At 34.9% G+C, this 48860-nt stretch carries 45 protein-coding genes; 20 read left to right on the top strand and 25 right to left on the bottom strand.

Going from position 1 to position 48860, the window contains the following annotated elements:
• The 5 genes from QZV68_RS04335 to cfbD all read right to left on the bottom strand — a co-directional run.
• A partial coding sequence (locus tag QZV68_RS04335; protein WP_296878951.1) for an Ig-like domain repeat protein occupies positions 1 to 3244 on the bottom strand: 3244 nt, incomplete at its 3' end.
• Between the two features lie 1528 nt (positions 3245 to 4772).
• A complete protein-coding gene (locus QZV68_RS04330) occupies positions 4773 to 5213 on the bottom strand; it encodes a hypothetical protein (protein ID WP_296878949.1) in 441 nt (146 codons plus the stop codon).
• A gap of 51 nt (positions 5214 to 5264) precedes the next feature.
• The gene (locus QZV68_RS04325; RefSeq protein ID WP_296878947.1) at positions 5265 to 6629 is read right to left on the bottom strand and encodes an AIR synthase-related protein; all 1365 of its coding nucleotides are present in this window, start codon (positions 6627 to 6629) and stop codon (positions 5265 to 5267) included.
• Between the two features lie 2 nt (positions 6630 to 6631).
• Positions 6632 to 7228, bottom strand: coding sequence for an imidazole glycerol phosphate synthase subunit HisH (gene hisH / locus QZV68_RS04320; RefSeq protein ID WP_296878945.1), 597 nt, complete (start codon positions 7226 to 7228; stop codon positions 6632 to 6634).
• Positions 7225 to 8226 (bottom strand): Ni-sirohydrochlorin a,c-diamide reductive cyclase catalytic subunit, encoded by a 1002-nt coding sequence (cfbD, locus tag QZV68_RS04315; protein WP_296878953.1) that lies wholly within the window; start codon positions 8224 to 8226, stop codon positions 7225 to 7227. The genes hisH and cfbD overlap by 4 nt, the downstream gene beginning before the upstream one ends.
• 76 nt (positions 8227 to 8302) lie before the next feature.
• Between cfbD and QZV68_RS04310 the strand changes: the two genes are divergently transcribed.
• Positions 8303 to 8701, top strand: coding sequence for a C-GCAxxG-C-C family protein (locus QZV68_RS04310; protein ID WP_296878943.1), 399 nt, complete (start codon positions 8303 to 8305; stop codon positions 8699 to 8701).
• A gap of 13 nt (positions 8702 to 8714) precedes the next feature.
• On the opposite strand, the gene QZV68_RS04305 is transcribed toward QZV68_RS04310, so the two are convergent.
• A complete protein-coding gene (locus QZV68_RS04305) occupies positions 8715 to 10076 on the bottom strand; it encodes an MATE family efflux transporter (protein ID WP_296878941.1) in 1362 nt (453 codons plus the stop codon).
• 122 nt (positions 10077 to 10198) lie between these two features.
• On the opposite strand from QZV68_RS04305, the gene QZV68_RS04300 reads away from it, so the two are divergent.
• Entirely contained in the window at positions 10199 to 11212 is a 1014-nt protein-coding gene (locus tag QZV68_RS04300) for a hypothetical protein (protein ID WP_296878939.1), read from the top strand.
• Between the two features lie 27 nt (positions 11213 to 11239).
• On the opposite strand, the gene QZV68_RS04295 is transcribed toward QZV68_RS04300, so the two are convergent.
• Genes QZV68_RS04295 through QZV68_RS04280 form a run of 4 tightly spaced genes read right to left on the bottom strand, consistent with a single transcriptional unit; the run spans position 11240 to position 14366 of the window.
• Positions 11240 to 12253: an SLC13 family permease gene (locus QZV68_RS04295; protein ID WP_296878938.1), complete on the bottom strand. Its 1014-nt coding sequence runs from the start codon at positions 12251 to 12253 to the stop codon at positions 11240 to 11242.
• 20 nt (positions 12254 to 12273) lie between these two features.
• On the bottom strand, positions 12274 to 12588 hold the full coding sequence (locus QZV68_RS04290) for a TIGR04076 family protein (RefSeq protein WP_296878936.1): 315 nt from the start codon (positions 12586 to 12588) through the stop codon (positions 12274 to 12276).
• Positions 12585 to 13145 (bottom strand): DUF6434 domain-containing protein, encoded by a 561-nt coding sequence (locus QZV68_RS04285; protein ID WP_296878934.1) that lies wholly within the window; start codon positions 13143 to 13145, stop codon positions 12585 to 12587. Before QZV68_RS04285 ends, QZV68_RS04290 begins: the two co-directional genes overlap by 4 nt.
• A 30-nt stretch (positions 13146 to 13175) precedes the next feature.
• The gene (locus tag QZV68_RS04280) at positions 13176 to 14366 is read right to left on the bottom strand and encodes a redox-regulated ATPase YchF (RefSeq protein WP_296878932.1); all 1191 of its coding nucleotides are present in this window, start codon (positions 14364 to 14366) and stop codon (positions 13176 to 13178) included.
• 79 nt (positions 14367 to 14445) lie between these two features.
• Here QZV68_RS04280 and QZV68_RS04275 point away from each other — a divergent pair, with 79 nt between their 5' ends.
• Both QZV68_RS04275 and QZV68_RS04270 read left to right on the top strand, forming a co-directional pair.
• The gene (locus QZV68_RS04275) at positions 14446 to 15315 is read left to right on the top strand and encodes a metallophosphoesterase (protein ID WP_296878930.1); all 870 of its coding nucleotides are present in this window, start codon (positions 14446 to 14448) and stop codon (positions 15313 to 15315) included.
• On the top strand, positions 15312 to 17438 hold the full coding sequence (locus QZV68_RS04270; protein ID WP_296878928.1) for a phage holin family protein: 2127 nt from the start codon (positions 15312 to 15314) through the stop codon (positions 17436 to 17438). The genes QZV68_RS04275 and QZV68_RS04270 overlap by 4 nt, the downstream gene beginning before the upstream one ends.
• Here the strand turns inward: QZV68_RS04270 and QZV68_RS04265 are convergent.
• Both QZV68_RS04265 and QZV68_RS04260 read right to left on the bottom strand, forming a co-directional pair.
• Complete coding sequence (locus QZV68_RS04265; protein ID WP_296878926.1) at positions 17435 to 18289, bottom strand: hypothetical protein; 855 nt, start codon at positions 18287 to 18289, stop codon at positions 17435 to 17437. The genes QZV68_RS04270 and QZV68_RS04265 overlap by 4 nt on opposite strands.
• A complete protein-coding gene (locus tag QZV68_RS04260) occupies positions 18286 to 19074 on the bottom strand; it encodes a protein-ADP-ribose hydrolase (RefSeq protein WP_363136944.1) in 789 nt (262 codons plus the stop codon). Before QZV68_RS04260 ends, QZV68_RS04265 begins: the two co-directional genes overlap by 4 nt.
• A gap of 121 nt (positions 19075 to 19195) precedes the next feature.
• Here QZV68_RS04260 and QZV68_RS04255 point away from each other — a divergent pair, with 121 nt between their 5' ends.
• The 4 genes from QZV68_RS04255 (at position 19196) to QZV68_RS04240 (ending at position 23382) form a co-directional block, all read left to right on the top strand.
• Positions 19196 to 19573 carry a helix-turn-helix domain-containing protein gene (locus QZV68_RS04255; protein WP_296878922.1) on the top strand — a complete coding sequence of 126 codons (378 nt, stop codon included), beginning with the start codon at positions 19196 to 19198 and terminating at the stop codon, positions 19571 to 19573.
• A 1-nt stretch (position 19574) separates the two neighbouring features.
• Positions 19575 to 20213, top strand: coding sequence for a cobalt-precorrin-7 (C(5))-methyltransferase (locus QZV68_RS04250; RefSeq protein ID WP_296878920.1), 639 nt, complete (start codon positions 19575 to 19577; stop codon positions 20211 to 20213).
• 126 nt (positions 20214 to 20339) lie between these two features.
• Complete coding sequence (locus QZV68_RS04245) at positions 20340 to 23201, top strand: Ig-like domain-containing protein (protein ID WP_296878918.1); 2862 nt, start codon at positions 20340 to 20342, stop codon at positions 23199 to 23201.
• A gap of 1 nt (position 23202) precedes the next feature.
• Complete coding sequence (locus tag QZV68_RS04240; protein ID WP_296878917.1) at positions 23203 to 23382, top strand: hypothetical protein; 180 nt, start codon at positions 23203 to 23205, stop codon at positions 23380 to 23382.
• A 43-nt stretch (positions 23383 to 23425) separates the two neighbouring features.
• Here the strand turns inward: QZV68_RS04240 and QZV68_RS04235 are convergent, their stop codons facing one another.
• From QZV68_RS04235 to QZV68_RS04220, 4 genes are all read right to left on the bottom strand, one after another.
• Positions 23426 to 24439, bottom strand: coding sequence for an ArsA family ATPase (locus tag QZV68_RS04235; protein ID WP_296878915.1), 1014 nt, complete (start codon positions 24437 to 24439; stop codon positions 23426 to 23428).
• A 264-nt stretch (positions 24440 to 24703) separates the two neighbouring features.
• Positions 24704 to 25027, bottom strand: coding sequence for a hypothetical protein (locus QZV68_RS04230; RefSeq protein WP_296878913.1), 324 nt, complete (start codon positions 25025 to 25027; stop codon positions 24704 to 24706).
• Positions 25028 to 25051: 24 nt separating this feature from the next.
• The gene (locus QZV68_RS04225; protein ID WP_296878911.1) at positions 25052 to 25318 is read right to left on the bottom strand and encodes a hypothetical protein; all 267 of its coding nucleotides are present in this window, start codon (positions 25316 to 25318) and stop codon (positions 25052 to 25054) included.
• 11 nt (positions 25319 to 25329) lie between these two features.
• Complete coding sequence (locus QZV68_RS04220) at positions 25330 to 25749, bottom strand: winged helix-turn-helix domain-containing protein (protein ID WP_296878909.1); 420 nt, start codon at positions 25747 to 25749, stop codon at positions 25330 to 25332.
• Between the two features lie 604 nt (positions 25750 to 26353).
• Here QZV68_RS04220 and QZV68_RS04215 point away from each other — a divergent pair.
• Positions 26354 to 27814 (top strand): sodium-dependent transporter, encoded by a 1461-nt coding sequence (locus QZV68_RS04215; RefSeq protein WP_296878907.1) that lies wholly within the window; start codon positions 26354 to 26356, stop codon positions 27812 to 27814.
• Positions 27815 to 27853: 39 nt separating this feature from the next.
• Here the strand turns inward: QZV68_RS04215 and QZV68_RS04210 are convergent, their stop codons facing one another.
• From QZV68_RS04210 to pyk, 3 genes are all read right to left on the bottom strand, one after another.
• Entirely contained in the window at positions 27854 to 28135 is a 282-nt protein-coding gene (locus tag QZV68_RS04210; protein ID WP_296878905.1) for a hypothetical protein, read from the bottom strand.
• A complete protein-coding gene (locus QZV68_RS04205) occupies positions 28128 to 28424 on the bottom strand; it encodes a hypothetical protein (RefSeq protein WP_296878903.1) in 297 nt (98 codons plus the stop codon). The genes QZV68_RS04210 and QZV68_RS04205 overlap by 8 nt, the downstream gene beginning before the upstream one ends.
• A 139-nt stretch (positions 28425 to 28563) precedes the next feature.
• Complete coding sequence (gene pyk, locus QZV68_RS04200; RefSeq protein WP_296878901.1) at positions 28564 to 29967, bottom strand: pyruvate kinase; 1404 nt, start codon at positions 29965 to 29967, stop codon at positions 28564 to 28566.
• Positions 29968 to 30242: 275 nt separating this feature from the next.
• Between pyk and QZV68_RS04195 the strand changes: the two genes are divergently transcribed.
• The 4 genes from QZV68_RS04195 to QZV68_RS04180 all read left to right on the top strand — a co-directional run bounded on the left by QZV68_RS04195 (position 30243) and on the right by QZV68_RS04180 (position 34570).
• Entirely contained in the window at positions 30243 to 31559 is a 1317-nt protein-coding gene (locus QZV68_RS04195; protein WP_296878899.1) for an MATE family efflux transporter, read from the top strand.
• A 50-nt stretch (positions 31560 to 31609) separates the two neighbouring features.
• Complete coding sequence (locus QZV68_RS04190) at positions 31610 to 32383, top strand: ion channel (protein ID WP_296878897.1); 774 nt, start codon at positions 31610 to 31612, stop codon at positions 32381 to 32383.
• A gap of 75 nt (positions 32384 to 32458) precedes the next feature.
• Positions 32459 to 32962, top strand: a complete 504-nt coding sequence (locus QZV68_RS04185) for a DUF308 domain-containing protein (protein WP_296878895.1) — start codon at positions 32459 to 32461, stop codon at positions 32960 to 32962.
• A 12-nt stretch (positions 32963 to 32974) separates the two neighbouring features.
• Positions 32975 to 34570 (top strand): AarF/ABC1/UbiB kinase family protein, encoded by a 1596-nt coding sequence (locus QZV68_RS04180; RefSeq protein ID WP_296878894.1) that lies wholly within the window; start codon positions 32975 to 32977, stop codon positions 34568 to 34570.
• Positions 34571 to 34724: 154 nt separating this feature from the next.
• Here the strand turns inward: QZV68_RS04180 and QZV68_RS04175 are convergent, their stop codons facing one another.
• A complete protein-coding gene (locus QZV68_RS04175; RefSeq protein ID WP_296878893.1) occupies positions 34725 to 35501 on the bottom strand; it encodes a DUF389 domain-containing protein in 777 nt (258 codons plus the stop codon).
• Positions 35502 to 35760: 259 nt separating this feature from the next.
• On the opposite strand from QZV68_RS04175, the gene QZV68_RS04170 reads away from it, so the two are divergent.
• Positions 35761 to 36585 (top strand): potassium channel family protein, encoded by an 825-nt coding sequence (locus QZV68_RS04170; protein WP_296878892.1) that lies wholly within the window; start codon positions 35761 to 35763, stop codon positions 36583 to 36585.
• Here QZV68_RS04170 and QZV68_RS04165 read toward each other — a convergent pair.
• Positions 36582 to 36977 carry a nuclear transport factor 2 family protein gene (locus QZV68_RS04165; protein WP_296878890.1) on the bottom strand — a complete coding sequence of 132 codons (396 nt, stop codon included), beginning with the start codon at positions 36975 to 36977 and terminating at the stop codon, positions 36582 to 36584. The two genes, QZV68_RS04170 and QZV68_RS04165, sit on opposite strands and share 4 nt — an antisense overlap.
• A 65-nt stretch (positions 36978 to 37042) precedes the next feature.
• On the opposite strand from QZV68_RS04165, the gene QZV68_RS04160 reads away from it, so the two are divergent.
• From QZV68_RS04160 to QZV68_RS04150, 3 genes are all read left to right on the top strand, one after another.
• Positions 37043 to 37831: an NAD+ synthase gene (locus tag QZV68_RS04160; protein ID WP_296878888.1), complete on the top strand. Its 789-nt coding sequence runs from the start codon at positions 37043 to 37045 to the stop codon at positions 37829 to 37831.
• A gap of 10 nt (positions 37832 to 37841) precedes the next feature.
• Positions 37842 to 40697, top strand: coding sequence for a leucine--tRNA ligase (gene leuS, locus QZV68_RS04155; RefSeq protein WP_296878886.1), 2856 nt, complete (start codon positions 37842 to 37844; stop codon positions 40695 to 40697).
• A 73-nt stretch (positions 40698 to 40770) separates the two neighbouring features.
• Positions 40771 to 41631: an alpha/beta hydrolase fold domain-containing protein gene (locus QZV68_RS04150; protein ID WP_296878884.1), complete on the top strand. Its 861-nt coding sequence runs from the start codon at positions 40771 to 40773 to the stop codon at positions 41629 to 41631.
• Between the two features lie 11 nt (positions 41632 to 41642).
• Here the strand turns inward: QZV68_RS04150 and QZV68_RS04145 are convergent, their stop codons facing one another.
• Entirely contained in the window at positions 41643 to 42374 is a 732-nt protein-coding gene (locus QZV68_RS04145; RefSeq protein ID WP_296878882.1) for a tRNA (adenine-N1)-methyltransferase, read from the bottom strand.
• Between the two features lie 8 nt (positions 42375 to 42382).
• Entirely contained in the window at positions 42383 to 43342 is a 960-nt protein-coding gene (locus QZV68_RS04140) for a zinc metalloprotease HtpX (RefSeq protein WP_296878880.1), read from the bottom strand.
• A 146-nt stretch (positions 43343 to 43488) separates the two neighbouring features.
• Here QZV68_RS04140 and QZV68_RS04135 point away from each other — a divergent pair, with 146 nt between their 5' ends.
• Together QZV68_RS04135 and QZV68_RS04130 are read left to right on the top strand one after the other, a co-directional pair.
• Positions 43489 to 44436 carry a replication factor C small subunit gene (locus tag QZV68_RS04135; protein WP_296878878.1) on the top strand — a complete coding sequence of 316 codons (948 nt, stop codon included), beginning with the start codon at positions 43489 to 43491 and terminating at the stop codon, positions 44434 to 44436.
• 9 nt (positions 44437 to 44445) lie between these two features.
• On the top strand, positions 44446 to 45966 hold the full coding sequence (locus QZV68_RS04130; protein WP_363136942.1) for a replication factor C large subunit: 1521 nt from the start codon (positions 44446 to 44448) through the stop codon (positions 45964 to 45966).
• Here QZV68_RS04130 and QZV68_RS04125 read toward each other — a convergent pair.
• Together QZV68_RS04125 and QZV68_RS04120 are read right to left on the bottom strand one after the other, a co-directional pair.
• Entirely contained in the window at positions 45952 to 46644 is a 693-nt protein-coding gene (locus QZV68_RS04125) for an ATPase (RefSeq protein WP_296878874.1), read from the bottom strand. The two genes, QZV68_RS04130 and QZV68_RS04125, sit on opposite strands and share 15 nt — an antisense overlap.
• A 1-nt stretch (position 46645) precedes the next feature.
• Positions 46646 to 47494, bottom strand: a complete 849-nt coding sequence (locus QZV68_RS04120) for a shikimate dehydrogenase (RefSeq protein ID WP_296878872.1) — start codon at positions 47492 to 47494, stop codon at positions 46646 to 46648.
• Positions 47495 to 47579: 85 nt separating this feature from the next.
• On the opposite strand from QZV68_RS04120, the gene hisS reads away from it, so the two are divergent.
• Positions 47580 to 48860 (top strand): histidine--tRNA ligase (hisS, locus tag QZV68_RS04115; protein WP_296878870.1); only part of this gene is annotated, 1281 nt, incomplete at its 3' end.

The following is a 48860-nucleotide window of genomic DNA, read 5'->3' as shown; positions in this document are numbered from 1 at the left end:
CAGCATCCTTACCAGAAACAACATCAGTCAAATTACTAATCTCAGCATCCTTACCAGAAACAACATCAGTCAAATTACTAATCTCAGCATCCTTACCAGCTACAACATCAGTAAGATTACTAATCTCAGCATCCTTACCAGCTACAGTCTGATTAAGCTCATCAAGATCTTCTTTCAATTGAGTAGCATTAGCCTGAGCATCGACCAATTGACCAGAAACATTATCAAGATTATCCTTCAATTGAGTAGCATTAGCCTGTGCTTCTTCTAATTGTTCTTTTAACTCAGTAATGATTTTAGGTTCAGATACTTTTACATCAGCAGTAGTTGTTGCTTCATTGTATATGTCATCACCAAAGAATTTGACATTTGCTGTATAGTTTCCTTCAGGTAATCCTTCAAGAGTTATGATTGCTTTACCATTGTTAATGTCACCGTAGAATTTTTTACCTTCAACGTCAACTAAAACTATTCCTGAGTTAATATTTGGGATTGTTACTTCGATTGTTGAGGCATTTCCTTCTTCGAATGTTGTTTGGTTTGCAGTTATTGAAATTTCGGCTTTGGAGATTGTGAACTCTTTGGTTGCACTGTCACTTTCATAGTTTTTATCACCAGAATAGATAACATCAACTACATAATCTCCAGGTGCATTATTTAAATTAATAGTAATAGTTTCATTTGCAGAATCATCTTTAACTTTTTTACCATTAACTTTAATAACAACTTCACCAGTAGCATCAGATGGTAATTTAACTGTTAATGTTGGATTGTCTTTAGTTGTAATGTTTTGTGTAGGTTCAACAGTTACATTCATTAATGGAGTTGTTTTAATAATTGTAATTGTTGCAGATTTTGTAATGTTATTGTGGTTTTCATCTACGTTTGTAGTTACATTTAAAGTGTATTTACCAACATCTAACAGCGGTAATGTTATATTATCTCCAGATACATCAGTTACTGGAATTTCATTGTTGTTTTCATCTGTTAAAGTTGCAATAAGGTTTCCAGTTGAGTTTACGGTTACTGCATTGATGACTGCTTCGGTTGCATAAGCGAATTCTTTATCAAAAATTTCTAATGTTGAATCTGCTTTGTTAATGGTTAAATTACATGTTTCAGTTACCCATTCATAATTATCAGCGTCAACAACGGTTGTTACTTCTAAAGTATATTCACCTGCAGGTAAAGTATCTAAAGTTATAATGCTTGAGGCGCTTGAAGTGGTAGCAACTTCATCATCATCCTTGTTTAAAACACTAACAGTTACCCCATTTGCATTGGTTATGTTAAATGGAATTGCAATGACCTCACCATAGGTAAATGCTGCATTTTCAATTTCAATGATTGAATCAGCTTTGCCAACAGTTATACTGTCAATTACTTCATTTGAGGTATATTTATCACTACCTCCATATGTAACATTTATTGGATAAGTGATTGCTTTTAAGTTAGTGAAGTTGAATGTCATTGTTGTGTTAGCATCTGAGTTTCTTGTTTCATTTCCGAATTTAACAATGACTGTACCATTAACATCATCTGGTAATGTGATGTTGATAGTTGCAGTATCTCCGACTTTAACATTACTGGAAGGAATAACTTCAAACTTATAGTCAGAAACTTTAGATACAGTTAAAGTAGTTGTGCCAATTCCATATAAGTTATTTTCATTTAATGTGATGTTAATGTTATATGTTCCTGCTTTTAGCCTATCTGGAATAGTGAAATTAAATGAATCAGTGCCATTAATCTTCACACTATAAGAATATAATTTATCTGTAGCATTACTGACTACAATAGTAACATTACTATTAATTGCCTGAGATAGATTAACTGTTATGTTTTGATCATCACCATAATTAATGTTAGCTTCTTTAGCAGTGATATTTACAGTGTAAAATTCTAAAGGAATATCTTGATTATGTAAACTAGCTGTTATCTTATGATGGTTTGAAGCAGAATTTTTATAAATAGTTTCAAAAGTACCATTTACTAAAGTAACTGTTGAATTTACAAATTCCCCGCCATTTTCTGACTCTAAATGAACAGTCATTGGCTGGAAGTTTTCCATTCCATCTTGATTATCAGTGCCATTCCAAGTTAACTTACCAATAATCTCATATTGGTTATCGCCCAAATACTTTACAACAAAATTAGTTTTATTAAATACTGCATATCGTGAAACTGGGAAACTATACTCATTATACAAACTTCCATCTTCATGAAAAACACGTTGTGTTTTTACTAAAAAAATAGTAATCCCCTCATTATGACCAAACCAAATATTATTTAATGTTATTATATTAAATGGCATTGTATATGTATTAGACAAAGTTGTGTCTAATGTATTGAATATACAATTTTCAAAAAATACACTAATATTATTCGAAATTTCAAAATATAGGAAACCCTCAGATTTTTCGAAATAACAACTTATAAATTTAGAATTATATAGATTAGAATACCTAAACAAGGCTTTTGAACCCATGTTTTCAAATGAACAATTATTATATATTCCAAAATTATTTTCACCTCCATAAAATGGGAAAAAATAAGCTGTTTTTGGAAGTTTATTTGCATTATAATAAAAATTATAAGTAATTTCACTATAATCAAAAATTAAGTTTGAAAATGTAAAATTTGCATTAGATGAGGTTAATGAAAATGCTTCAGCATTACCTCCTTTTTCAGTATTAAAATAATTTTTTATGATGACAGGACCATTTAAACCAACAATATTTAAATTATTTGTATTGAATGTTAATGGAGTATAAATACCAGATTCCATACCATCACCTAGACGATATTCACCTCCAAAAACATAAATTGTTACATTATCTTCACCATTAACATCATCACAAGCTGCTTTAAAGGTAGTGAATGGATTATCCTTAGAACCGTCACCCCCCGCAGTAGTGTTAGTATGGCCCACATAAATGGTTTTAACCGTGCCTATAGTAAGAATTTCCCCATTTTGGGCACTAAGTTGATTATTTTCATTAATTGAATTAATATCGTCTAATTGGGACTGTCCGCTAATTCCATTATTGTTTTCTTGAGCGTTCAATGCAGAATTTTCATTATCCACACCAACCGCATTTTCACCATTACTTACTGAAATAGAATCATCCATACCAGTTGTTAAATTATCTACAGCATTATCAGACGCTGCGCTAACAGCACTAACACCACACAACAACACCATAAATAATGCGAATATTATTAAAAAGTTTTTAAATTTCATGATTAAGACCACCCCTTAACAGTGCGGGCCCATGAAAATAAAGTACCCTTGCATTCGACATGCAGTTTAAAGCAACTATTTTTGTTTAATCGAACAATACATCCCTATTTTAAAAATATAAATGATTGAACGAAGAATTTATTAAAATTCAATATCTTTAAACCAATTTTAGATAAATTAGAGCCAAATTAAATTCCTCTAAAATGTATCATTCGATTAAACACAAAATTCATTGAATTTTAATAGAGTATATTTAAATTAATTACATTTTAAAAAATACCAATGTAATTTAAATATAACATTTATTAGTTTAAATCAACTCATATTTAAAGATATTCATCCAAATTTGAAAAATAGACCTTATTACTGCATATTATCTAAAACTGAAATTGGGGGGGGCAAATTTAAATTGAAGTAAAATTAACCAGTTATAGATGATTTAAAAGAAAATAACAGAAATAAAAAATTGAAAATTTCAAGATGAAATTTTCCACAAAACAGGCAAAACAATCTCCGATTTTAATTTTACAAATAAAATTAAAATAAAATATTTAATAAAGAATCAAATTACAAGCAAATTGTTATTTAACTAATTGTATACTCATTTATTCAAATTCCAACTTATTTTTTGGTGTAACATTTTATTTACATATTTAAAACATATTTTTAGAGGATTTTTTAATCTTTCGAATGGATATCAACATCAACGGACATGTTTTTAATGTTTAAAATATTTCACATTATGTTATGATAAAAAAACATGATGTAAAACAACATGTTAAGTTCGTTTTACAGTAATAATATCCATTTTTATGATATGCTTACCCATCCAAATGCTTTTAGAAATCCATAACATATGGCATTATTCATTTTAGTGATTTAGCATAAAGCACGAATGAAAACTCTCAGAGAAAATATGAATTTGACTCTTCAGACAGCAAATCTTCATATTGGACATCCATTGCAAAAATCTGCTTGATAGGGCAAAGGAATATTACTTCATCCATTTTACAGGTTATGCTCACTGCGGATGCACGAAAGCTACATTAACAGGTTAATGGCCAACAATATGTAGTAAAAAATAAGAGATAGCAAGCACCATATTTTCAGCAGCAAGAATGTCTATTCCTCCAATTGATTGGAGTGTTTTTAATTGAATTCTCTTTCCAGTTCATAAAAACACCAGCAGAGATAATTATTACAATAGTGTTTTAGAATTGAATATCCTGTTTTAAAACTATTTATAAGTTCTTATTTTTAAAAATAAAGATTGTTTTTAGAATAAAAACAAAGAGAAAAAAATAATAAAAAAATTTTTTTAATATTTTTAATGAATAATTAAAATTGTTTTTAAATTTATAGTAACGTATCGCCATATTCCCCTTAGTAACTTCAAAATCAACATAAACTACTTCAGAGACTGCCCCATCAATAGCACTATATTAAACCGCTGCTTCAACAAATATAACCTACCGAACACCAATACCAAGAATTTTAGGAATTCGCAACTTCCACAAGTTAAGGTAGGTCAATTCCATACCGATAATGTATAAGAATACTCACCATATGTCCTAATAGCTACAGATACATCATCTGCATTTGAATAATCTCCTGAACTGGCCAATACCTTATCATCCAAAACGTTTGTTTCACTGAATCTATAATTTTCAATATTTAAAGCCGAAAATTTCTTTTTAGATAACTCGGAAACTTCCTCAACCGATTCCTTTGAATTCTTATTGCTTTTCAAAATCCCGGAAATATCTCCCAAAAAAGTCCTGTCGGTAAAATTAATTTTTCCTCCGAGAATCTCCATTATGTCCTGAGCGCTTTTAGAATCTTTGATTTCACTTGAATAATCAGGATCTGGTGTAAAAATTGCATGATTAAAAATTACAAACACAAACAGAAGCAAACTAACAGCCAATATGGCATCGATAATAAAAAAATTTCCCTTTTCATCCAACATGAATAAGAATTGTAGATTGGACTAAATAAAAAATAGTAAAGTGTGAAAAAATTAATTTTCACGAATGTGTTTTATCACTTTATCTTTTTTGGCAATTGCTGCATCTGAAGCCTCCTGAACTTTTCTTTTCATTTCTTCAAAGTCTTCAGGAGTTGTTTCACCAACAAGCTTTTTGATTTTTGTATATGCCGCTTCTCTGAATAAAGGAACTAATTTTTCTTCAGTTGAATCCTCTTTAATTAAAATTGGTTCACCTGAATTGTTCACTTCACCTATTTCGGAAATTGCAACATCATATTTTGCAACTGCTTTTTTAATATCTCCGACAATTTCCGGAGGTGCAATAAGCATCAGTGAATCTGTTGAAACGCCTAACGGGTCAATGTTTAATGTTTCAAGCATGTTCAATACATTTGGAGCCACCATCTGCCTGATTTCCTTTTCATAAAATTCCAATCCGACACCAGTGGTATTGGATATTTCATGGGCATCCCCTCTAAGACCTCCGTTTGTCACGTCAGTCATTGCATGAATGTCCTTTACAAGGTCTGCTTCAAACAGGGCATGTGATGCCTGAACGAAGTTGACATTCATTGTATCCCATACAACATCGAAAAATCCGTTATATAATGCAGTGGTGGTTATTGTTCCGCCGCCAGAACCTTCAGTCAAAAGAATGATATCCCCTTCAGTCGCTCCTTTTCTTGCAGTAGGAGGATAATTGGAAACACCAACGCTTCCAACAGCGGAAACAAACCTGTCTCCTAAAACCATGTCTCCGCCAACGCGCAAGGTACTTCCGGCCACAATCGGAACGTCCACGAGTTCGGAAACTGCTGCAACACCTGCGGTAAAGTCGAATATCTTTGCAACATCCCCGTCATCTGCAAGGTGAACATCGCTTAATATTGCAACAGGGTCAGCTCCCATTACACAGACGTCCCTAAGTGTTGCCCTTGTTACATGAAAACCGCCTAAAAACGGATATTCACTTAATCTTGAGTGTATTCCATCAACGGCAGTAGTAATATAAACTTCATCGTTGTTGGCAGGTGCCTTGACAACCCCTCCGTCATCCTGTTCAGACGGATTGACCAGTGATGCAGTATTGGTGGATGAAACTATCTCTGCAATTTTTCTGTGGACAAAAAAGTCTCCTGCTCCGCGGGAACCTACTCCCATTTCACCCATCAAAACGTCAGCCTTGTTTACGTTGGCTATTTCCTTTAAAAACTCATCGTCACTTTCCTGCAATTTCAGGGTTGTGGAAACCTCATCGATTACTGCCTTTGCCATTTCAATAGAGTTTTCCTCTGAAATCTTTTTATATTCTCTTATTCTTACGGCCAAAATGTCAGCCAAATCATCATAAGTATAATCATCAATTCTAGCTCTTACAAATCCTTCAATATCCATAGTTATATCTCCAATTTAGTGAAATTCTTTAAAATCTTAAGTCCTGAAATACCGCTTTTCTCTGGATGGAACTGTGTTGAAAATAAGTTATTCTGGCTTAAGGACGCAACAACATCCCCACCATAATCACAAGTACCCGCAATGATATTTTCATCATCGGGAACAACATGATAAGAATGAACAAAATAAAAGTATTCCTTGTCAATACCTTCTAAAATAGGCGAATCATTACATACATTCAGCTGATTCCAGCCCATATGTGGGATTTTTACATCACCGCTTAACAATTCTGCATGGCCTTTAAAGAGGTTCAATCCTTCAACGCCAGGTGCCTCGTCACTTGAGCTCATCAGTACCTGCTGGCCAAGACAGATTCCTAAAAATGGCTTATCATCATTTACATGCTCATAAATAACATCTTCAAAAGGCTTTAAATTTTCCATTGCACTTCCGAATGCTCCAACACCCGGCAAAACCAGATAATCGCTATTCGCTATAATCTCCTTATCGTCAGAAATCTGATATTCTGCGCCTATTTTTTTAAAGCCGTTTGAAATGCTTTTCAGGTTTCCGCTTTTATAATCAATAATAGTTATCATTCGTCCAACCACCCAATAGCTGCTCTAATCATTCCTCCAAAGTCTGAAAATACAATTTCATCGGTTCCAAGTGTTTTTGAGTGTGCATCAAGTTCTGCAACAACATGTGTATATCCCAAATTCCTAAGGGGTTCGACAAGACGTGGCCCATCGGTTACTGCAACGGACTCCACATCAAACTCTTCAATTGGAAATGCATGAGGAACACCAAATACGACAATCAAATCCAAATCATCATCCTTCAGGTATTCTGCAGCAGCATCTGCAGTAATCGGATACTCATCAAGACCTCCTGTGATGAAATCCGGTTCAATATCAAGCTGATTTTTAATATTCATTGCATGCTGCCTGATTCTTGGAAGACCGATATTTTCATCCAAATTCGCCACAAAGACAGGTTTATTTTCTGGATTGATTTTCTTATAGTCAAAATTAATAATGTCTGCAAACAGATATGAGGTCTCTTTTTTAACGTTGAGAACAAAGGCGACCTTTTTGCCATCTTTCAGGAATTTGACAACGGTTTTTGCAACGGCCTCTTTTGAATCACCAAAGTTAGGCTTGATATATTTTCCCTGTGCCATTCCACGGGTTTTTTCAACTTCAGTAGCTTTTTCAAGCATTTCAATCTGTCTGTCAGATTCCTCACGGTCAATTACTCCTGCCTCAACAGCAACAGTGCATGGCAAATCTGCAGTTGCAATTGCTTCCTTTAAATCTTCACCGATTATCATACTGGCGCATGTTCCGGCAATTCCCATCAATTTTGGTTCAAATTCATCATAAGCTTCAGTCAATGTTTCAACCAATTTTTCACCGGCGCCGAGTATGAAATCATTTTCGGACATTCCTGTAGTCACTACACGAACCCCATCACCTTCCAAAAGTCTGGCTGTTCTAAAACAGCATCCGGTAGGCCCGTGCATGATAATTACATCAACATTCATATCCCTTAACGTGTAAAGAGTAGCAGCAATCGGACTTGGTCTTGGATGTATAATTTTTATCACCTATCAATTTTTCAAATAAATATTTAAAATTCTTAATTAATATAATTAATTAGGAGATTGTTGTATGAAACTTGACAAAGAAATTTTAGAGGAAAAAATCAGAGAATACAGAACTTTCAAAAGCTGTTCCGAATCAACTTTAATGGGACTTTGTGAAACCGCTGAATATCCTATGAGTCAGGCTGAAATGTGCAAAATAGCTTGCGGATTTGCAGGCGGAATGGGGGGAACATTTGATGAAGGTACCTGCGGAGCCGTTACCGGCGCGCTGATAGCCAATGGCCTGATTAATGACGACACAGGAAAAATCAAAGCCAATGCTAAAGAAATCTTCAATACATTTAAAGAAGAGTACGGCACTGTTCGCTGTGACATAATCAGCAAAAACGGTGAAGACAAGTCCCCATGCGTGGACTGCTGCGTTTTCATTGCAAACAAGGTGGCCGACCTGTTGGATGAATAGAATCTTCATCCCCTTATATTAAAACTTTTTTTAATTTTTTAATTGTGTATCTTGCATAGGCAAAGTTCAATATGGATGCAATAATCCTACCTACGGCAAGACCAGTCCAGATACCTGTCAAACCCCAGCCGAACACAATTCCAAACAGATAAGTGAAGCTTACTGTAAAAATCAGTTCCCTTATAATTGTCCAGGCCAGACTTGTTGTTCCACGACCGATACCCTGATAAAAGAAGCTTGAAGGCATTCCAATTCCAACCAAAAGCAAACCGAATGATGCTATTCTTAGAAAGTTAGTAATTTCAGGAACTAAAGACGCAGTTTCAGGAGTATATGCGAAAAGCAATGACAGTTGAGGCGCAAAAATTACCAGAATCAATGTAATCATGACTGAAAAGGCCACTGCGAATTTGGTACCGTAAAGATGAGTTCTTGAAAGATAATCCCAGTTTCGAGCACCGTAAGCGCTTCCGCTGACCGCCGCAACCGCACTTGCAATAGCTGTCAGAGGCATTATTCCAAAAAGATACAGCCTTTGGCCTGAAGTAAATGCAGCAATACCGTATTCTCCGCCAACAGATGAAATGAACATCAAATAGAAGCTCATTGCAATTGACATCATAAACATGTCCAATGATGCAGGAATACCTACTTTTAAAATGTCTTTAGCTATTTTTGATTCAAACTTGAACTTTCTGAGATTAACATCAACATAAGTGTCCTTTTTTATTAAAATCCAATACATGATAACAACTGCAGAACCCAGAGAGCTGACTATGGTTGCAAGGGAAGCTCCTGCCGAACCCAAATTTAAAACATAAATGAAAATAGGATCAAGAACAATATTTAAAATAACTGAAACGATTATTGCATACATCGCCCTTTTCATGTCACCTTCACCACGCAGGATTCCGCTTCCTCCATTGGCAAACATGAATGCAAACAAACCTAAAAACAGTGGAGTTGCATATTTGATTGCTTCAGCCAGTGACTGGCCGCTTGCACCATAAGCCTTAAGCAAAGGTTCCTGAATAATAAGCAAAACCAAAGTCAATATTATTGAAGCTATTAAAAATATCAAAAGAGAATGCTGGGCAGATTTGCTGGCACGGTCACGGTCTCTGGCACCGACTGCGCGGGAAATACTGCTTGTTGCACCATTTCCAAGTCCAACACTGAACCCGTTCAAAATCATGAAAATAGGAGTTACAAAACCAATCCCCGCAATAGCCGCCTGACCCAATCCAGCAACCCATATACCGTCGACAATATTATATGATGCGGTCAAAAGCATGGATATCATTATAGGAATTGCCAACTTTCTAACAGCAATTTCCGGCTCTCCCCTCATCAGTTCAACATTTTCATTAGCCATAACATCAATCTCAAAAACTTAAACTATGTTAAAAATTATTGATTTCATCAGATATAATTATAATTATAAATTTAAATAAAAGAGCGAATAACATATTAACATAAACGTTTTATGTGAAAAATATGAATCGAAAAGATATTTTTTTCAAAGATATGGAAAGCTGCGAAGTTCCATTCAGCCACATTGAAGAGGGCATTACCGACCCAGCATTGAAAAAAATCGATGAAATTTATGGGGCTGCCGACATGCTGAGCATAGAAAATGCCATAAAGCATCAGCGCAACCTCTGGCTGCTTGCATTTTTTGGAACATCAATTACTTTTTTCTTTTTGATTTATGACGAAGCCGAAATACACTGGCTTATTTTCGCATGTGTAGTAATTATCTTTCTTTTATTTTATCTTAACAAAATGGCTCATAAAACCGATACTCATAGAAAATACGTTGAATATCGTGTTCTTGCCGAGACACTTAGAGTCCATTATTTTCTAACAATTGCTGGAATCAAAGACTACACAAGCATTATACTGCCATGGTTTACTAAAAAGGGTGCACCGTGGATTAATGAAATCCTATTGTCATTACCGCAAACCGATACAACTGAAAAAAGGGAAATTCTGGACTGCTGGATTATAGACCAGAAAGAATATCATAAAAGTGCGCTCATAAAGTCAACAAAAAATAATGAAAAGAACGACAAGTTTACCCAAAGAGCACTAATCATAACGCTTGCCACATATTTTATTGCACTGTTTTTTGAAATCTATATGATGACCAATGCATCCGGAGAAATAAATATTGATATTTTTGGTGCAGTTTTAAATGTGTTTCAGAGTGTAGGGGCAATGGTCGGCTATGACCAGGTCGACATGATCCGTTCCATCCTGAAAATTGTAATCGGAAGTATGTCCGCATTTACATTATTTGTCGGGAGTTACTACGGAAAGATGTCACTGGCAAATGAAATTGAAGACCACAGAAGGATGAGCATGCTGTATGAAAAAGCCGAAAATGAAGTTATGGAAAGGGGAGAAACCAATGACCTAATCATATCCCTTGCGCATGAATTCCTAATTGAAAACGGTATATGGTACGCTTATCAAAGCAAAAACATGCCTGATTTAACATTGGAATAGATTGGCACCATTCAGGACAAAACGGCATCATCCTAAAAAATAGACTCCTAAGAGAATAATCAGCAAAATTACGTTCAAAGCTGAAAACAAACAGAGATATTTGATTTTGAATTCCTTGTGCTCCCGAGCAAGTATTTTGTATGAAATCAGATTAGCCATCGACGCAATAAGAGTTCCCAAACCGCCAATGTTGATTCCAACAATGATGGCAGCATAATTATTGCTGAAACCGCTAAGCAACATTGCGGCAGGCACATTGGAAATGATTTGAGACAAACCGACACCGCAGAGAACCTCATTGCCAACAATCCACTTTCCAAAAAGTGAACTGAAAAAGGCGATATTTTCCAAATTTCCAATCAGAACAAAAAGGCAGATGAAAGTCAAAAGCAAATAATAATCAACACCAATAAAAACCCTTTTAAAGAAGTTTTCACGACTGACTTCAATCTTGCTTAATTGGGGCAAATCAATACTATCCTTTGGAACGAAAACTGACAATACCGCCAAAAACACAAGCGAAACAAGGATATATGGAAAGAGAATCATGAAAAACAATTCGAAAGGAATGTCGGCGGCTGTATACAATACGATATTGTGAGGGGCTCCAATAGGAAGAACCATACATCCCACATTAGCGGCAATAGTTTGCAGAGATACTGCAAATATTATCAGATCATCCCTTCCAACTTTTTTTAGTGCCAAAATGCAAAACGGCACAAAAATAATAAGAGAAACATCATTTGTGATGAAAATTGAACTAAAAAAACAAGTAAAAACCAAAAACAAAACAAGATGACGGGTATCCGCTATCTTAACCAATAATTTGCGAACCAGTATCTCAAAAACAGCAAGATTTTTTAAAATTTCCACAACAATCATTATCGCCAAAAGCAATATGATAGTATCCCAGTTGATGTAATTGAAATAATCCATATTCACAGGGACAAAAAAACAGGAGATGACTGCCAATATTAATGAAATGAAAAATATCGCTTCATTTCTCAAAAGATTGAAAATATCATGTGTTAATCTGTCCATGAAAACAATCATCCCTAAGATTATTCCGCTTCCTCATCCATTGTCTCCAAAAGAAAGCTGACGGGTCTGAAACCATCATTGCATGATATCATGGCAGATTGCTTGTTTTTCATCCATCCGTCATAAAAATCACTGGCTCCATTGGCCAATGCCATTACAAATGGTGAAAGACTCTCCCATGCACTGTCACAGAAGTTTTCCGGTTTTGCCCAACCATTTGCTATGAAAACCTGTCCTTCTTCAACATCGCATTCATGTTCCAGAGGATTTTCATATTTGTCAATTAAATCATCATGCCTGACTTTTCTCATGACTGTAATCTTTACTTTTTTCATAATAATGCCTCCAAATCGCTTTTTTCATATTTGTTATGGCCTTTTATAGACTTTTTGTATTTCCAACATCTGATTGCATCATCCAGAGATTTATCATCATTATCTTCAAAAAAATCCCTTATGTATTGATTGTATTGAAATTGCTTATCAATTTTTGTTTTTTCACCGGAGTTTTGAATTTCATGATATGCATCTATTGCTTCGCGATATGTTTTTTCGGGATTGGATTTCAACCATTTTTGAAATTTAACTTTGAATTTAAATCCCTTGCCTATTTCATTTTCAAAAAATACTCTTTTATCCTCACTGCACTTAAAATTTTCACCCAATCTGGAGTCTAAAGTAATTTCAGATGAGGAATAGTTTGAAGTCTGTTTTGAAGTGGGTTCACTTAATGCTTCACCCGTTGACAGATAGTGAATAATTCTATTTTCCAATTCCTGTTTAGATCCGCTTACTTTTAAACCTTCAGACCTGCAGAAATCCTTCAGTTCTTCCTTTAAAAAATAGTATTCCCCAAATTCTTCGGGATTTAAATCTTTAGTTAATTTAACCATAAAAATCTAAAATAAAAAAAAGTAGAGGAGTTAACCTCTTGTTACAATGCTGATAATGTCTCCATCCTTCAGCTCATAATCACTGGCCACGCGCATATTTTTGCGGGCATCCACAGCATGCATGAATTTATCTCCAATGTCAGTGTGTACAATGTAAGCCAATTCACGCGGAGTCGCACCGTTAGGAACCAGAAATCCATCAGGCAATACGTTGCCCTTCTGGTCAGTGTATTTGTGCTCATCTGAAACAGGATATACGACAATTCTGTCAAGCAGTTCAAAAACGGCATAATTCAGCGCATCCTGAACACCAGTGCTACCATAAACATCCAAAATATTGGTTTGAATATACTCCAAACCTTTACGTTGAGGCTCAGACAATTCTTCGGGTTTCAAGATTTCAAAATGGTCTTCACCAGACATATAACTAATCAGTCCGCCTTCAGCCGCCTTTACAAGTGCAAGTTCAGACCCTGCTGAAGTTGGAATCACATTAGGATATTTTTCCTTAATCCTTTTGATATTTTCAGCAGAAGTAGGCAAATCAGCCTTGTTTGCAATAATCATCATTGGTTTTGCAATGTGTAAAATGTTACGGGTAAGTTCAATCAAATCCTCTTCTTCCCATTTATTGTAATCAGGTTCTATTGTTCTTTTAGCTTCAATAATGTCTTCAACAGCTATCCCTGTTCCTGACAACTGGTCATATAATACCTTTGAAATGTCCAAGTGTTCGGCTCCAACTTTCCTTATGAGCCTGACCCAGTTTTTGGATAAGATTCCATACATCCACATTACAATTTCATTTTCCAAAAATTCCAAGTCATCCAACGGGTCATGACTTCCCGGGTCAACAGGGTTTCCTTCCAAATCAGTTGAACCTGAAGCATCAATAACATTTATAAATACTTTAGCTTGCATCAATTCATCTAAAAACTTATTACCTAATCCCTTTCCTTCATGTGCTCCAGGAACAAGTCCTGCAACGTCAATCATTTCAATTGGAAGCAATCTTTTTCCATCAACACATATAGAATTGTGAGGATTGCATGTAACGCCAAGTTCTTTACATGGACAATCTTTAATTACATGAGCAACAGCTTTATTCGCATCAATTGTTGTAAATGGATAGTTTGCCATTTCTACGCCAGATGCTGTTGCTGAATTGAAAAAAGATGATTTTCCAACATTCGGTTTTCCACAAACTGCAATTTGAAGCATAATAATCACTTAATCATTAATAACATCTAAATATATGTTTTTAAAATTATAAATAGTTTCAGAAATCATAATAATATCTATGAAAGACGATGAGATAGACAAGCCCCAAGCCATGAAAATTCGTCAAGGCATTCAGGATGCAATTACATATACATTACCTGACAAGAAGTTCGATCCAAAAAATATCGAAGTTGTTGAAGTTGATATTGAATTGGACAACATAGGTTGGGATTTTAACAATTATAAGATTTTAAACCTTTGCGATATTCATTTAGGTCAATGGGTCAATCCAGAATATCTAGACAGTTTAGTGGATTATGTCAATACTCTGAACTATGACCTGATAACACTGACTGGAGACTATGTTTCATACATTATTGAAGGCTATGACGATGCTTTAAAAGATTCCTTTAAAAAGCTGAAGGCGCCTGACGGCAAATTTGGAGTTTTGGGAAATCATGACCATTGGATGGGCTCTTCAATCATAAGAGACATATTCAAAGAATCTGATATTGTCGATTTGAGCAATGACGTTGTCATACTAGAAAGAGGTGATGAAAAAGTAAATCTTGCAGGCGTCGACAGCTGTACAGTCTGTGCAGATAACCTGGACAAGGTTTTATCCAAACTTGAAAATGACATTTCAACAATTCTTCTGGCACATGAACCGGATTTTGCAAAGGAATCATCACAAACAGGCAGGATTGATTTGCAAATTTCAGGCCATTCACACGGCGGCCAATTCATCATTCCCGGAGTTGAAACCACTCCATTCAGAGGTCCGAACTCAACAAAATACCCAGTCGGACTTTATAAAGTTGGAGAAATGACACAATACACAAGCAAAGGTCTTGGAACAAATTCATTCAGAATAAGAATTAACTGCAAACCGGAAATTACAATCATTACTTTAAAAACCAAAAATAAACAGAAAATTGAGATAGAATGATTAAAAACAAAATCATTTCATATTCAAAAACATTAATAACAGCATCTATCCTGTTGCTGACCAATGTGATGGCAATATATTTGGTGGATTTTATTAGTGATGACTTTAATGTCGGCTTTTGGTATAATGCAATAATCCTCGTGGTAGCAGTAGCAGTTGTAAATTCACTGCTATGGCCAATTTTTCAAAGGTTTTTAATGAAATTCATCATTTTTACATTGGGCATTGCAACAATTTTCATAAACTGTCTTACATTTTATATCGCAGCCCATTTCATTCCGGGAGTTCATGTCGGTTTTTATGGTGCATTTCAGGTCCCAATCGTAATGGGAATAGCTACAACATTCATTACAAACATTACAAACACCAATTACTTTAACAGCTACATGAAAAATATCCTGAAATATGCCCTAAAAGGGAAAACTTCCTATAAAAAAATATATCCTGGAGTCATAATGCTTGAAATTGACGGACTGTCAATCAATACACTAAAAAAAGCCATGGCCAAAGGAATGATGCCCACATTGAAACAATGGCTTGATGAGAAAACTCATACCCTTGCAGAATGGGAAACGGATTTATCATCCCAAACAGGAGCCAGCCAGGCAGGAATTCTTCATGGAAACAATGAAAATATTGTTGCATACAGATGGGTTGAAAAAGAGAACAACAATCGTATAATCGTTTCAGGAAGACTGAGCGATGCTCCAAAAATTGAAGAAACAATAAGCGACGGTAACGGATTGCTTAAGGATGGAATCAGCATTGCCAACATGTTTTCAGGAGACAGCTCCAATTCAACATTAACATCATCAAAATTAGAAGGGCTAAAAAGAATATACAATAAAAGTTTACATAATGTCTTTTTGGATGCCTACAACTTCCCCAGAATATTTTTTCTGTTTTTATGGGACATCATTTTAGAGTTAAAATCGCAAATAATCCATAAAATAAAAAACATACGTCCCCGCCTCAGAAGAACCATTGTTTATGCTGCAGTTAGGGCCGGAGCTAATGTTGTGCTAAGGGAAGCCACAACCGAAGTATTGACAGGTGAAATCTTAACAGGAAACATTGACACCGCATATGCCACATTCATGGGTTACGATGAAATAGCACATCATTCAGGAGTTGAGGACAATGACGTCTGGGGAGCATTGAAGCAAATTGACCTGCAGATTCAAAGAATCAAATCCGCAATTGAAATGAGCGAAAGGAATTACAAATTAGTTATCTTATCAGACCACGGACAGAGCAATGGGGCAACATTCAAGCAAAGATATGGAATCACATTAGGGGATTATGTTAGAAGACTGCTTCCAGAAGATTTAAAAACATTTGAAAATGAATACACCATCGACCACTTCAGGGATGCGGTTATTCCTGAAAACAGACAGATCAGAACCATCAAGGAAAAGGTAGTAAATATACGCGATGACTTGTTTGACGAGGCAGGATTCCTGCAGAACATGAGAAATGAAATTGAAAGCAAAAAGCCCCCAATAATCTTTGAAAATGAACAATACCTCAAACTGCAAAAAAGGTATTCAAACAGTTTGGATTACATCAAAGGATATGAAAGTGTTGAACATACAACAAAAAAGGTTAAAGATTCGGAATTGATTGTTTTAGGCTCTGGAAATCTCGGACTGATCTATTTGACCCAATGGAAAGATCGTCTGAATTATGAAGAGATAGTCCTTTTGTTTCCAGATTTGATTCCGGGACTTGTCAAACATCCAGGAATTGGATTTTTACTTGTAAATTCAATGACAAATGGTGGAATGGTTATCGGCCAGGACGGAATTTATTATCTGGACACGGATAATGTTGTTGGACAGAATCCTCTTGAAAACTTTGGTAAAAATGCAGCAGCCCACTTAAAAAGGCAAAACGGATTTGAAAACATGCCGGACATTATGGTAAACAGCTTTTATGATTCTGAAAATGACGAAGTCTGTGCATTTGAAGAGTTGATTGGAAGCCATGGAGGGCTTGGAGGCAATCAGACAAAACCATTTATAGCCTACCCTTCCGAATGGAAAAATCCTGGTGAATTAATCGGTGCAGAATCAATTTATAAATTCTTAAAAAATGAGATAGAAAATCTGAAAGACATCTAACTCCTTGAAAGCCAATAATCAAATATTTCAGAAATCTCCTCATCAAAACCTATTGTCTTATCCTTGTTTTCAGGTATTGACTGAGGGTAATCCCTATTCAATCTTATTAATGTGACATTCTTATTATTATAAGTCATCTGTTCAAACGGATATCTGATGATTGTTGGAGTATTGAATCCAACCCCCAATTCCAAAAATACCAAGTTTTTTTCCTCATCAATATCGTTAAGGAATTCATAATATCTTTTATTCATCTCATGCCATTTTTCATCTTCGACAAAGAAATTATCCTTCCTTACATTTATTTCCATATTTCCCCCACATACAGGACATACTGGAACAAGCTCAGTTGGAATTTTGCAATCCTCTGTTTTTTCAATAGCTTCAAATATGAACTCCTCATTTGAGTATAACTTATCATGACATGCCTTTTCACACTGCATCAATCCGTAATCACCCTGCGTTGCAAAAATTCGCTCATCATCAAATCCATTAATCCAGAACTGATGCTCGACATTTGTCGTCAATACGAAATACTCCTTATCTTTGACCAATTCCAGCAATTGCCCATATAGCTTGGTTTTACCGACCGCATATCTATTTACATAAACATGACGTGCCCAATGAGCCCATTTTTCTTCCTGAGTTTCATATGGATAGAATGTAGCCGAATACATGTCGCTTACGCCATACTTTTCAATGAAATCCTTGAAATTATCATCAAAGCGTTTTCCGAAATATTCCAATCCTGCAGCAGCTGAAAATCCTGCACCCGCCCCAATAAGTACATAATCAGCATTATTAATAGCTTCAGCAGCCTTATTCAACCTAATATAAAAACGGTCCATCATTCACTACCCCACAGCAAGTCCCTATAAATCAAATAATCATCATCACCAAACACATTAAAAATTACAAGATCCAAACTGCAGTCCTCATTTGAATTTAAATAATCCTCAACTGTTTCAATGGCTATTTCTGCAGCAAGACGTTGTGGAAAATTAAACAAACCTGTTGAAATACAGCAAAATGCCAAAGATTCCAACTTATTTGCATCTGCAAGTTCCAAACAAGACCTATAACAACTGGCCAAATCTTCACAATCTTTTTTAGAAGGCTTAAATCCCTGAGGAATTGCAGGACCTACAGTGTGAATCACATATTCTGAAGGCAGATTATATGCATCTGTGATTTTGGCCCTTCCAACCTTTTCATCCTCTGATTGACTTTCCATTATCCTGTTGCATTCAAGCCTCAGCTGAATTCCTGCTGCAGAATGAATTACATTGTCAATGCACTTATGCATAGGTATGAAACAGCCAAGCAGCTTCGAATTTGCAGCATTAACAATTCCATCTACCTTCAATGTAACTATATCACCCTGCCAAAGCGCAATTTTACCCTTAACCTCCGTGATATCTTCCGGAGAAGTTAATCTTTTATTTGAATTTTCATGAGTCAGATAATCATCCTGAACTTTTAAAAAATCCCGAGATATTTGAGACGGCAATCTAATGTTCATCAATGAGCGGAACAAGTCCTTTTTAGATTGAATATCCTTTGGAATATCAATCAGCTCATTCCTTTCATCAATCAAATAATTAATTAAAAAATCTAATTGCTCTTCCGTATTAATTTTAATTCCTCCAAAATATAATCTAATTTTGCTATTTAAATGATTTTTGTAACCGAAATGCAACCGGGTTACCCGAAAGTAACCTGCAAAAATTAAATAACATTTAAACAAATTAAATAATATGAACGGGAAAAATATTGTCTGCCCAGTTGATAAAACCTTAAATTTAATCAACAAAAAATGGAGCATACAAATCATAAGAGATATGTTTTTTGGAAAAAAGCATTTCAAAGAATTTAAAGAGGATAATCCGAAATTAAGCAACAAAGTTTTATCAAACTGTTTAAAGGAATTAGAGGAAAACGGTTTGATTAAAAAAGAAGTTTTAAATACCACCCCCGTTACAACAGAATATTATCTGACAGAATATGGCAGGTCGATGAACAGAATTGTCTATGAGCTGGCCATGTTTACGCTGCACGATGAAGACAGCTATTCTGATGAAACAAGAGAAGAATTAAAGAAAACGTTCAAAGAAACTTTAGAAATTGATGATTAAAATGACCGGAAAAATATTTATTGTTGGAATAGGTCCAGGTTCAAGCGAATATTTAACAAAAAAGGCGATTGATACAGTTAAGACTAGCGATTACACCGTCGGAAGTACAAGAGCTATCGAACTATTTGATGATGTCAACAACAAGATAGCTTTCAATGTTAAGGAACTGCTGGACAAACTTGAAGAGGGAGTTCAGCTTGCCTGCAATGGAAATACAGTATCCATTCTGTCAACAGGAGATCCCGGTTTTTCAGGAGTTCTTAATACAGTCTTGAGAATATCTGATGAAAAGGGATTCAGCAAAGAAAATATTGAAGTGATTCCTGGAATCAGTTCGCTTCAGCTTGCCGCTGCCAGAAACCACATTCAGTGGGACAATGCCAATGTCATGACATTTCATGGAAGGGAGAATATTGAAGAAATCCTACCGGTCATAAACAACGGAAAGACAACAATTGCTCTTCCATCACGAAAAGTGAAGGATATGGCCCAATTTCTGCTTGACAACGGCGTTGACGAAAACAGGAAAGTTGTAGTTTGTGAAAGGTTAAGCTATCCCGACGAAAGAATTGTTGAGTCAACCCTGAAAGATATTGCCCAAAGCGAATTTACATATATGTGCATTATGATAATTAAATAGAACAATTTAGGCTTAAAAACCATTTTAAAAGTCATTTACTATTTATTTTAAATATTAAAGCATTTATATTTCAGATATCATACTTTGATTGTTGATTTTGAAAAAATTAACATCAAGGTAGATACTATGAAAAGAAAGATAAACACGATTTTTCTCATTTTCCTATTTATTTTTTTAATTTCTGCAGTCAGCGCAGCCAATAGTGAAAATGAAACAGCAATGAAAATTCAACAAAGCGATTCAAATCAGGATTTGTATGGAATCGATGTTGAAACTGACATGGAAAAACTGAATGTCGAAAATACGCTTAGCGGAGACGTGAAAACTTCAAGTGCCGCTAAGAAAAAGACCTCCCTGACAGCACCTGACGTAAAAATGTATTATAAGGACGGAAGCAGATTTACGACAACTTTGAAATATGGCAAAAAAGCGATTCAGAATGGAAAGATTCAAATCAAAATTAATGGGCAGACATTTACAAAAACAACGGATGCAAACGGGAAAGCATGGATAAACCTCAACTACAACAGCGGAAATTATATTGTCCTAAGCACATATGCCGGAAACAGTGAATTTGAGCCAAACAGTGCAAAAAGTACCGTTACCATTAAAAGCACCATAAAATGCAGTGATTTAACAAAATACTACAAAAATACCGCAGCATATCATTCCACATTCTATGACAAGAAAGGAAAGCTATTGAAGAATACTGCCGTAAAGTTTAAGTTGAACAACCGAGAGTATTCAGTAAAGACAAATTCCAAAGGCATTGCCAAGCTAAACATTAATTTAAATCCTGGAAAATACAGCATAATTTCAATGAATTTAAAGACTTCCGAATCGGTTTCAAAAAGCATCACCATAAGATCATTAATTGAAACCAGAGATTTGACAATGCAGAAGGGCGACGGAAGCAAATTCAGCGTTAAAATTTTAAACAGCAACGGAAAGGCATCACCAAACAAGAAAGTAATACTGAAAGTCACTGGAAAAAGCTATACAAAAACTACAGATAAAAATGGAATAGCTACACTCCCAATTGGACTGGAAGTTGGAAAATACAGCATAATAACCGAATACGATGGACTTAAAACAACAAACCAAATAACAGTCAACAAGGCAATAAAACACAGTGGATTTACACACTCAATAAAAATTCCCAACTACGTTAACGTGACAGTCCCATACGTGTTTCACAATTCGATATATTCCATCAGAACCGGAACAGACGGTCTAATCAAAATGCCAAAAAACCAGTACTTCGTAATTCAAATCAATGCCAAAGCATATAAATTTACTACAGGCCAGCTGAATTTGAATGATGCCATCAATATCGGATACAAATATCATCTGGTTCCCTTTGACAACAGTGCAGTTAAAAGCGACATAAACAAAAACAACTTAAAGGGAAATGGAATAATGATATACGACAGCGGAAGCCACACCCAAATCGACTACAGGGACACAACAAGTGACAATGTAGAGCTTTTTGGAATCTATGCCGATAAGGGAATTGACGGATTTGAAACACTAACCTATACAAAAAACAATAAAATAACCGCAAAGATAAACTTTCAAGCACTTTCCTTTGATGAAATGGGCCTGAAATACAGTCTGGCAAAATTCTACGGAAAAACAATTTACAACATAAATTACAACGACATAGTGAAAGATAGCGTAAAATTTGCAAACACAAAAAAGCCAGTGACATTCAGTATGTTTGGAAGTTATATGGTAGGATATATCTCAAAGGAAGATATAATAACATCATTTACAATCAACAGCAAAGAGGAACTTGAAAAAACAGAAACAATCAGCTATGGACTTGGTGAAAACTACCAAAAAAACTATGGCTTTGAAGTTCTGCAAGCATACACAATAATCAATGAACGTATAACACAAAAAATCCTTGAAAATTGGGTCAATGCAAATTCAAAATATATAAACAAATTGGGAATTATGAACCTATATGGAATGCATTTAGCATCACTGGAAACAGGCTGGCTTGCAGATGAATTGGCCAACAAATATGCAAAAGAATTCAGCGTGAGCTGGAATCGTGACCACACAGTAACAATATTAGGCGGAATAAATCTTGATGATACTTATCTGCATATTTTGAATGCCGATATGGGAATGGACATCAAAGGAACCGAAAAAAATGTTGTTCTGTTCAGACTACTGAATTCGCTATACTTGCCTAATGTGGAGGACTATTGCCTTAAAAATGTCGCAGGACGATATAAATCCACCACCACAAATTCACTAGACAACGTGCTTAATGCAATTTCAAAAAACAGATTCAGCATAATGCAGCTGGGCGAAATGCTTTATATTTTCAGTGAAGACAATGCAAAATCTGCAATTGCCCTCAATACAACCAGCGGAATATCCAATGTTATCGTAAACCATGCCAATGCAACATATAAAGGATCAGCCATAACAACCTGCAAGGACTGCTGCAGCGTTGGAACAATTCCACGAGACATACTTTCAGGAATTAAAGATACGATAAACAAGGTCAATAAAATAGTGGAATTTTTAACAAATAATTCCAAACCTTTAAGCCATATCGTCTATATCGGAACCAAACTGATTTTGGATAAGACATTGAGCGGTGCGCCGGCGGCATGCTTGGGACTGTTTTCAACAATGACAATTATTCAAAACATTGGAACAACCTTTAGAAACGAAGTTTTGAACAAAAATGAATGGCATAAAGCAATGGACACATGTACGTTTACAAGACCTGGATATCTTCAGGGAAAGAAAGTCTACAACATACCCAACAAAAATGGAGGTTATGACTATATTGAAGTAAAAATAAACAAGAACCTGACCTTAAACAGGAATAATGCAATATATATTAGCAACGGAAAAACCAAAAAATTAACCAAGGAAGAAACATACAAGTACTTCAATGACGAATACTGCACACCAATAAGCATGCCTACAAAATACTGGGATAAAAGTTGGAAAGGAGGTTAAAATGGGATTAATCGATTCATTCAAAAAAGAAAGTACAATACTGAAAATTTTAGATGTAGCATTAATCATTTCATTGATTTATGAAATAGTAACCTTCAAAGGCATCATCATTTGCACAACAATATTTGGATTAATGGCAATAGTAAGATTCTGCGAATGGTTTTTTAAAAAAGAAGAATGATAAAAAGTTAAAATATTAATTTATTTTAACTTATTTAATTTTTTTACAAGACGATAGCTTCCTGAGCGACTTCGTCGTTGTCTTCCCCATCATAGAGGATATGGGCAAGGTTCAGTAATTTTTCCTGGCCTTTCACTTCATCCTTGAATAACGGAATTTCAGCAATGTGCTGATTTGGGAATTTTTGATCAATTAAAGCTAAACGTTTTTGCTGCAATTTATGTCTGGAGTGGCAGAAATCACAGTCACAGATATCAGGCATTACCTGATTTACAATAACACTGTCTACAGTAATGTCATGTTTGCCCAAAGCTTCAAGAGCTCTTTCTGATTCATAAATAGACATTTCTTCAGGAATAATAACCATTTTAAATGTGGTTCTATCAGGATCTGACAATACTTCTTTAGCCCTGTCAATTTGCTCTTTGGTTCTTTTCAAGTCTTCTGAAGTTTGAGGGTCATCGACAGCATCCATAAACGGCATGATTTTTTTAAGTGCATTTGTTGCAGAACCCAATTTCGCTTTAAGCATCATCATTTTACCCACCCATGAATCCATTACTTCAGGGAAGGACAATAACCTTAAAGTGTGTCCGGTTGGTGCTGTATCAAATACCACAACATCATATTCATCGGAATTCATTACAGCCATGAACATTTCAAAAGCTGCTGCCTCATCGGCCCCCGGTGAAGAAGATGCCATATCCAATTGGTCAGATAAAAAGTCCATGCCTAAAAGTCCTCCTGAATCGTCAGGGTTGGCTGCTTTTTGAGCTTCAAGCTGTGCCTGTTTTTGAGCCATTGCAACATCAGGGTCAATTTCGACTGCAAATAAATTTGTTTTGATTTCTCTTGGATAACTGCCAATTGGCACTTCGAGAGAATCAGATAATGAATGTGCAGGATCAGTTGATACAATTAAAGTTTTTTTACCTTGTTCTGCTAACCATAATGCAGTAGCAGAAGATACAGAAGTTTTTCCAACTCCACCTTTTCCACCAATGAAAATAAATGTTGTTTTATCCTTGTTAAATTTGAAATAATCTTTAAAAGCCATGTAAATTTACCTCCATAAATAAGTTACTTTTACAGCAAGTCCAAATTCCATGTGCTCACCGTTCATGTGACTTTTGGGAAGTGAAATCATGAAATTCGAAAGCATATGATTTTAATTAAACTTACTTTTAGTGCAAGTATTGATTTCAATATTCTTACTTTTTGTTACTAAATGATATTTAATATTTTATAGTATATAAAGTTAGTTATTATAAATTGAATAATCCTCATTAAAATATGAATGAATCCAATATTATAAATAAAATTAAACTTGTAGCATTAAAATCCTCAGACCTGAATATTTATCCTGTCTTTTCTGTTCAACAATCTCATCAGTTATTCTTCGACCCTGTTTTGAAACTCCAAAGTTTCCAGGCCTATACATGACAATTATTCCACTATTACACAAATTAGAAAATGCCTTTTTATAATTTTTCAAATCTTCATTGCTTAATTTCTTTTTTAGGGAATGTTCATTAACGTTTTTGTTAACTGAAATTCTCATTTTGCCTAAAATAAATAAAATATTTTTCTCAGTTTCGGACAATTCCTTGACTATCTCTTTTGGATCATCATCAATGTTTATCATAATGCCTCCAAAACAATCAAAAAATTATTCATCCCCATATTTTTCCAATTCTTTATCAAGCAAATCCCTTAATTGTTTTGCAACAACAGGAGACATTGTAAGCTCTGTTTTTGCAGTTCTAATCATGCCTACATTAGGGCCATTTAAAATGTCATTGTTTTTTTCAATTTCATCTTTAAATAAAATTAGTCTTATGTCAAAGGGTGATGAAGCGATTGCCCCACCTGTAATGTAATATTCTGTCAAATCTTCCGGAATAAATATGTTTAATTCTTTTTTATCTTCACTCATAGTAACACTCCCTAAACTGTTATGGAAAACTCTAAAGTTGGAGCTTCATCAAACATTGCTTCAATTTCATCATAATTTGAATATTTAACACCATCAGGATTAACTTCACTGCTTTCAAAAGATAACTCCTGTTTATTTGATCTTCTTAAGAATTCATTTGCTTCAATTAATCCTAATGCTAATACTCTTTCATCATTAGAGTTTAATTTAAACCTTTTAGCACCTTTTTTTTCAACTTCTAAAATACCAATTTCTTCCAATTGATTCATATGAATATAAACTGTCTTCGGTGAAACATCAGCCATTCTAGATATTTCATCAGCAGTTAAAAATGAATCAACATAGGTCAATAGCTCTTCCAATATTTTTATCCTTGCATTTTCACCAAACAATTCATTTAATAGCATATCTCTCATCTCTACATCTCTCATCTAAAAGGTAATTTATAATTTAGTATTGATTATATAAATATTTTTACTTTTACTTCTAAAAAAATTGTAATTTACTTCCAAAAATTACTTGAACATGAAATATTAGAAAAATCATTTTTAAAAACAGATTACAACTTTATGTTAATTGACTAAAAAAAGAAAAGGTTTAAATGTAGAGAATCATTTCTACTACAATCCATAATTTTTATTTAGTTTTTTTAGGTAACCCTATGAATTTCTATTTGTTCATTAATACTCAAACAAAAGTAATATTTAATAGTGATAAGGATAATACAGTATTCTATAAATTGTCCACGGAAAAGTGGTAACCTTATGAAAATCAGCACAGTAACTTTTAGTTACTAAATGTAATTTTAATTCCTTATAGTATATAAATTTAGCCATTATTGCAAGATTCCACACCATCAAATTGTCTCAAAAAATCATATCAAAAATTGTTATTATATATAAAAAAAAACAAGCAATTAATAACAATTACAAACATAATTACAAATGTAGAAAAAAAATTATCAAAAATCTAAAATACCGTTCAATATTGAATATTTTTGATTACTAATAGCAACTAACATTAACGAGGATAATAATGAACAAAAATTCCCAATGGAACTCAGTATTTACATTCATAATGGCCATGATAGGCCTAACAATAGGAATAGGAAATATCTGGCGATTCAGTTATGTACTGTATTCCAATGGTGGAGGGTCGTTTTTTATACCTTACATAATTGCAATCCTAATAATGGGAATTCCCTTTCTAATTTTAGAGTATGGGTTGGGATTTAGTTATAAGAAAAGTTTTTCTAATTTAATGCACAGCATTCGTCCTGAATTCGAAATTATAGCTTGGATTCTAGTTTTATTTGTATTCATTGTTGTGATTTACTATATGGTCATTTTAGGCTGGGACTTTGTATACCTTTTAAACAGTTTCAATTTCGGATGGGGAAATGACCCAACAGCCTTTTTTACAAATCACGTTGGAGGAAGTTCGAATTTAGCATCAGCCACCACACTGATATTTCCCACATTAATTTGTACATTACTGTTATGGGCATTCTTTTGGATTGTGTCCATTAAAGATGTGGATAAAGGAATTGGTAAAATATCCCGCATTTTAATGCCATTATTATTCATAATCATGATTGCTATTTTTGTTTATGCTTTTACATTACCGGGATTTCATCTTGGAATAACCACATTGCTTACTCCCGATTGGTCGGCACTTTTTAATATTAATGTTTGGCTTGCAGCGTTCGGGCAAACCCTATTTTCATTAAGCATTGGTCAGGCAATGGTATATACATATGCAAGTTATCTGCCAAAAAATACAAAATTAGTAGATGAAGTATTGATTGTGGTTATTACAAATTCATTATATGAGATTTTCGTAGCATTTGGAGTATTTTCAATACTCGGATATATGTCTTTAACATCTTCAGTGCCTATGAATGAATTAATTAGTGAAGGCACAGGATTAGTATTTATCGTCTTCCCTCAGATATTCAATACAATGGGTGTAATTGGACATGTCATTGCTCCTCTATTATTCATATCAATATTGTTTGCGGGATTTACATCTTCTTTAGCACTATTTGAACCTTTGCTTTCATCTTTGTGTGAAAAATTTGGATGGAACAGGAAAAAAGGAGTTACCATCCTTACAATTGTTGCATGTGTAGGCACAGTTATTTTTTCAACAGGAATCAGCAGTTATTTAGTGGAAATCGTGGACGGGTTTGTGAATAATTTCGGAATAATGATTATGATTGGCATTCAGGCAATAATCTTTGGATGGTTTTATGGGGTTGAAAAAGTTATGCCTGTGCTGAATGAATTATCAACTTTTAAAGTTGGAAAAACATGGATTTTTACAATAAAATATTTATTACCTATACTTTTGATTGTAGTTTGGGCATTTGGAGTTTTAGAATTAATTAACGATAAAAACCCCTTTAATATAACAGTTTCCATAATCATTATGATTATTGTAGTTGGACTTTCAGCAGCGCTTACCAAATTAGACCCAGTAAAAAATAGAGATTAAACTCCTTTAAAAAAAATAGTAAAAATTAAAAAAAAAAGTTTAAGGGAAAAGAGTTATTCCCATAGCTTCAATCATTGATTGGAAACCTAAAATAATAATAGCTACTCCACCGAATATTTCAATATAGTCAGCATATTTGATAGCCATTTTTGTTCCGAATGCACCAAGCAATAACCATATGATTACTGCAACTAAACTTAATCCGCCTAAAATGAATGGATCTACATGTGCAACTGCACCTTGTGATGCAAGGATTAAGTTTTCTATGTTTCCAAAAATAAGCAATCCGGTAAATGGAGCATAGTCTTTTAAATTAACCATGGTGCTCCTCCCTTTTTTTGGCTTTAATATTTTTGACAGCTTCGCGTATTGCTTGAATACCTAATATGACTATTGCAAGACCACCTATAAATGTGATATAACTTGAATATTGAATTGCAACCTCTGTAGCAACAGTTCCAATAACCAACCATATTATAACCACAAGTACACTTAATGCACCCAATACTTTAACATCTACACCTTGAACAACACCCTGTGATGCTAGAATTAGGTTTTCAATATTTCCAAATATAATTAGCCCAATAAAAGGCAAATATGCTTCTAACAAAATTATCACCATATAATTTTATAACATTATTGATATTTAAATGCTAACATTTTAATATACCAACCAAAATTAACTTTTAATTGTAAAATATAATCTAATTTTTTAAAGGATTTAAAGAACAAATCCTATTATCGTACAGTTATATTTCCATAATCCTTAAATAGTTTGTTTTTCTTGATTCTCCTATTGGAAATCCTCCAGTTATTATTATTAAATCCCCTTTTTTCAAATTAAATTCTTTTTTGGCCATTTCTCTTGCATTTTCGACCATCTTATCAGTAGCTTTATAAATGTCAGTGATTACCGGCTTAACACCAAAGTTCAAAACGACTTTCTCCGCAATATGCTTGGACGGGCAGCAAGCAAGTATTGTTGCATTAGGCCTTAGATTACTGATTTTACGTGCCGTGAACCCCGTCATTGTTGTCGTGACAATTACTTTGATATCAGTATATTCAGCAGCTTCGGTGACCAGTTTGGCTATTGTATCGCTTATGCCAATTGTTCCCTTGTATGAGACATGCTTTGAATAATCAATTGTTGACTCAACATATTCACAGATTTTGCCCATTATTTCAACAGCAGATACAGGATACTTACCAATGGTTGTTTCTCCAGACAACATTACACAGTCAGTTCCATCCAATATAGCATTAGCCACATCAGATACTTCCGCCCTTGTCGGTCTTGGACTTTCATACATGGAAGCAAGCATTTCAGTGGCAACAATGGCGAATCTACCTTTTTGTCGGCATTTTTTAATAATACTCTTTTGAAACATCGGCAGCTCTTCAATTGGAAGTTCCACACCCAAATCTCCACGAGCAACCATAATTCCATCGGATTCTTCAATTATATCATCTATATTTTCAATTCCAGTAGGACTTTCTATTTTTGAAATAATTAGGGCGTCTCCTCCCGCTTTTTCGACTATTTCCCTGGCTTCAATCACGTCTTCCCGTGTATTTACAAATGACAATGCCAGATAATCACATGAATGCTGTGCTGCAAAAGTAATGTCTTGTTTATCCATGTCACTCATGAAATTCAATTTCAAATTGACACCAGGAACATTGATAGTTTTGTGATTTTGGATTTTGCCCTCTCCTAAAGCCTTCAATAGAACATAATCATCTTCTTTGCCAATGACTTCCAATTCAAACAGAGCATTATCAATGAGTACCTTGTCCCCCACTTTTATAAAATCAATTGCATCACTGTGGTTGACTCCAAATTCATTCTCATTTCCCTGAACGCAACTTTTACTCATTTTAATGGTATCTCCCTGTTTAAGAGTCACGCCCCCATCCTTAAATTTTAAAGTTCTAAATTCCGGCCCTTTAGTATCATACATGATTGCTACAGGCAAATTAGATACTTTACGCACTTCACGAACAATATTTATTGTTTTTAATATTTCCTCTTTCGTAGCATGGCTGAGATTAATGCGCGCGCAGTTCATACCAGCATTGACCATTTTGCCCATAACTTCGACCGAATCGGATGCCGGACCTATGGTACATATGACTTTTGTTTTCTTCACACTATCATCCCAATAACTTTTTTAATTATAACACTAAAATTATACAATTTTAACCAATTATTCTAAACTAATTAATAGATTTCAAATGAGAATGATATATAATTTTTGAATATTCTGGCGAACATCGTAATTTCTGAAAACCTAATTGTTACAAATTTTTTCAAATATTATCCAGTATAAGAATTTAGTATTAATCTTAGGAATTTATTTAATTTTAGCAAATACACCAAAAAATAATGATATAAATTATATACCAAATTAAACAAAATAATTATATGGTTGATAATGTAGATTTTAATTCCGATCCCAAAAAAGTTTTTTGGCAATTTACTAGACCATTACTCATTCTCACACTTTTTGAAGCAGGATATTCATTTATTGATGTATTTTGGGTATCCCAAATGAATCCAGAATCATTTTTTGCAATAGGAGTGGCAGTGCCATTAGTTACATTGATTATAAACTTTGGAAAGGCCATCGGCGTTGGAACCAATTCCATAATGTCAAGGGAAATAGGCGATGACGATTACGTAGATTCTTATAATTCGATTTTGCATGGTATCGCAGCGGGATTAATACTCGGATTACTTATTATGCTGTCTACATTATTTTTAAAATATATTCTGATTTATATGGGCGCAACATCTTCAATGGACTTGTCGATGCAGTATTTAACTCCAATATTTTTATGTCCATTTGTTTTTATATTTTCCAATTTCTTTGCAAGCACACTTCAAGCTGAAGGAAATTCGAAAACACCCACAAAATTACTTATTTTAACAAATGTCCTAAATTTAATCTTGGATCCTATATTTATTTTTGTTTTAGGATTGGGAGTCAGCGGTGTTTCATATGCAACAATACTGTCTTCCGGAATTACTGCCGTTTATTTACTATACTGGTACATGAGCGGAAAATCAGAAGTTCCACTAAATTTCAGATACTTCAAACCAGGAATTGTTTATGACATCTTCCTCGTAGCTATTCCAAACTTTTTAATAGATAGTCTGTGGTGTATTTCCATGCTATTCTTCAATAAGATATTAATCCTACAGCTTGGTCAAATCGGTGTATTGCTTTATTCAACTGCATCAAGAATCGAATCTATACTAATATCCCCCCAAAAGGCATTTGGTAGAGGATTGATAAGTGTCTGTGGACATTTATACGGAGCCCATAGAATTGATGAATTGGAAGACCTGTATCATTATGTGCTTAAAAAGTCTATCTTAATTGCATTAATTTCAACAGTAATATTCTTCTTTATCAGAGATTATGGTTTTGCACTGTTTTCTGTTACAGGTGCATCCGAATCAGTATTCTACATTGCACTTGCAGCCATTGTGATTATTCCATTCAATGAGGTTTCAGTAATGTCTGGAAAAATGCTTGACGGAATGGGAAAAAGCTATTATGAATTATCTTTTACAATAGGCATTATTATCTATGAAATTGGAATAGTAACATTATTAGCACCAATATTTAAACATGGAGTTTGTGTTTTACTGGGAATATTGATTGGAGAAGTTACATTTGCTATTGTATATTATATCTTATTAAAACATCTCTTTAACAAAGCCAAAAAAAAATAATGCCTTTCACGCTACAGCGTCTTAATCAGAAATAACAGTAAGGTGAAACAATGAAATTAAGTTATTTTGCAAATAAAGCATTGGATGCATTGATAATAATTGATATCATATTGATTTCACTGTCAATATTTACCCCAATACCAAGCAATATCCAATTTGCCATATTAAACTTTGACCTTTTTGTTTGTATATTCCTTCTAATTGATTGGGTAAATGACCTATACAAATCACAACCAAAATCAGCTTTTTTAAAAAAACCCAGCACTTGGGCCTCACTAATTGCATCCATACCTTTTGAAGTTTTACTACCAGTAATTATTCCTGGAATTAGATTTTTGAGATATTTAAGACTTTTAAAATTGCTTAGGATTCTGCTATTGTTTGACAAGTTCTTTGACGGTCTGGAAAATTTCGTGAAAAGGAGCAATTTGCATATAATATCAATGGGAGTATTTGTGACTGTACTTATCTTTACCGCCCTACTGTATACTTTTGGCTCATCATATAATCTTTTTGATTATTTCTACTTTGTAATCGTGACCCTGGCAACAGTAGGTTACGGTGATGTCGTTCCTACAACAGTTACAGAAAAAGTAATTTCCATCTGCCTGATAATTACCGGAGTATTTGTATTTTCCCTAACCACAGCAGCAATATCGTCATTTTTAACAAATCGGCTTCTTGAAAAGGACATCAACAATATCACTTTAAAAGATATCAAATCGGATTTAGACAATATACAAAATGAAAATACCGAACTGAAAAAAGAAATCAAGGACCTAAAAACAGAAATTCAAGAATTTAAAGATTTAATTAAAAAATAAATAACAATACAAATCATCATTCCATTTTAAATTATAAATAAGATTATCAACAAAGATTTATATAGGTGAATAATCATGACCTATAAGAAAGTGTTAGGAATTTTGTTTATAATATTGGGTTTTATTTTTACAATCTATCCAATGTATAGTGCAGAAGCAGTTTCATGGATTGCCGGAATATGTCTAATTGCATTCGGATTTGCTTCTATCATTGACGGATTTTCTGTATGGAGCATGATGACACATGTTTCAGCAATTAATATATTGCTCGGAATGTTTGCAATGCTGTTAGGATTATTGTTTATTTACAAAATTGATGCACTATCTTTCCTTGTCGGATATTTATTTTACTTAATTGCATTTATATTAATATTTGTTGGTATTACAGGCATTATTTTTGGACCAGACAAAATATCAAGAGTAAAATCAGTACTAATATTAATTCTAGGTATCATAGCAGTGTTTTTAGCAACATTTTCAATTGCACAACCTTTATACACTGCAATTATCGTTGGAATATGTTTAATCATGCAAGGAATAAGCTTTTTAGCATCAGAAGTTATTGAAAATCAAAATTAATAATGTGATATAATGGATAAGGAAACTAAAGAACGTTTACGTGAAATTAGAGCAGCCCTAAAAAAATATGGCTTCGATAAAATTTTAGGTCAAACTGCAAAAAGCAAAATACGTCCAAAAGACGATGAAGATGCCCATGACCTTTTATTGGATGATGAAATTCCCGTCAAATTAAGATTGATGCTTCAGGAATTGGGAACCACCTTCATTAAGTTAGGTCAGCTATTAAGTACAAGACCTGACGTTGTAGGTGAAAAAATTGCAGACGAGCTCGCTAACCTGCAGGATGACAATCCCGCAATAACATATGAGGAAGTTAAAGCAATTGTTGAAAGAGAACTCAACGGAAATATTGATGAATTGTTCGCTGATTTCAAACATGAACATTTAGCAACAGCATCAATAGGTCAGGTACATGAAGCTGAATTAATAACTGGTGAAAGAGTAGCAGTTAAAATTCAAAAAGAAGGCATAACTGATAAAATCGATCTCGATTTAAGGATTATGAAATATGTCGCCAACCGTGCTGACAGATGGAATTCAAATCTTAGAAAATTGAACCTGCCTGGAATCATGGAAGAATTTGACCGTTCAATCCACAAGGAAATAGATTACAATAACGAATTCATGAATATGCAACGCATTGAAATGAATTTTGTTGACAATCCAAATATCCACATTCCAGCCACCTACGAAAAATACTGTACATCAAAAGTTTTAACAATGGAATTCATTGATGGTGTAAAACTGAATGATGTCTATGCAAGTACCAGCGATGAATTCGACAAAAAGTTTTTAGCAAAAAGTGTTCTGGATTCATATCTTCAACAGCTGTTCATTGACGGATTTTTCCATGGAGATCCACATCCAGGAAATATAATGATTTTAGAGGATAATGTCGTTTGTTATCTTGATTTAGGTATGATGGGATTCTTTGATGAGAAATTCAAACGTGACCTTTCCGAAGTAATGGTATTGTTTGTAGACCAGGATGTTGACGGACTGATAAATCAATTGATGTACATGGACATATTGGATTACGACATAGACACAAGCGGCTTAAGAAGGGACTTGAATGATCTGTTCGGAAGATATTTCGGAGTGACACTCAATCGTTTCGATGGAGTTTTAGAAGCACTTCTAAACCTTATGCAGGAATATGGAGTCATACTTCCAAATGAAGTCGTTACAATGGCGAGAGGTCTCTCAATGATTGAAGCTATTGCACACAATCTTGACCCTGAAATCGATGTTTTCTCATCAGTCAAACCTGTTGCCCAGCAAATAGCCAAAAAAAGAGTTAGTCCTAAAGAGTTCTTAAGAGGCAAGAAAAGCAATCTTATTCTATATGAACATATGCTTCAAGCCTTGCCGAAACTTCTAACAAGAACAATTCATAAAATCGATAATGAAGAACTTCAATTCAGATTCGAAGTTGACATTACCGACAAAGTTTCAATTATCGCATTGATATCCGCACTTATTATCGGATCTTCAGTCGTTTCATTTGGACCTATGGTATTTGACATGCCTTTAATTTCTTTAATAGGCTATTTAATAGCCTTAATACTAAGTATTATAGGCATCAAGAAATATGTTTTAAAATAGGGCTGAAATTATGAGGAAAATAATTTTCCTCAACTATTATTTTTTTAAATCCTCGTAGTAACACCAATAGCATTAATAAAGCAACAAATCTACACAAAAAAAAGAATAAAATCAAGGAAGCGTTGCAGACCCCCTTCTATTTTTTTGACACCAATTAAATTACCATATAATAAACTGCAACTATACTTGGAATCATAATGATGATTGTATTTCTAAACATTCTCCAACGGCGTCTTTTCCATTCTTTTTCAGTCAATTCCCTGGTTTTAGGGATTTTCAAAATACTCAAAATCATGCTTCCAGACAGGAAAATGAAATATGAGTTTAGAATAAACAGATACGCTGCCCCAATGAGCATATCCAATCTGCCGTTTGCAATTGCATATCCACAGGTACATAGCGGTGGCATCAGTGCAGTTGCAATTGCAACACCAGGAATAACAGTGCTTGTTTTATCCTGCCTTGTTTGTCCGATAATTCCTGCAAGCCCTCCAAAAAAGGCGATAAGTACATCATAAAATGTTGGAGATGTTCTTGCAAGCAATTCTACTGTTGGCTCTTTAACTGGAGATAAAAGAAAATAAATTGCCGCAGCAGTGACACTGATTGCAATCTGCACACCAAAACCCAACAAATGCTTTTTAAGCAAAGGATAATCAGTGGCTACGCTTGCATATGCAGAAGCAAGAATACTTCCCATAATTGGTGAAATCAGCATTGCACCGATAATCACTGCAGTTGAACTCATATTAAGTCCGACAGAAGCAATTATCATCGCACATACAAGTACGCACATATTTGTTCCGGTTACCTTTCCACCATCAAGAAGACGGCTACGGATCTCTTCATTTGACGCCGAATCCTCCGATAATGAAAACATTCTTCTTAATCTTTCTTTCATTGATTCATCTTGATTGTTATTCAAATCCATATTGTCATTTCCTTATCTCTCTTGAAAACCCAACCTTGAAGACATGAGTATTCATTAATGCAAAAAATAGCATACGATTAGTTTTTAATCCTCAATCTACAATATTCAACAGTTTACAGTTTAAAAATTGTTTTTAATTAAATTGATATTAATCATTGTCATTAATTGTTTTATTTATTTTACAATTTAAATATATCATGAAATGACAGACTCTGCCAAAATATATTAACAAAAAATTTGAAAAATAATAACAAAAAATATGGAAAATAATATGGACATTCAAGACATTACCCAAAATGAAAAATTAGTGGAATTTAAAAATCTGCTTTTAATATTGCTAATCGTAATAGATTTAATTTTCATTGTAGCGATTAGTATTTTTAACTTGCCGGCTAATGATATAGCATTCATGGCATACTTTGATTTGTTCGTTTGTATCCTGCTTGGAATTAATCTGCTTTTTGAATATAAAGACAGGGATTGCAGCAAATCAGAATTTTTAAAAGAGCATATAATAGATATTATCTCAATTATTCCATTCAATTTCATATTCCTGAGATATCTGACATTATTCAGAGCATTTAGAATAATACAATTCTTCCAGGTAATCAGGGTAGTAAATATAAAAAAGACCAATGTCTATTCATTCAACTATTTCGTGGAAAATCAATTGCTTAGAACATTAACAGTCATATTAGTAGTCTATATGGTAATATCTTCAATCATCCTAGTTATTCTGGACGAATCCTTTAAGTCCGTCTTTGATTCATTCTGGTATAATCTGGTAACAATTACCGGCGTAGGATATGGGGATTTTACACCCCAAACAAGCGCAGGAAGAGTAATCGGAATGCTCACAATCGTAATTGGAGTTTTGTTCATCAGCGTTTTTACAGCGGCAATGTCTGCATTATACATGCGCCAACCAGAAGAAGAAACCAGAAGTACCTTGCGTAAACATATAGAAATGGTTAAAGATGAAAACAAAGATTTAAAAGATGAAATTAAGCAACTCAAAGAAAATACTGAAGCCATGAATAAAAAAATTGATGATTTGACCGAAATTTTAAGCAAAAAAGATTAGTTTTCCCATTTGCAGATATTCCATTTTCCGTCGATTTTTTCAAAACCGACAACTGAATTGGATATGACTCTGAGTTCCTTCCCATTAATTTCAACAGACATCCTTATATTGGCTATCAAGGAAGCGGAATTATCTCCGTCAAACAATACAGTAGGATTAAGTATATCGAAATTTGAATATGTTAATGTGTCATCTCTTATCTGAGATATGAATTCACTTTTAGACTGATATTTTCCAATCACATTAATGAAATCATCCACATCCAAAATCATCCCATCCAATTTGTCCAAATCCCCCTCAATCAATGCCTGCTGAAGCTCCATAAGCCTGTCAACTATTTTCTGGTCAGCTTCGGAAAATGATTTTTCACACATAAGATTTACATTTGACATACAATATTATATAAATTAATAACTACATATTAATTACTGTATAAACGATAAAGATTGGTGAAATTTTGAGCGAAATTCCAAAAATAGATTTAGAAAAAACAAAGTCCGACATTGTTGAATTCATAAAATCTAAAGTCAGTGAGGCAAACAGCGATGGAATAGCTATCGGCCTTAGTGGAGGAATTGACTCCACCCTAGTAGCATACCTTGCATGTGAAGCTGTTGGACCTGACAGAGTCTTTGGAATCGTTATGCCATCCAGCACAACACCGACCGAAGATAAAATTCATGGAATCCAAATAGCACAGCATTTAGGAATTGATTATAAAGAAATAGCTATTGACAGCATATTAAATGAATTTTTATCCGTTACACAACTTGACAATGACAATTTGGCTATCGGAAACCTGAAAGCCAGAATTAGAATGTCAACCCTTTATTATTATGCAAATTTCAAGAATTACCTCGTTATTGGAACAGGTAATAAAAGTGAGATTCTAATTGGTTATTTTACAAAACATGGAGATGGCGCATGTGATATGGAACCAATTGGAGATTTATACAAAAGCGAAGTTTTTAAATTAAGTGAAAGTCTGAATATTTCCGAAGAAATACTCAATAAACCTCCTCGCGCAGGCTTATGGGAAAATCAAACTGACGAGGATGAAATCGGAATGAGCTATGCTTTGCTTGATGAAATTCTATATCTTTATACTGAAAAAGACATGAAGAATACTGAAATAGCTCAAAAATTAGATATTTCAATTGATGATGTTGATATGATTATTGCAAAAGTCATTAGGAGCGAACACAAAAGTAAAGTTCCTGAAAGTCCTGAAAAAACAATATTATAATGGTGATTTAGTGAGCGAAAATATCGAGAAAAAATGGCAGAAAAAATGGGCAGATGCAAAATTATTTGAATCAAACCCGGACGAGAGAGAAAAACTATTTCTTACAGTAGCTTTCCCATACCCTAGTGGAGCAATGCATATAGGTCATGGTCGTACATACACAGTACCTGATGTATATGCCAGATTTAAAAGAATGGAAGGTTACAATGTATTATTCCCAATGGCATGGCACGTAACTGGTGCTCCTGTTATTGGTATCGCCGATAGGATTAAAAGAAAAGATCCCTGGACTCTTGATTTGTATGAAAGAGTTCATGGAGTTCCAAAAGAAACTTTACCAAAACTGGAAGACCCTGAATTCATTGTAAAATACTTTTCTACTGAATACCATGAAGTAATGGAAGAAATGGGATATTCAATCGATTGGAGAAGGGAATTCAGAACAATCGACCCGACCTATAAAAAATTCATCGAATGGCAGATTACAACTTTGCATGAAAAAGGATTAGTTGAAAGGGGAGAACACCCAGTAAAATACTGTCCAAACTGTGACAACCCTGTAGGAGACCATGATTTACTTGAAGGTGAAGGAGTAGGCGTCAATGAATTAACTCTCTTGAAATTCCCAATTGGAGATAAAATTTTGGTTACCGCAACACTCAGACCCGAAACAATCGTCGGAGCAACCAACATCTGGCTAAACCCTGATGTCGAATATGTTCTTGTTGATGCAGAAGGCGAAAACTGGGTAATTACAAAAGAAGCTCACTACAATTTGCAACACCAAATCAAAGATTTGAAAATTATTTCCGAAATTGATCCCAACGAATTGATTGGTAAAATGGCAACCAATCCATTTACCGGTGATGAATTGCCAATTTTCCCTGCAAGCTTTGTAAGTGCATCCTACGGAAGTGGAGTCGTATTTTCAGAACCTGCTGATGCACCGGCAGACTACATTGCCCTAAAAGACTTAAAAAACAATGCTGAATTGATAGGAAAATATAATTTAGAGGGAATTATAGAAAATGTCGAACCTATTCCTGTATGTACCCTTAAAGGCTATGGCGAAATTCCTGCTGCTGACATCATTGAACGCTTAGGAATCACCGACCAGAACGATGAAAAACTCCACGAAGCAACCAATGAACTCTACAAACAGCAGCACAGTAAAGGTACAATCATCGAATCCATACCTGATTTTGGAGGAATGAAAGTCAGATTTGCCCGTGAAGAGTTAAAAGAAAAATTAATTTCTGAAAACATGGCCACAATCATGTACGATTTCGCTGAAAGGCCAATAGTGTGCAGATGCGGAAACAACTGTGTTGTCAAGATTATGGATGACCAATGGTTCATGAAATACGGTAATGAGGAATGGACTGAGAAAACTTTGGAAGTTCTTGAAGGCGAAACAGTCATTCCAAAAGAAATTAAAAATAACTTCGAGTATTACATCAACTGGTTAGATGACTGGGCATGTTCCAGAAAAGTTGGACTTGGAACCAGACTCCCTTGGGACGACCAATGGCTTATTGAACCTTTAACAGATTCTACAATCTACATGTCTTACTATTCAATAGCCAAATACCTAAGAGATATGAATCCGGATGATTTGAATCTTGCATTCTTTGACAAGGTGCTTTTGAATAAGGATTCCGGGGACATTACCGTGCCTGCCGAAAAGGTCAAGGAAATTCAGGACGAATTTAACTACTGGTATCCTCTTGACTGGAGATTATCCGCTAAAGACCTTGTTGGAAACCACTTAAGTTTTTTAATGTTTGCCCACAGTGCAATCTATCCAAAGGAAAAATGGCCTAAAGGAACCGTTGTATTCGGTATGGGTCTTTTGGAAGGAAATAAAATGTCATCTTCAAAAGGTAATGTTATCCTTTTAAAAGATGCAATTCGTGATTATACCGCTGACGTAGTGAGATTATTCCTGATGGCTTCTGCAGAACCATGGCAAGATTTCGATTGGAGAGAAAAAGAAGTTTTAGGAACCAAAAGAAGACTTGAATGGTTTAGAGAATTTGCAGCAAAAATTGAAGAGATAAAAGGTTCCCCATTGGACTTGAGCAATATTGAAAAAGTCGAACTTACAAGAACAATCGATATATGGATGCTAAGCCAATTGAACCAACATGTTAAAAACGCTACTGAAGCTTTAGAAGTATTCCAAACCAGACAAGCTTTACAGGACTCATTATTCTTACTTAAAAAAGATGTAGACCACTATCTATACAGAATTAAACATTTAATTGACTCACAGGACCCTGCAATTATTTATGTTTTATCAACAGTGCTTGAAAACTGGATAAGACTCCTTGCACCGTTCACCCCTCATACTTCAGAGGAATTATGGTCCGCTTATGGTGGAGAAGGATTTGTAAGTGAAGCAAGCTGGCCTGAATATGACGAATCATTAGTAAATCCAGAAATTGAAAAATCAGAAGAGCTAGTTGAAAACATCATCAAGGACATTGCACACATCAAGCAAATGGTCGGAGATGAAGTTGAAAAGATCCATATCTATCTTGCTCCTGACTGGAAATGGGATTTATACAAAATAGCAGATGAAGTCGGAAAGCCTGACATCGGTCAAATTATGGGAAGAGCCATTGGAGCCAACATTTACGATGACAAAAAGGAAATAGCTATGGTGGCTAAAAAAATCGGTAAAGAAATAACCAAAACAAGATACATCGGAAAAATCAATGAGGAGGAAATTCTCAGCGATGCGCTTGACTACATTAAGGAAGAATGTGGAAATGAAGTTATTGTTCACACCGATGACTCATATGATCCGCAAAATAAGGCAAAAAATGCAATGCCTTACAAACCTGCAATATTTATGGAATAATTTTCATTATTCCTATTTAATTCTTTTTTTACAAACATCTTATTGACAGCAGCACTTTATTTGGAGAATACGGATGAGCCAAAAATCATTAATTTCAAAATTTGCCGAAACCATCTTAAATATGACAAAACCTGATTATATGGACAATCAGGAGATGATAAATAAGTTTTTAGCGGAAAAATCAAAAATTAATGAGAAACCCGTAAAAAGCATTTTCAAAAGCACAGACTTTGACGGCATGAAAGTCTTTACTTTTGGAGATGAAAATTCCAAAAATATAATCGTATACGTACATGGCGGCGCATATGTAAATGAAATAAATTGGCAGCATTACTTATTCTGCTATTTACTATCAAGGAAATTGAATGCATATGTACTTGCACCCGTTTACCCACTCGCTCCTTTGCATAAATCAATGGAAACTTTTGAGAGGATTACCGAATTTTACAAAAAACTGATTCAAACACATCAAAACATCACATTGATGGGCGACTCGGCAGGAGGAGGATTTGTTTTATCATTCTGCCAATACTTAAAATCAATTGATTTGCCGCAGCCATCCAATATCATCGTATTTTCACCATGGGTAGACATTTCAATGAGCAACCCCCCATATGACAGTGAAAATGATCCGATTTTAGGAGAAATTGGTCTTAGGGAAATCGGAAAATCCTGGGCGGGAGATTTGGATACTACGGATTATAGGGTCAGTCCTATTTTTGGAGACAACACTAATCTACCAAAAACGCTAATCTTTGCAGGAGACAACGAAATATTTTACAAAGACATAAAAAAATACTATGAAGACCTTAAAAGCAAAGGTGTAGAAGCAAGATTAATCACAGGTCCTGGACTGTTTCACATTTACCCTCTGTTCCCAATTCCGGAAGCTTCACAGGCTTTTAAAGAAATAAAAAAAGAGATGAGTGGATAAGTTAAAAGAAATTATAATTTTCTTGCAAACATCAGATATCCACTATGGCCAACCATACGTGTTTTAGGCCTAACGCCTTGAGTTCGAACTTCCAATCCACGTTCCAAAAGTTCAATTATCTCAATATCATAAAAACCTAATTTTTTGGCTATACGATATGAAATTTCAGCTTGGTCAATATATGGGGCGTAAACAGCAAGCCATCCGCCAACATTTAAAGAATCCATTACTTCTTCAAATATTTCAAACGGCTTAGGCAAATCTAGGAAAATCAAATCAAGGTTATCCTCATCGATTCCATCCTTAATATTCTGATTCTTGACTTCAATGTTTTCAATTCCAAAGTTTTCAATATTTTTGCGGGCGACTTCAGCAAAGTCCTCACGTATTTCATAAGTAAAGACCCTACCATCAGGTCCGACGACATTTCCAAAATTAAGTGCAATGGCTCCGGCACCAGTTCCGGCATCGACAACCCTTGAACCTGCACCCAAACCCGTATGAGCCAATACCTGGCCGATATCCTTTTGAATCAGAATTGAACATCTTCGATCCATCAGGTCAATGAAATCATTGATATTAGGTTTTACGATTTTAAATGTGTGGTCAAGATGGCTTTTCACCTCGTCACCAATTTCAGCATCATCCAAAACTTCCGCCTTGACTATTCCCAAATCGCTTTGAAATTCCTGACCAGGCTTCAAGATATACTTTTTGCCACGTTCATCCAAAATCATTTTCATAATTACACCTAAACTTCCATTTCTGCCAATCTTTTTACTCTTTTTAAGGAATCAGGGTGAGTGGACAGCAATTCCATAATTCCATTTGTTTTTGAAATTTTAATTTCGGAATTTGCAAGTTTTCTCAATTCCTCATCAGATATTCTTCCGTCACCGTCAAAGTCGATTTGCTGGAAGTCGTTGATATCATGCTGTGCATTATTAACATCATTCACAAAGAATGCCCTGTTGGTATTGACTTCATCGATTGTTTCTTTGCTGCATCTTGAAGCGCCATATGATAGCTTATAAAGGGCTGAAACCAAAGCTGCCGGACGGTTACCGAATTCCACACTCGCTGCATCAGCATAGTATTCACGGGTTCTTGAAATGAACAGTACCAATAGCTGACCCAATAGATAAAATAGATAACCCAATATTCCTATTATGATTCCCGCACCGTTGTCATTATCTCCTGAAAACATGAAGGACAGTGCAAGATAATAACAAATCATTGGAATTACACTTACTGCTGCTGTTACAGCCATGTCATTATGTTTAATATGGCCCATTTCATGACCTAATACTGCCTTTAACTCATCACGGTCAAGCAAACCCAAAATTGGACGGGTAATTGCAATATGTCCGCTTCTGCTTGTTCTTCCATAAGCAAATGCATTAGGAATGTTGATTTCAGACAATCCTATTTCAGGTTTTGGAACTCCTGCCGCATCAGCCAATTCCTGAACCATCTGATGGATATGAGGAGCTTCAGTCTCAGACAAAGGTCTTACATTCATTGAACGTTTGACAATGCTTGGACCGAACCAATACTGTAAAAATACGATAGCTAAGCTCACACCTGCGTATAATTTCCAACTGCTTATTCCCAAATAATGTCCTACAAGAAAAATAAGGAAATAAACAATTGTAAACATGAGTACAGATGTCAGAATCATTCTTAATCTAAGTTTCCATGTTCCTCTCATTTTTTACACCTTGATTTTTTTAGAGATTACTTTCCATACACTCTCTCAATTGAATTATATATAACATTTTCAAATATAAAAACATTAACAAAAAGTTAATTATTAACAAAAAACATATCATTTTACAGTATGAAAATGGTGATTTAATGACTGGACCATGGGTAGAAAAATATAGACCGCAAACATTAGAAGACATTGTAGGACAAAAACAGATAATTTCAAGGCTTGAAAAATATGTAGGCGAAGGAAGCATGCCTAACCTGATGTTTACAGGCCCTGCCGGTGTTGGTAAAACCACAACAGCATTGGCACTTGTAAAATCAATCCTTGGCGAATACTGGAGGCAAAATTTCCTTGAGTTGAACGCATCCGATGCAAGGGGAATTGAAACCGTAAGGAACAACATCAAAAACTTCTGCAGACTAAAACCTGTTGGCGCCCCATTCAGAATAATCTTTTTGGATGAAGTGGACAACATGACAAAAGATGCTCAACATGCCTTAAGACGTGAAATGGAGATGTATACAAAAACTGCATCATTTATTCTTTCATGTAACTATTCTTCTAAAATTATTGATCCTATCCAGTCAAGATGTGCCATATTCAGATTTGCACCAATAAAAGGTGAAGAAATTGCTGAAAGACTAAGATTCATCTGTGAAAATGAAGGCTTTGAAGCTGATGACAAAGGTCTTGAAACAATAGTCTACTTTGCGGAAGGGGACATGCGTAAGGCAGTCAATGTCCTGCAGGCAGCTGCAAGCGAAGGAGAAGCAATAACTGAAGAATCAGTATACGAAGTTGTTTCAAAAGCAAAACCTCAAGACATCGGCAACATGATTAACAAAGCACTGATGGGCGATTTCTTAGGTGCAAGGAATATTCTAAGAGAAACCATGGTTCTGCAGGGAACAAGCGGAGAGGACATGGTCAGCCAAATTTATTCAGAGGTTTCCAAAAGAGTATCTGAAGGAAAAATGGAACCTGATTTTTATATTGATTTGATTGAAGCAATAGCAGATTGCGATTTTAGAATAAGGGAAGGAGCAAATCCAAGAATTCAACTTGAAGCTTTATTAACCAAATTTATCTAAGGTATGGAAATGTTATGGACAGACAAATACCGGCCACAAACCTTAGATGAAGTGGTTGGTAACAATAAAGAGAAGAAAATAATCATAGATTGGGTTGACAATTGGAAAAAGGGCAATCCGCAAACTCCACTGCTTTTGGTCGGACCTCCAGGAATCGGGAAAACAACCCTTGCATTAGTTATTGCAAAGGAATTCTCAGAACATATTGAGCTTAATGCAAGTGACAAGCGTTCACAGGATGTGATAAAAAGCACAATCGGAGAATCATCCTCTTCAAGGTCACTTTTCGGTGACGAATACAAGCTTATCATAATGGATGAGGTAGACGGAATTCACGGAACCAATGACCGTGGAGGCGTAAAGGCCATTGGAGACATAATCAAAAATTCCAAACATCCTATGATATTGATAGCCAATGATTTTTATTCAAAACGTCTTCAGTCCATTAAGCCTAAATGTACAGTTATTAAAATGCCTAAAGTCAGAAGCCCAAGCATTAGAAAAGCCCTTAAGGAAATAGCTCAAAAAGAAGAAGTCAAGGCCAATCCGAAAGCTCTGGATTTAATTGCAAAAAAATCAAATGGAGACATGCGTTCTGCAATAAATACACTGCAGTCACTATCCGATAAGGAAACAGTGCTTGAGCCGAAGGATGTTGAAGACCTGAGAACAAAGGATGACAGGTCAGATATTTTCAATGCAATAACCGGTGTTTTGAAAAGCAAAAATCCTCAGCATGTAAGAGAGGCTTTAAGAGTTGATGAAGACCCTACACTTGTTATGGAATACATTGCAGAAAACATTCCAAGGGAATACTCAAACAAAAACGAAATCAAAAAGGCTTATGAAAATATTGCTAAAGCTGATTTATACTTTGGAAGAGCTCAAAACAGCAGAAATTACGGATATTGGAAATATGCAAGTGACTTCATGGGAATTGGAGTGAGCAGTTCCAAAAAGGAAACCTATAAAAAATTCACAAAAATACAGACCCCAACAATATTCACTCTGATGGGCCGAAATAGAGGAAAAAGAAATTTAAGGGATGACCTAGCTCAAAAGATGTCAGAAAAGATGCATATTTCACATTCCATTGCTATTTCAATGTTTCCTTACCTTGAAATAATGTTTGAAAATGATGAGCTCGCATGGGAAATTTCCGACTTTCTGGAGTTGGAGGAAAACGAAATAAAGCGATTCAGGAAAAAGAAGATACCTAAAAAAGTTATCAAAAAGATGGAAGAGAAAAAGGCTCAAATGAGGGTTGAAGAACGTGACAAAAGATTTGAAGAGCTTCAAAATCAGATGATGAATGCACCTGAAGAAATTCCTGAAGCTGAAGAAGAGATAATCGAAGATTCCCTCCCATTGGAAGTTCCAGAACCGGAAGAGGAAATTGTTGAAGAACCTCCTAAAGAAGAAGTTCCAGAACCAGAAGAAAAAATTCCAGAAAAAGAAGAAAACAAAAAGGATTCTGAAGAGGAACCTAAAAAGAAAACTGATAAACAGGTATCCCTATTCAGCTTTTGAATTAATTTTATCTGCAATATACTCGCTAGCACTAACGACATTCTCCTTATACTGTGGAGCCACATCATCCAGAAACCTGGAAAAGGAAATGGCAAGGTCATTACTGTTAGCCCTTTCTATATTGCTTCGGCCATCCATTTGAAGAAATGTATTGATCCATTCCAGAGGCACATTGATTAGAGGATAAATTTCATTGGAATCGCCTCTAAACTCTATTCCGTCACCTGCAAAAATACTTGAAAAGATATTGTTGACTTCATCATCCAAAACAGTAGGATTGACAATCAAATCATAATCGCCGTCATAAACCAGCTCAACACCATATTTACGAGTATAAGGCTCAAGCAACACTTCACAAATGAAATTGTCTTCAGCCATCAGTATCCTTGAATTTGGCTTTATGTCCAATGTCAACTTTTTAGCCGATTTGGCGCAGATTTTTTGAAAAAGGCTGTTTCTTACAATTTCTATTTCAGGATACTGCCTGTTGAATGTTGCTTCCCGAGTCCTTGAGAACTTTGAAAATCGCAGGTTGTTGATATAGATTTTTTCAGGAGTGTATGAAATGAAACGGGTGTCCACACCGATAATCTTGAGAAATTTTAAAACATCCCGTTTGGAATTGGAAAACTTCTCCTCCTCAGCCGCAAGCCCTGAAATGTCAAACATAAAATCCATATTATCTTCCTAAAAATTGATTGAGCGCATGTTCCATTACATCAATTGGAGCATCTCTTCCTGTCCAAATCCTAAAGCTTTCAGCGCCCTGATACAGCAGCATTTTAATTCCATAAACAGGCTTTGCTCCTGCTTTAACAGCTTCCTTTAGAAGTACTGTTTCATTTGGATTGTATACAGCATCAAATACAACCAGATCATCATGCATCTCTTCTGCTCTGACAATCGGTTCATCGTCAACGTGGGGATGCATGCCTAACGGAGTGGTGTCAATTAGGATATCGGCATCATTTACATAATCTGCAATCTTTCCAATGGAATCTGAATTAACTGAATCTATCAGATTTGAATTGGAAACATCGCTTGCCAGGCTTTGAGCTTTTGATTCATTTCTGTTTAAAATTGTAATTGCTTCAGCGCCGTATTTAGCTATGTAAAATGAAATCGCCCTTGACGCTCCGCCTGCACCGGCAATGACCACATTCTTATTTTTAATAGAAGAAACCTCTTCAATTGCCCTTACCGCACCTATCCCATCAGTGTTATAACCCTTCAAACTTTTAAAGTCAATTGTATTGACGGCACCTATCAGTTCCGCCACCTCATCCAGTTCGTCCAGATATTCCATTACATTAACCTTATGGGGAATGGTAACATTAAATCCTCTGACATTTAAGGATTGGGCTCCTTCAATCGCTGTTTTCAAATCATTCGGATTGACATCGAAAGCGACATATGCATAATCCAGACCCAATTCATCAAAAGCCGCATTATGCATTGGCGGTGAAAAACTATGTTCCACAGGGTGACCAATCAAACCTACAACATTTGTACTGCCTTTAATTTTCATATATTATTTAATTGACTAACAAAGATTATATAACTTTGTACATACATAGTTAAATTATAATATATTATTTACAAGGAGAGTAAAAATGGAATTTACAAGACCAAGAGGTACAAGAGACTTTTTATTTGAAGAAATGCGTGAAAGAAAACAGGCAGAAAGTACCTTACGAAAAGTATTTGAAAGTTACGGTTATCAAGAAATCAAAACCCCATTATTTGAAGAATTAAGCTTATTTACAACAAAATCTGGAGAGGAAATTGTCAATCAATTATACAACTTTAAGGATAAGTCCGACAGAGAATTGACATTAAGGCCAGAAATCACCGCTCCAGTTGCAAGATTATACTTGAATGAACTTGAAAAAACAGCCGTAAAACCTATCAAACTTTATTACTACGGAAGCTGTTTCAGATATGAAAGACCTCAGAAAGGCAGATTCAGACAATTCTGGCAGTTCGGATGTGAACTGATCGGTGCCAAAACCCCTCAGGGAGAGGCTGAAGTCATTGCACTGTGCTCAGATGCAATCAAATCACTGGGAATCACCACCGCAGACGTCAACATAAACCACCTCGGCATAATAAGAGGACTGTTCAGGCACTTCGAAATTTCAACCGAAACCCAAAGGGAAATTATGGTCGTCATCGACAAGGGAGACAAAGACCTTCTAATCGAATCATTGGGCGGAGACGAGCCGGTAATCGACAATGACGAATTAAATCAAATCCTCTTAAAATTGATTGACCTTGTTGGAGACAAATCAATAATTGGTGAAGTTGAAGAATTGATTGAACCTTACGACGAACCAAAAGAAGCATTGAAAGAACTTAAAGAATTAATCTCACTCCTTGAAGCATTCCAGGTTGAAAACTATACTCTAAATCTTGGAGTTGCAAGAGGCCTTGACTACTATACCGGAATAGTATTCGAAATCTATGTTCCTGAGCTCGGTGCCCAAAAGCAAATCTGTGGAGGAGGATCATACAGCCTCGTGAAACTCTTTGGAGGTCAGGAAGTGGAATCAACAGGATTCGCATTAGGTTTCGACAGACTGATGAACGCAATTGAAGAGCTTACCGACAAGGAAGAATTGCCTTCACATCTAGACGTTTATGTGGCTCCAATTTCAGCAGACGTAAGAGTAAAGGCATATGAAATTACACAAACACTAAGGCAAAACGGATTCAAAGCGGATGTTGATTTAAACGGCAAAAAATTCAAGAAGCTCATGAACTATGCAGACAAGATTAAAGTTGAAAAAATTATTATCATAGGTGCCAACGACCTTGCAGAGGGCAAAGTGACCGTCAAAAATATGATAAGCGGAGAACAGGAATTAGTTGACATCGATAATATTGCAGATTAC

Origin of the sequence: uncultured Methanobrevibacter sp., from assembly GCF_902801725.1 — an archaeon.
Lineage (GTDB): Archaea > Methanobacteriota > Methanobacteria > Methanobacteriales > Methanobacteriaceae > Methanocatella.
Note: the sequence above shows the minus strand (reverse complement) of the source record. Positions and strands in the feature narration are given on the sequence as shown.

Bases quoted from the DNA above. Each gene is read 5' to 3' on its own strand.
- QZV68_RS04330 (WP_296878949.1), bottom strand. From the start codon at position 5,213: ATGTTGGATGAAAAGGGAAATTTTTTTATTATCGATGCCATATTGGCT.
- QZV68_RS04325 (WP_296878947.1), bottom strand. From the start codon at position 6,629: ATGGATATTGAAGGATTTGTAAGAGCTAGAATTGATGATTATACTTAT.
- hisH (WP_296878945.1), bottom strand. From the start codon at position 7,228: ATGATAACTATTATTGATTATAAAAGCGGAAACCTGAAAAGCATTTCA.
- QZV68_RS04310 (WP_296878943.1), top strand. From the start codon at position 8,303: ATGAAACTTGACAAAGAAATTTTAGAGGAAAAAATCAGAGAATACAGA.
- QZV68_RS04305 (WP_296878941.1), bottom strand. From the start codon at position 10,076: ATGGCTAATGAAAATGTTGAACTGATGAGGGGAGAGCCGGAAATTGCT.
- QZV68_RS04300 (WP_296878939.1), top strand. From the start codon at position 10,199: ATGAATCGAAAAGATATTTTTTTCAAAGATATGGAAAGCTGCGAAGTT.
- QZV68_RS04295 (WP_296878938.1), bottom strand. From the start codon at position 12,253: ATGGACAGATTAACACATGATATTTTCAATCTTTTGAGAAATGAAGCG.
- QZV68_RS04290 (WP_296878936.1), bottom strand. From the start codon at position 12,588: ATGAAAAAAGTAAAGATTACAGTCATGAGAAAAGTCAGGCATGATGAT.
- QZV68_RS04285 (WP_296878934.1), bottom strand. From the start codon at position 13,145: ATGGTTAAATTAACTAAAGATTTAAATCCCGAAGAATTTGGGGAATAC.
- QZV68_RS04280 (WP_296878932.1), bottom strand. From the start codon at position 14,366: ATGCTTCAAATTGCAGTTTGTGGAAAACCGAATGTTGGAAAATCATCT.
- QZV68_RS04275 (WP_296878930.1), top strand. From the start codon at position 14,446: ATGAAAGACGATGAGATAGACAAGCCCCAAGCCATGAAAATTCGTCAA.
- QZV68_RS04270 (WP_296878928.1), top strand. From the start codon at position 15,312: ATGATTAAAAACAAAATCATTTCATATTCAAAAACATTAATAACAGCA.
- QZV68_RS04265 (WP_296878926.1), bottom strand. From the start codon at position 18,289: ATGATGGACCGTTTTTATATTAGGTTGAATAAGGCTGCTGAAGCTATT.
- QZV68_RS04255 (WP_296878922.1), top strand. From the start codon at position 19,196: ATGAACGGGAAAAATATTGTCTGCCCAGTTGATAAAACCTTAAATTTA.
- QZV68_RS04250 (WP_296878920.1), top strand. From the start codon at position 19,575: ATGACCGGAAAAATATTTATTGTTGGAATAGGTCCAGGTTCAAGCGAA.
- QZV68_RS04245 (WP_296878918.1), top strand. From the start codon at position 20,340: ATGAAAAGAAAGATAAACACGATTTTTCTCATTTTCCTATTTATTTTT.
- QZV68_RS04240 (WP_296878917.1), top strand. From the start codon at position 23,203: ATGGGATTAATCGATTCATTCAAAAAAGAAAGTACAATACTGAAAATT.
- QZV68_RS04235 (WP_296878915.1), bottom strand. From the start codon at position 24,439: ATGGCTTTTAAAGATTATTTCAAATTTAACAAGGATAAAACAACATTT.
- QZV68_RS04230 (WP_296878913.1), bottom strand. From the start codon at position 25,027: ATGATAAACATTGATGATGATCCAAAAGAGATAGTCAAGGAATTGTCC.
- QZV68_RS04225 (WP_296878911.1), bottom strand. From the start codon at position 25,318: ATGAGTGAAGATAAAAAAGAATTAAACATATTTATTCCGGAAGATTTG.
- QZV68_RS04220 (WP_296878909.1), bottom strand. From the start codon at position 25,749: ATGAGAGATGTAGAGATGAGAGATATGCTATTAAATGAATTGTTTGGT.
- QZV68_RS04215 (WP_296878907.1), top strand. From the start codon at position 26,354: ATGAACAAAAATTCCCAATGGAACTCAGTATTTACATTCATAATGGCC.
- QZV68_RS04210 (WP_296878905.1), bottom strand. From the start codon at position 28,135: ATGGTTAATTTAAAAGACTATGCTCCATTTACCGGATTGCTTATTTTT.
- QZV68_RS04195 (WP_296878899.1), top strand. From the start codon at position 30,243: ATGGTTGATAATGTAGATTTTAATTCCGATCCCAAAAAAGTTTTTTGG.
- QZV68_RS04190 (WP_296878897.1), top strand. From the start codon at position 31,610: ATGAAATTAAGTTATTTTGCAAATAAAGCATTGGATGCATTGATAATA.
- QZV68_RS04185 (WP_296878895.1), top strand. From the start codon at position 32,459: ATGACCTATAAGAAAGTGTTAGGAATTTTGTTTATAATATTGGGTTTT.
- QZV68_RS04180 (WP_296878894.1), top strand. From the start codon at position 32,975: ATGGATAAGGAAACTAAAGAACGTTTACGTGAAATTAGAGCAGCCCTA.
- QZV68_RS04175 (WP_296878893.1), bottom strand. From the start codon at position 35,501: ATGGATTTGAATAACAATCAAGATGAATCAATGAAAGAAAGATTAAGA.
- QZV68_RS04170 (WP_296878892.1), top strand. From the start codon at position 35,761: ATGGAAAATAATATGGACATTCAAGACATTACCCAAAATGAAAAATTA.
- QZV68_RS04165 (WP_296878890.1), bottom strand. From the start codon at position 36,977: ATGTCAAATGTAAATCTTATGTGTGAAAAATCATTTTCCGAAGCTGAC.
- QZV68_RS04150 (WP_296878884.1), top strand. From the start codon at position 40,771: ATGAGCCAAAAATCATTAATTTCAAAATTTGCCGAAACCATCTTAAAT.
- QZV68_RS04145 (WP_296878882.1), bottom strand. From the start codon at position 42,374: ATGAAAATGATTTTGGATGAACGTGGCAAAAAGTATATCTTGAAGCCT.
- QZV68_RS04140 (WP_296878880.1), bottom strand. From the start codon at position 43,342: ATGAGAGGAACATGGAAACTTAGATTAAGAATGATTCTGACATCTGTA.
- QZV68_RS04135 (WP_296878878.1), top strand. From the start codon at position 43,489: ATGACTGGACCATGGGTAGAAAAATATAGACCGCAAACATTAGAAGAC.
- QZV68_RS04130 (WP_363136942.1), top strand. From the start codon at position 44,446: ATGTTATGGACAGACAAATACCGGCCACAAACCTTAGATGAAGTGGTT.
- QZV68_RS04125 (WP_296878874.1), bottom strand. From the start codon at position 46,644: ATGGATTTTATGTTTGACATTTCAGGGCTTGCGGCTGAGGAGGAGAAG.
- QZV68_RS04120 (WP_296878872.1), bottom strand. From the start codon at position 47,494: ATGAAAATTAAAGGCAGTACAAATGTTGTAGGTTTGATTGGTCACCCT.